This is a genomic window from Algoriphagus sp., assembly GCF_039969895.1.
Taxonomy (GTDB): Bacteria; Bacteroidota; Bacteroidia; order Cytophagales; family Cyclobacteriaceae; genus Algoriphagus.
Map to the genome: position 1 here is coordinate 57,672 of NZ_JBDVMZ010000007.1, position 57,671 is coordinate 115,342.

The window sequence follows — 57,671 nt, forward strand, 5'->3', positions numbered from 1 at the left end:
ATGCTGATCTCGAAGTAGCTGTGGAAATGTGCGTAAAAGGTAGAGTCTATAACAACGGTGAAACCTGCATTGCCGCTAAGCGATTTATCGTAGTTGATGCCGTCTATGAGCCTTTCAAGAAGGCTTTTGTTGAAGCAATGAGTAACTTAAAAATGGGTGATCCCAAATCAGAGGATTCAGATCTGGGACCTATGGCTCGTAAAGATCTTAGAGACAAGATGCACGAGCAAGTCGAAGAAAGTGTGACCAAAGGGGCAGAAATTCTTTGCGGCGGGAAAATTCCTGATGGAGAAGGGTACTTTTATCCCGCTACAGTACTTGCCTCTGTAGCTCCAGGACAGTCTGCCTATGATGATGAAATATTCGGTCCAGTTGCCTCCTTGATCAAGGCTAAAGATGATGAAGATGCCATGAGAATAGCAAACGACAGCCGATTTGGCCTGGGAGGAGGAATCTTCTCTAAAGATAAAAACCGAGCGATTGAACTTGCTTCAAAACACTTTGATACAGGGATGATTTTCATCAACACCTTTGGCCTAGCCAAGCCAGCGATGCCTTTTGGTGGGGTTAAAGATTCAGGCTTTGGCAGAGAGCATGGCGGTTTTGGAATGAAGGAATTCGTAAACGTGAAGTCCATCATCTTAGGATAATCCATTTTGACCACAGCCCACACAAAAATTAACTGTTAACTAAACCATAAAAACAATGTCTAGTCCAGAACACAAACAATTTATTTGGAACTTAATAAAAGATATAAAATTCGGTATGCTCGTGACGAACGAGGATGACAGCGGATCTTTAAGATCAAGGCCCATGACCTTGGTTCAAGATGCCTACGACGGCACCTTATATTTTTACTCCAGTAAGCATGATGGAAAAGCCTTTGAGATTAAAAAAGATCGGGATGTATGTATCACCTTTTCCGATCCGGCAGGACAGGTTTATGTGTCTTTGTCAGGAAAAGCGAATTTGACAACGGATCCAGAATTGATCGATCGATACTGGAATAAATATGTGGCCGCTTGGTATCCCGAAGGAAAAGAAGATCCAAACCTGGCTATGATTGAGATCAAAATCGAAAGTGGGGAACATTGGAAAACAGATGAAAACATGTTTGCTCAACTTTATCAGATGGCAAAAGCAAATTTGACCGATTCTCAACCTGACATAGGTGAGCATGAATCATTTGGTAAATAAACTGAAAGCTTGAGACCGGAAAAGGGTTTCATGAAAAAATTTGAAACAGCCGCAAGACTTCTAGTTTTGTGGCTTTTTTTGTTTTTGCAAATAGTATTGGAATTGCCGAGGCTTTCATAAAATGTTATCCTAATAATAAGGCGTCAACATATTTCAAAGTTAGTTCTAATGGTTGAAGACTAGAAAAGTAGATATAAATATAAACTGTAGTCCTATACCCTCGGATTTACCGAGGGTCATAAATCGTCTCAATCCTTCGGGTCTTTTTCGAACTCTGAATTATAGTAATGATACATAGGTGCATTATAAATTCTGCTACTGGTTCAAAAGCGGAAATACATATACTCTTTTATGATTAAGGTGGAATAAGCAAAGTAGCAAATGTTAAACTTAAGAATTGAGGCCGCTTTGGTCATCGGTCTTCCAACCAGATAAGCAAGGAATATAAGGTGACTGGCATTAGTGCGGATAATGATATAATCTTTTCAAGATTCTTCTGTGATGGATATACTCATTAGATATCATTACCTTTTGCTGATCAAACTTATATCTCATGAATGTGAAACCCATCTACTCACTTGCTTTACTCGCAGCGATTTTTTCCTGCACTGAATCTCAAAAGGAACCCTACAAATTCCAGGTTTCTGACCTTGAACCTCACATCATCAAACTAGCATCAGATGAGTTTGAAGGCAGAATGCCTTTTTCCGAAGGAGAAACTAAAACGATTAACTACCTAGAATCAGAATTCAAATCCTTGGGTTTGGAGCCTGGAAATGGCAATTCTTATTTTCAGGATGTTCCATTAGTTTCTATTAATAGCACAGCATCCAGCGAGATGACCATCAAATCTCCAACAAATTCTGTCGTCCTGGAGGGTTTGAAGGATTATGTGATCTGGACTCAACGCACTGAAGCAGAAGTCGCTTTCGAAGATGCAGAAATTGTTTTTGCAGGTTTTGGAATCGTGGCTCCAGAGTACGGATGGGACGATTACAAGAATATTGATGTAACTGGAAAAATAGTCATGGTTTTGGTCAATGATCCGGGCTTTGGTACAGATGACGACACTTTTTTCAAAGGAAATACGATGACCTATTATGGTCGCTGGACTTACAAATACGAGGAGGCGATCCGTCAGGGAGCGTTGGGCGTGTTGATTGTGCACAATACCATTCCGGCAGGATACGGCTTCAATGTGGTTCAGAATCGCTGGAATTCTAAGCAACTTTATCTTGACGATCGCGGTTCTGATTCATATAAACTGGCTTTTGAGGGATGGGTAGCTTTGTCCACAGCGAATAAGCTTTTCGAAATGGCGGGAATGAATGAGCGTGAAATGCTCGCCAAAGCCCGGAAAGCTGATTTTCAGGCCACATCTATGAATTTGAAAGCAAGTTCTTCGCTAACGGTTGCTACCACATACGATGTGTCTAAGAATGTAATAGCTAAGGTGACGGGTTCCACCAAACCTGAGGAATACATTATTTATTCCGCCCACTGGGATCATTTAGGGATAGGCAAACCTGATGAGACTGGGGACAATATTTACAACGGCGCTCTCGATAATGCTTCTGGAACTGCTGCTTTGCTGGCTTTGGCCAAAGCTTTCAGCACGGAAGAAAAGCCAGAGCGAACGGTCATTTTCCTGGCAGTGACCGCCGAGGAGCAAGGACTTTGGGGTTCGCTATATTATGCCTTGAACCCGGTTTTCCCTAAGGAACAGACCGTGGCCAATATCAATATGGATGGAATAAATCCTTACGGAAAAATGAAAGACGTCTCCATCATAGGAGTAGGTCAAAGCGACATGGAGGATCTGCTGAACGAAGAACTGGCAAAAGTAGGGCGCTATTCTGCTCCTGATCCTACCCCAACCGCAGGATATTATTTCAGATCTGATCATTTTAGCTTCGCAAAAGTTGGCATTCCAGCTCTTTACATAGGAACGGGCATAGATCATTTTGAAAAAGGAAAAGAATACGGCAAGCAGCTAGAAGATGAATATGTGCAGAAATACTATCATAAGCCGTCCGATGAATACGATCCAACTCGTTGGAATCTTGACGGTGCAGTGGATGATGTGCAGTTGCTTTACGCAGTGGGAAGAAATCTCGCCAACTCAGCCATCTGGCCAAACTGGAAGGCGAATTCTGAATTTAGAGCAATCCGCGAGGCCTATATGAAATAGGGCTTCTTGAAAAATCATCCAAGGACAGAAAAACTGCAGGAAGTGCTTTGCTACCAGCAAGGAAACGAGCTTGAGGAAGTGTGTGAATGAGCTACTTCTTCAGGCTTCTTCTTTTGCTAGAAACAGTAATTTTAGCCCTTGGTGAAGTATTCGGTAGAGTTTACATTTCCAATCCTTTACCTTTATTGCCTTTACCAAATCAAGAATATGTTTGACGGACCAGATTACCCAAGTTCTATCAAGGAAGATCAATTTGAAGCGTGGTTAGAAGCGGGTAGAGCCAGCAAAATTAGCTATCATTTTTTGTTGATTGTGTGGAATGTTTATGACGAAAAGTACATCCCAGTCTATACCGAGACACGTGAGGAAATCAGAAACTATGAGTTCTACCCTGATGCCAAAGGCTCAGAAGCACTGATCGCAGTGTACGATTTATATTCAGAGTCCAGAATTACCGCATTTTAATACTTCAGAATTATAACAACCCAACTTATGCTTAGAAGAATAATTCCCCTTATCCTGGTATTGCTCGTGGCTGCAGGATGTGACAAAAAAGCTGATCCAATTTCTCAGGAATTCAAAGTTGAATATGAAAAATTCATTTTAGACAACGGTCTAGAAGTTGTTTTTCATATTGACAAATCTGATCCTGTAGTCGCAGTAGCGCTGACAGCTCATGTGGGCTCTGCTCGCGAAAAGGAGGGAAGAACCGGTTTTGCCCATCTTTTTGAGCATTTACTTTTTCTTGAATCAGAAAACCTAGGCAAAGGCGGCTTGGACAAAATGACTGCCCGGATAGGAGGGTCTGGAGCTAACGGTTCCACCAGTCGTGACCGGACAAATTACCTTCAGACGGTTCCCAATGATGCGTTGGAGAAAATGATCTGGGCCGAGGCGGATAAGTTGGGTTGGTTTATCAATACGGTGACTGAACCAGTTTTAGCCAAAGAAAAGCAAGTGGTGAAAAACGAAAAGCGCCAAGGTGTGGACAATCAACCTTACGGTCATACTTCCTACGTCATTGACAAAAATCTCTACCCGGCTGATCATCCATATAACTGGCAGGTAATCGGTTCCTTGGAAGATCTTCAAAACGCTAAATTGGAAGACGTCAAGGAGTTTTTTAGACGCTGGTATGTCCCGAATAACGTGACGCTTACGATCGTTGGTGATTTTGATCCTGTACAAGCCAAAGCATGGGTCAAAAAGTATTTTGATGAAATAGCTTCAGGCGATCCCATCGAGCCGATGACTCCTAGAGCTGGACAGGTGGAAACTATCAAGAAACTTTATCATGAGGATAATTTTGCGAAGCTTCCAGAACTCACATTGACCTGGCCTACCGTAGAGCAGTATCACCCTGATTCTTACGCACTGGACGTACTTACCCAATACCTCAGCAGCGGTAAAAACGCTCCTTTCAACCGTATTTTAGTCGATGATAAGAAGTTGACCTCAAATGTGAGAATGTACAATCGTACCTCTGAGTTGGCGGGTCAGGCGCAGTTGTCTGTTAGAGCATTTGCGGATAAAGACTTAGATGAGGTAGCAGTGGCGATTGATGAGGCTTTTGCCAAATTTGAGGAATCTGGAATTTCAGAAAAAGATCTAGCTCGCATCAAGGCCGGACAAGAAACTAGCTTTTACAATGCGCTTTCCAGTGTGCTGGGAAAAGGGGTTCAGCTGGCTCAATACAATATTTTCGCACATGACCCGGGCTTTATCAATCAGGATATTCAGCAAGTTTTGTCGGTGACTCCTGCAGATGTGATGCGTGTGTATGAGCAATACATAAAAGACAAAAACTACATCGCTACCAGCTTTGTCCCAAAAGGAAATCTGGAGGCTGCCTTGGAAGGGTCTGTGAAAGCTGACGTAGTGGAAGAGCAGATTGTCCAGGGAGCTGAGGAGAATTTTGATGCCTCTATACAAGCTACTTACGAAAAAGCGCCTTCGACTTTTGACCGATCGGTAGAACCTCCTTACGGAAAAACCCCGGAGCTGAAGATTCCGGATGTGTGGAAGGAAACGCTAAGCAACGGTTTGGAAGTCTATGGAATAGAAAATCATGAGGTACCACTCGTTCAGTTTACGATGGTAATCGATGGAGGGCAGTTATTGGACGATCCAGCAAAAGTAGGCGTGGCCAATCTTTTGGCGCAGCTCATGACTAAAGGTACCCAATCCAAAACCACCGCTGAACTGGAAGATGCTATAGATCAGTTGGGTGCGAGTATTAATGTGTTTGCTAGCACTGAGAGTATTAATTTGTCTGTCAATACCTTAAGCAGAAATTACGACGAGGTATTGGAGTTGGTCAATGAAATTCTGCTGGAGCCGAGATGGGATTCTGTGGAGTTTGCGCTAGCCAAACAGGCAACCAAAAGCAGGATTCTTCAGGCAGCAGGCAGTCCAACTGCTGTTGCTCAAAATGAATTTAATAAGCTGATTTATGGAGAGGGAAATAATAGAGCTCAAAATATTTTAGGTACGATTGAGTCAGTGGAATCCATCTCTTTGAACGATCTTAAGACTTATTATTCCAAAAATATTTCGCCTTCAGTAACCAACATGCATGTGGTAGGTGCACTCGGGCAGGCGGCGATTTTAGCTTCTTTGGAGGAGCTAAATACGACTTGGGAAAGTAAGGAAGTGATAATACCCACCTACGAAGCAGCAGCTAGACCTGAGCAAGCCACCGTTTATTTCTATGATATTCCTGACGCCAAGCAATCCATGCTATCGTTTGGATATCCAGCGTTGGCTTCTACGGATCCGGATTTTTATCCAGCCACTGTGATGAATTATATTTTGGGTGGAGGAGGATTTGCCTCCAGGCTTACACAAGAATTACGCGAAGGCAAAGGATACACCTATGGAATTCGATCTTCTTTTTCCGGAGGGAAAATAGCCGAACCTTTCACCATCACTAGTGGTGTGAGAAGCAATGTGACTTATGAATCGACTCAGTTAGTTAAGGACATTTTATCCTCGTATGGAGCCACTTATACTTCTGAAGACCTGCAAACTACCCAGAGCTATTTGATCAAAAGTAATGCAAGAGCATTTGAAACGGCTGGTGCAAAACTCTCTATGCTAGAGAATATCAGCGCTTTTGGCTGGGATCCTCACTACGTAAAGGATAGAGAAAAAATAGTCAATGAGATGACGGTGGAAAGAATTCAGGAGTTAGCTGTCAAATATTTGGATCCAAATAAGATGATCTGGTTAGTTGTCGGCGATGCTAAAACGCAGTTGGATGGCTTAGAAAAGCTTGGTTTTGGTAAGCCAGTGCTGATCAATCAACCGGAGATTTCTTTGGAAGTTGATAAGTAATAGGATGACTCAGTTTTGAATAGGAGACTAGCTCATTAGATAGTTTAAGAGAGCTTTTTAGAAAAAATTAAATACTTCGAGGGAATTGCTTGTTGGCTCCCTTGAAGTATTTTTTATGATCAAGTTGATTTTTTGAAATGTTGCCAGCACAAAGGCAACAGCCATGAAGAATGGCTGAACTTTAAGAATAGAGGCCGCTTCGGTCATCAGCCATCCATCGAAATAACAATCGAAGCAAAACTACTTCGTTGATTTGAGAGAAAGTCATGTAGGATTTACAGATGCTCATGCGGTTCCTCTACGTGATTGCAGATATCCTCCGAACTCAATTTGCCACTTCCATTGCAAGTCTGGCAAGAACTCACTTGCTTCAGGCTGCCTTCGCACACTGGGCAAGTAAGTCTTCCTTTTCCAGCGCATCTATCGCATTCGAAATACTCTACGATCTTGAAAATATTCATGCGCGTTACCATCCCAGAACCGCTGCAGCGACTACATCCCACTACGCCTTTTGCCTTGCAATAGCTACAGTCTTGGGCTAGCTGACGCTTGCCTTCGCAGGTGAAACAAACCTTATATCGGTAGCCTCTGCGATCGCAGAGTTGGCATTGCTGAATCTCGGAAAGAGGACTTTCGAGTCGTTTTTGTAATTCCTTTGCCCCCTCATAATACGAGCCTGTGAAGCCAGTTAGCTCGAGGTACTTGTTGAGAAAATTAGCTGAATTGTCATATTGCTTGAGCTCAAAAAGAGTCTCTGCAAATAAATAGGGCATTTCCTCAGGGAGCGGTTGACCAGAATCGATCAGGTTTCTGAAGATAGAATTGGCAGTTTCGTAGTCATTTCTCTCGATGGCAGCTTTTGCGCCTTTCATCCATTGGTCGGTTTGACCAAGATTTGGACCTATTTGCGCCATCGAAATTTGGCAAAAAGACAATGAAACGACACAACAAATGAGGAGTAAGGGAAGGTGAAATCTAAGGCTCACAGGGTTATTTTTTTACTGATGAAGCAATAAAGGTAGAAGTTTCCTGATGCTAAAGTTAATATTTCCAAAAGGTCAAATCTCCTCCTATTGTTCAAAATGAATTTTAGAAGTTAAATAATGTCTTTATTTTGGGATTGAATTATAGGACAAAGTCGATGAAAAATTCGTTGGGCTGAATCCTGAATCATCAGTCATATTATCTAATCCAAACAAAACAGGAAATGGGAAAACCAATCACAATGATCGAAAGCATAGGTCCAGTAATGAAAGAAAAACTTTCAGCAGCTGGCGTCACTACTGTAGAAGGACTATTAGAAAAAGGTGCCTCCAAAGCTGGAAGAAAAGCCATCGCAGATGCCTCAGGCTTGGATGAAAGCAAAATTCTAGTGTGGGTGAATATGGCCGATCTTTTTAGAATCAATGGAATTGCAAGCCAATTTGCTGAGCTCCTCAAAGCCGCTGGCGTAGATACTGTAAAGGAATTGAGAACCAGAAATGCAGAAAACCTGCATGCAGCTTTAGTAAAAACTCAGGAAGAAAAAGGATTAACCCGTGTGGTTCCTGCTGCTTCTAAAGTGGTGGACTTCATCGAGCAAGCTAAGTCCCTCGAACCAATGGTCACTCATTAATTACTGAATTTCAATTAATTAAAAAACCTTGATGTCCTAGCCTCAAGGTTTTTTTATGAAGAATAAGTAAAAGTTATTTGGCTAAAGAAGATAATAAAGGGCTGGAATGGTGGAGTTGATAGTTGCTTACTCACCAATTGAAAAGTACGCCAACTAATCAAAACCATCTATTTACAGGTTTTGAATGTAACTATGCTGCGACTATTAACCGAGGCAGTTCACTGCTAAGTAAAACCGAAATGATTATCCGCTTTTGTTCGAGTATGGAGTCAAAAGCAAAAAAGGATAAGTTAATCTTAAGAATTGAGGCCGCTTCGATCATCGGTCTTCCAACCAGATATGCAAGGAATATAAGTTGACTGGCATAATAGCGGATAATCATATTCTAATATTCTCCCAAACCTCCTAGGTAAGTCCCGTTTAAAAATTGTTTTTTGTAGTTTGGTTTCACAATCACTTTTATCATGAGTAAGACAGAAGAATTCATCACCCATTTGGCCGAAGGCCAGAAATACAAAAAAGATTCGATTATACTCGGTACAGGCGTATTGGACGGGGTTCCAGTCTCAGGAGCACAAGTCAAAATAGCACTTAAGACCATGAATCGACATGGTTTGATCGCAGGTGCAACAGGCACTGGAAAGACCAAAACCCTGCAAGTGATCGCGGAGCAGCTGGCTTTGAAGGGTGTTCCTTCTGTATTGATGGATTTGAAAGGTGATTTGTCTGGCCTGGCTCAGCCTGGAACTGCAAACGATTTTATCCAAAATAGATCTCAGGTGATAGGAGTGGACTATGAACCGATGGGTTTACCGATCGAATTGATGTCCATATCTAACGAAAAAGGAGTACGTCTGAAAGCTTCAGTTTCAGAGTTTGGTCCTGTTTTGATCGCGCAGATTCTAGAGCTCAACGACACACAACAAGGAGTGATCTCTCTGATTTTCCGCTACTGCGATATTAATCATTTGCCTTTGGTGGACTTGAAGGACCTCAAGCGAGTGCTTCAGTTTATTACCAATGAGGGTAAGGAAGCTATCCAAAAGGAATACGGTCAGGTTTCTTCCGCATCTGTCAATACGATAATGAGGAAAATCATCGAGCTGGAGCAGCAAGGTGCTGAGCGGTTTTTTGGTGAGAAGTCATTTGATGTAGAGGATTTTCTTCGATTAAAAGATGGCAAAGGTGTAATCTCGGTGATCCGTCTGACTGACATTCAAAGTCGCCCCAAGCTATTCTCAACCTTTATGTTAAGCTTGCTTTCTGAGATTTACGAGACATTTCCTGAGCAAGGAGATGCAGATCAGCCAAAGCTTTGCTTATTTATAGATGAGGCGCACTTGGTTTTTTCGAATGCCTCAAATGACTTGTTGGAGAAGATCGAAGCTATCGTGAAGCTGATCCGATCCAAAGGAGTTGGAGTTTATTTTTGCACCCAAACGCCAACTGATGTCCCCGATGCAATTTTGGGTCAATTGGGTCTAAAAGTCCAGCATGCACTCAGGGCCTTCACGGCAAAAGACCGAAAGGCAATTACCAAAACAGCTGAAAATTACCCTGATTCTCCATATTATGAGACCTCGAAAGTATTGACGGCGATGGGAATAGGAGAAGCATTGATCACGGCACTGAACGAAAAGGGAATTCCTACGCCCCTTGCTCATACGCTGGTGAGAGCACCGATAACTAGAATGGATATTTTGTCAGAGTCGGAAATCAACCAAGTGGTAGAGAATTCTGCACTAGTGTACAAATACAACCAGGATATAGACCGAGAGAGTGCCTTCGAAATGTTAGAAAAGAAAATGGCTGATCTGGAGGAGCTTCAAAAGAAAGCGACCTTGCCTGGTCCTAAATCCACAACCACAACTCGGAGAAGTGCTCCTCAGGAAGATTCCCTCATCGAAGAGTTAAGTAAGAATACGATGGTAAGACAACTTGGAAGAACGATTTTCCGTGAGTTGACCAGAGGAATTCTAGGCTCATTCAGTAGAAAAAGATAGCAGTATTAATTCATTGTATTTCAATAGTATATAGATTTTGAAAATAGGAGTAATAGGTGGGGGAGCAGCTGGGTTTTTCGCAGCTATCCATGCCAGCGGGCCGGGGAAAGAAGTCAGTATTTTCGAAAAATCGCCCAAGCTTTTGTCCAAGGTAAAAGTATCCGGTGGCGGCAGGTGTAACGTGACGCATCGTCCCATGGAAATCTCCAAGTTGGTCAAAAACTATCCACGTGGAGAGAAATTTTTAAAGAAAGTTTTCCCCAAATTCAAATCTGAGGACACGATCCACTGGTTTGAAAATCGGGGAGTTCGTCTGAAAGTAGAAGCTGACGGACGGATGTTCCCTGTTTCGGATGACTCCCAATCCATCATTGATGCTTTATTGAAGGAAGCTCAACAGCTCCGAATTTCTATTCGGAAATCCTGTGGCGTCCATGCTATTTTTCCATTGGATGGTCAATTCAAACTCAAAACGGATGCAGGAGATTTTCTATTTGACAAGCTCATCATCGCTACTGGCGGTCATCCTAAATCATCTAGCTATGAGTTTCTAAATCAACTCAAGCATAGTATTTTAGAGCCTATTCCCTCACTTTTTACTTTCAACACTCCCAAGGAATCTCTCCGAGAATTAATGGGTGTATCGGTGACTGATGGAGTAGTCAAAATTGAAGGCACAAAATTGAATTACCGAGGTCCAGTTCTGGTGACACATTGGGGAGTAAGCGGGCCAGCCGTTTTGAAGTTATCTGCCTTTGGTGCACAATGGTTGAAAGACACCAACTATCAGGCTACAGCTTTGATCAATTGGAATGGCGAGATGGGAGAAGGGGAGTACCAGACTAATCTGACTAATTATGCACTGGCGCACCCAAATAGGAAAGTCAGTAGCCATGCGTTATTTGAAATACCAGCAAGGCTTTGGGAACATTTTACTTACCGTTCGGGCATTGACACGAATCAATTGTATGGGGGACTGTCGAAAAAGCAAATTAATAAGTTGGTGCAGAATCTTTTTTGCTATACTTTGAGGGTCGAAGGTAAAACCACCTTCAAGGAAGAATTCGTAACTGCCGGAGGAATTAATTTGAACGAAGTAAATCCGGAAACCTTGGAAAGTAATTATCACCCCAACCTTTACTTTGCCGGCGAAGTCCTTAATATTGATGGAATAACAGGTGGCTTTAATTTTCAAGCTGCTTGGTCCACAGGATTTCTAGCAGGAAAAGCTTCATCTACTTAACGAAAATGGAACAAATCTATCCAGATCTTGATCATCTAATCCTTGAAATGTCTGACGGCGATGCAGACTTTCAAAAGCAATTGACGATGGCGATACACCAAGGCCTAGTCGAGCTCAAAGAAGTGTATGGTATAGGCTCATCAAAAAAAGATGAGGAAAAAATCCAACAAATCCGACATAAGCTCAAGCCTACTCTGAGTATGTTCGAATTATCCCATATCATCGATGAGCTACAACGCGGCAAAGAAATTATAGAAAGTGATGGTTTTGAAGGCGTTAGGTTTGAATCGCACTTCCTACGTTTGGAAGAAAAGCTGGATCTGGCGATCAAACGAGTTCACTCGCTGATGGCATAAAAAAAGGAGCTGACACCTGTCGCTCCACTTTCTTGTTCTGGCCTATGAAAAATTTTACATCACAAAAATAGGTTGAATATGTCCCCTGAATGTTAAGGGAACGTGTTCTTCATGTGAAGCTTTCTATTTTTGCCCCTCATGAGTATCATCAAATCAAGCTATTCTGGACCACCTGCTTACTTATTCAACGGTCATCTAGAAACGATCATCCCCAGTATTTTTAGAGAAATAGCAGGTGTCACTTATTCTCGAGAGACTATAGATACGCCGGACTCAGATTTTTTGAATTTGGATTGGTCAAAAGTAGGAAGTACTCGTCTGCTGATTTTATCTCATGGGTTGGAGGGGGATTCTGAGCGGCATTATGCCAGAGGAATGGTGAAGCTTTTCAATTCCCAAGGAATAGACGTACTCGTATGGAATAATCGATCCTGTGGTGGTGAGATCAATTTAAAGCCTATTTTATACCATCATGGGGCTAGCTATGATTTGGAAACTACCATTCACCATGTCCTGAAAAACCATGCCTACGCAGAAATATATCTCACAGGAATAAGTATGGGCGGCGCTCAGACGCTTAAGTATCTTGGCGAAAAAGGAAATGATTTGCCAAAAGAAATCTTACGAGCAGCCGTCTATTCTACACCTTGTAATTTGCATTCGAGTGCCCTCACCTTAAAATCCAGAAGTAATACCTTTTACAAAAACAGATTTCTAGGAAAATTAAAAGCAAAAATTCGAGCGAAGGCCATACAGTTTCCTGAGTTGATAGATTTGGAATTACTGGAGAAAGTTGTTGATTTTGATGCCTTTGACACACATTTCACAGCTAAGCTTCATGGCTTTCGGGATGCGGAAGATTTCTACAAAGGCGTAAGTGCAGATAATTGGATGCCTCATATAGCCATTCCCACGCTGATCTTAAATGCTCTCAACGATCCACTTTTAGGACCAGAGTGCTATCCTATAAAACTCGCAGAGTCAAAACGAGAGATTTCCTTGGAAACACCTCGTCGCGGTGGCCATACAGGCTTTGTGATCAGAGGAGAAGAATTTACTTATGCAGAAAAACGTATATATGATTTTTTAATCAAGCCCTAGACCTGCATTGAATTAGTAACTTGATAACAGTTCAACACAAATTCCTATCTATATGAGAAAGCTTTTCTTCGGTTCACTTTTCCTTTTGGGATTGATTACAATTTTCCTGATGTGGTACTTTCAGTTTATGAATTTTGATTTTGGGAAATTTGTGCTCTACCTCCTAGCTGGCCTTTTGCTTCTCGGAGTATATGATGTGGTACAGAAAAAGCATGCTATTCTTCGCAATTTCCCTTTGGTGGGGCATTTTAGGTATTTGCTCGAGTCCATTAGTCCTGAGATTCAGCAGTATTTCATTGAGAACAATACAAGCGGAAGACCTTTCAGCCGCAACCTCCGATCACTTGCCTATCGCAGAGCCAAAAATGTAAATGACACCCATCCATTCGGAACTCAACGAGATATAAATGGAGCAGATTATATGGCGTTGAGGCATTCCATTTATGCCGTCATTCCTGATGAAAAAGATCTGCGAATCACCATAGGAGGCGCTTCCTGTTCACATCCTTATAATGCCTCAATTTTCAATATCTCTGCAATGAGCTTTGGGTCGCTCAGTGCCAATGCCGTCAAAGCGCTAAACAACGGTGCAAAAAAAGGGAATTTCTACCACAATACCGGAGAAGGTGCCATTTCTGATCACCATCGACAGGGCGGGGACTTGGTTTGGCAGATAGGAACTGGATATTTCGGCTGTAGGGATGAGCGTGGCAATTTTGATGAAAATAAGTTTGCAGAAAAAGCAGCTTATCCTGAGGTAAAAATGATTGAAATCAAACTATCTCAAGGTGCTAAACCGGGACATGGGGGCGTTCTTCCTGGGGTGAAAAATACGGTGGAGATTGCTACAATCCGTGGAGTAATCCCGGGAACTACTATTCTATCTCCGCCTTCCCATAGTGCTTTCACTAATGAAGATGGGCTAGTTGCTTTTGTTGGTAAACTCCGTAAACTTTCTAATGGAAAACCTATTGGCTTTAAACTCTGCGTGGGTCGTACCGAGGAGTTTATTGCATTATGCAAATCCATGATTGCTCAGCAGATTTTCCCTGATTTCATCACGATAGATGGAGCTGAGGGTGGGACTGGAGCAGCACCGCTTGAGTTTTCCGATAGTGTTGGACTTCCGCTTGAGCCTTCTTTGATTTTTGTCAGAGGTACTTTGGAAAAGTTTGGAATACGAGATCAAATCCGAATAATCGCCTCAGGAAAAGCACTAAGTGCCTTTTCTATTTTGAAATACATCGCGCTCGGTGCGGATATTTGCAATTCTGCTAGAGGATTTATGTTTAGTTTAGGCTGTATTCAAGCACTTCGCTGCAATACGAACGATTGCCCAACGGGTGTGGCGACCCAAAAACTAGCCTTGCAAAAAGGTTTGGTAGTCACGGACAAGTCCGAGCGCGTATATAATTTCCATAAAAACACCATCCATGCTGTCAAAGAAATGCTGGGGGCTTCTGGTCATCAGCACACTTCTGAGCTCACCATCCAAGATCTAGTTCGCGGGGATGAGATGGTCACTTTGGCTAACCGCTACTTCCCAGATTCTGTGAATACACAGGTTTAAGAAATTGGATAATTATCTCCCATAGAGGCTCAAAAGCGCAGATCTAGCAGGCAATAAATTGCGCCTTGGTGCCTCGGCGGGAGACAGTACAGTTGGTTGAATTTATACCTTCGAGGTTAGAAAAAAACCTCAAAAATTAATTTTACTCCAAGATTTACTGAAATCTTTTCAACGCCAATTCAGCAACCGTACCGCCTATAGCTAAAGAGCTTGTCGCGGCAGGAGAAGGAGCATTGAGTACGTTGATGGCATGTGCTGATTCTTTGATAGAGAAATCATCCAAAAGTCCACCTGTACGATCACAAGCCTGAGCTCTCACGCCAGCGCCACCCTCTACGAGATCTGATTGCTGAATCTCTGGTATCAATTCTTGTAAGGCTTTGGTAAATGCTGCTTTCGAAAATGATCTGTACATTTCGCCAAAGCCTGTTTGCCAGTATTTGGCTGCGACTTTTTGGAAGCCAGGCCAAGCCAAGGACTCGGTTAATTCCTTCAGGTTGATTTGTGATTTTTTATAGCCTTCTCTGCGAAAAGCTAAAACGGCATTTGGTCCAGCTTCTACGCCTCCTTTCATCATTCGGGTAAAATGAACTCCCAAAAATGGAAAGTTAGGATCTGGAACAGGGTAAATGAGGTTTTTCACTAAAAATTCCTTGTCTTTCTTGAGCTTAAAGTACTCACCTCGGAAAGGTATGATTTTCACATCAATCGGCTCTTCCTCACTCATCTGAGCTACTTTGTCGGAATACAAGCCCGCACAGTTGATCACCAACTTACTTTGGAATGTCTTTTTGGAAGTTTCAATGTAGTTGATGGCTCCTTCTTGCTTAATGGCTAGCACTTTATGGTTTAGTAAAATCTCACCTCCATTCTGAAGAATTTTACGTCCATAAGCCAGTGCTACTTTAAAATAATCTACAATTCCAGTTTGAGGAACATGGAGAGCCGCGACTCCCGCACAATGAGGTTCGAACTCCTTCAATTCCTCCATAGTAATGTATCTCGTTCCTTCCAGGCCATTCTGAATTCCCCTTTCATAGAGGTTATTCAACAAGGGCTTTTGGGCTTCTCGCGTGGCTACTACTACTTTTCCGGTGATCTCAAAAGGAATTTTTTCTTCCTCACAAAACTGAATCAACTCATGATATCCACCTATGCAATTGGTTGCTTTGAGTGAGCCTGGCTTGTAGTATAAACCTGAGTGTATCACCCCACTATTATTACCGGTTTGGTGCTTTGCTAGTTGGCTTTCTTTCTCCAAAACAGCAATTTTGAGGCTTGGACGCTGCTTTTGTATTTTAAGAGCTGTAGCCAGCCCTACTATTCCACCACCTATTACTACTATATCGTATATCATGATTTTACTAATTTGAGCTTCAAATATACTAGCGGATTTTCCAAATTTCCTTCTCTACAAACTTCCTTAGTGGTTAAGCTTTGTATATTTTAACTAGCCAAGTAGCGATTTGAAGATTTAATGAATTTATTTTGCGAGAATTTGTTCCTAGTGCTGTTGATCCTACATGAAGCATACTTACCTTTTTCTTTTATTTTTCCTTTTTAGCATCCCTTCTTTCGCTCAATATATGGTGAAAGGTAAAGTGACTGATTCCTCAACGGGAGACCCTATTCCATTTGCCTCGGTACTGCTGAAAGGTACCACGGTGGGAATCTCCACCGATTTTGAGGGTAACTATTCCTTAGGGACTAAATCACTTACCGACAGCATCATGGTAAGCTATCTGGGATATATCAGTGCTACCAAACCTCTGCTTAACCAAGCAGAACAAACGGTAAATTTCCAACTCAAACCTTCTGATTTTGAAATGGAAACCTTCGTGTTCACCGCGGGAGAGAACCCAGCCTTCGAAATTATCAGACAGGCTGTTAATCGAAAAAAAGACTTCGACAAAAGAGAGTTAAGAGCCTATCAAACAAAGAATTACACCAAAATAGAAATTGATATTGATCACGTCTCTGAAGAATTTTCCAAAAGAAAATCTGTGCAGAAAGTAACGTCAGTACTAGACTCGATCAAGCAGCTGACCAATGATGAAGGGGAGAAGATCCTGCCTGTTTTCTTCTCAGAGACAGTTTCCAAATATTACTTTAGAAATAATCCAGAGCTTCGTAAAGAGGTAGTGGAAAAATCTAAAGTAACGGGAGTAGGCATAACAGACGGTTCCACTACATCTCAGATTACCGGTTCTGCTTTTCAGGAATATAATTTTTACAAAAACTGGCTTTCCATCGTGGGAAAGGAATTTGTATCGCCTATAGCCGATGGCTGGAAGCAGTTTTACGATTATGATTTGGTAGATTCCGTATTGGTGGGGTCTGATTCCTGCTATCTATTGAAGGTCTATCCTTTGCGCGAGCAAGACTTAGCATTTTCGGGTACCATTTGGATCAATAAGGAAACATATAGTCTGAAGCAGGTCGATTTGACCATTCCAAAGGAAGCAAACCTTAATTTTATCGAGCGAATCAAGATTCAGCAGGAATTGACTGCAACCACGGCTGGCCCTTTGATTCCTGCTAAGACCAGAGTTCAGATTAAAATAGGGCAAATCACTCCTAAAACGGCAGGCTTGTTGGCCAAATTCTACATGTCGGCAGATAGCATTCAGATAGATGAACCTCAGCCTACATCCTTTTTCAATCAGCAAGTGGTCTTATCTCCAGGCTATGATGAAGGCACGGATGAGTTTTGGGAGGACAATCGCCAAGACATTCTCACTCAAGAGGATATAGCTGTGCTGAAAATGGTGGATACGCTGAAGAGAATTCCGATTGTGAGGTTCTACACTGAAGGGCTTAAGTTTTTTGGTACCGGCTATCTACCCATCGGCAAAGTGGATATTGGACCATGGCCAGGCTTTTTCAACTACAACGATATAGAAGGAGTGAGGCTGGGAATGGGCTTCCGTACCAATATCAAATTCAGTAAAAAGTGGGCTTTCTCGGGGTATGCAGGCTATGGTTTCAAGGATGGTCAACTGAAATACACGGGTAAAGTCACCCGGATTTTGGATAGGTATCACTGGACGAGTGTTTCGCTTTATACCCAGCGAGAGATTGATCAAGTAGGCTTGGAGATTGCCAGTTTGCAGGGAAATAGCGTCTTTCTGGCAGCCAGCAGATTCGGAACGCTTAGAAGACCTTACTTTAGCAGGAAGCATAGAATCGAATTTGAGCGGGAGTTTTTCAAAGGCTTTCTCATGTATTCAGATTTGAGTTTTATGAAATTTGACCCCTTGTATAATTTCTATTATTTGGAGAAAGGGACAGGTGAATACCGCTCAAATTTCGAAACTACCGAAGCTAGGGTTGGATTACGCTATGGACGAGATGAGGTAATCCTGATCAATGACAACGAACGAGCATCCTTGGGACCGTTGAGATGGCCGATTTTTGATTTGAGCTACGCTAAAGGAATGAATTGGCTGGGTGGAGATATCAGCTATTCCAAATTGAACTTCTATGTCTATCAGAAACTGAACGTAGGTATGTTTGGTGTATCTCGGTATGAGTTTGATGCTGGTAAAGTATTTGGTGAAGTTCCTTATCCCGTGATGAAAAATCACTTAGGCAATGAAACTCTGTTCTACACTTCTGCTGCTTTCAATACGATGAATTTCAACGAGTTTGCTTCTGACCAGTATGCTAGCTTGCGGTATAGGCATTATTTCGAGGGCTTTTTGCTTAACAAAATTCCTGTACTCAAGAAACTCAAGTGGCGTGCAGTTGCTAATGCTAATATCCTTTACGGCTCTGTCAGCAATAAAAATATAGCCAATGCTCCGACCGTGGATCCTTCTGGAAACCCCTTGGAGACCTTTGGAAGGCTAGACCCAACCAAGCCGTATGTGGAATTGGGTTATGGGATTGAAAATATCTTTAAATTCTTCAGAGTCGATTTCTTCCATAGAATGACTTATCTGGATAATCCTGGTGCTAAGCCCTTTGGAGTGAAAATCTCGGGACAGATTATTCTTTAGTAAAATTCAATATTAAACTTTCGAAATAGTTTGGATTCTTATACAGTTAAATTTACATTCGTAGCAATAGGTTAATGGTATTCTTAAAAATTTTTCAATATGTATCGTATAATCTTTTATTTAAAGAATTTAAATCTATTATGGTTTTTTAGATATTCTTGTTTATTTCTTTTTTTTGGCAACAATTGATAATCAGGCAAATGCTGTAGAGGTGGTTATTAGTGGGTCAACCACAGTTTGTCCAAATACCACAGTTACTTATACAGTAAATACTTATCAAATTCCTTTTGGTTATGAAGTTAATTGTAGTTCAATCGTTTGGAACGTTTATAAAGGAATAGAAATAGTAGGAGCCGGGAATGGAAGTAGCTTTTCATATGTGTTCGAAGATATTGGGAATTATGAAAATTAAAGCTACTGCTGGACAATGCAATTATTTAACTTTCGGTGGAACAACCACAATAGCAGTTAATTCAAGAGTTGCAGTTCCAAGTCCTGTTTCTGGGCCTTCTATGTGTTTTTCAGGTCAAACCTATCAATTTACTACTAGCCCTAGTTTGGCGAGCCGATATCCTTTCGGTTCTGATTGTTATTATCATTATGGTTATTTATGGACTGCTCCAGTTGGTTGGTCTATCAATGGAGGCATAAATACAGCTTTTACAAATGAAACTATAAGTGTATCTGCTCCTGTCGGTACTCCTGCAGGAAGTTATAACATATCCGTTCAAGGTTCGATCCCTTATGGTGGACCACCATTCCAAAATAATTCTTGGTTTAGTACGCCTAAAAACTTTTCTATTCAAATTGGTCCTTTCAGCGCTTCTCAAGTAACCGTAGCAGGAACGTCGATGGTTTGCAATGGGAATTCTTACACCTACACGGCCGATGTTCCCACAGGACATCAAAATGGGTACTCCTATAGCTGGACATATCCTTCTGGATGGACTGTTGAAAATATTGCTACAAATACCATCAGATTGTATGTACCTTCCTATAACTCATCATTTGGTCCAGTCCGGGTTTCTGTCAACAACGGCTGTGGCACCACTCCTTTGAGTGGCATGACTGTTTTTCCTTGCAGTTATATGATGTCATCAGGTGATTTTAAAATTTATCCTAATCCCTCATTTGGTGAATTATACGTTGAATATGAGATTGAAGAAAAACCCTTAAACCAAGAATCTTTTGATGGCGAATTTCTGACTAGGGAGAATAAACCGATAAATAATGTTTTTAGAGTTGAGGTTTTTGATCGAACTGAGAAACTGGTTAAAACTGGCGAATCGAAGGATAATAAAGTGTATTTGGATACTAAAGGTCTACAGCCGGGAGCCTATTTTCTACATATTTATTCAGGAAAAGATGTGTTGAGAGAACAGATTTTGATAAAATAGAGATTAAATGGGATTTTCAATAAAATTTCAACCATTAAATAATACTACGATGTATCATCAATATAGATCAACTTTTTTCTGTGCATTAGTTCTTGCTTTAGCGATATCCTTCAATACTTCAGCTCAAACCAAAACCTTTGAGGCTCGAAATGCACTTTATGTTGAATTCGGGGGAAACTCGGGAAGATATGCCATCAACTATAGCCGGATCATCCATCAAAAAGAAATGCTCAAGCTGAATGTTAGTGCCGGTTTCTCCATGTGGAATGATAAAATAGATTATCAATCAATAAATAATACAAAATGGCTACCTGTTGTTCCTTTAGAATTTTCGGCATTTTGGGGTAAGTCAAAACATCATTTTGAACTTGGTACAGGAATTACTTCCTATTTAGAAAGAAGTTTTGAAATTGATTTTGAAACAAATGAGGTAAGTGATAAAGTAGTTTATTCTGCTATCATTCCCTTGAGAGTTGGCTATAGATATCAGAAACCGGAGGGAGGATTCTTTTACCGCGTGGCATATACACCATTTGTTAATCTCCCTGTAGGAGGAAGAGAAGATTGGGTTTTCTCACCAATTTTCGCTGCATTAAGTATCGGGAAGAGTTTTTAAGTCTGTGGAAGCTTCATACCTTGTTGGATGTAGGAAAATATTGAAGATATAAATTTGAATAGGCTGGTGTATTTTTCTCTTCCAGCAATGAAAGAGCAAAGCAACTTATTTGTGTGGTAAACATTAGCTTGGGGGCGACTTCAGTCTCCCGTCTGCGGTCTTCCAGCCAGTCAAAACAAGAAAGTAAGGTTTCACCTATCATTAGAGATAATTAAAAATTAACCCCTCATTTCCATATTCCCTTCCCATATATTTTTCGTTTGCAGCGCACTTGTGCATATTTGCAACTTAATCTTTATGCCTGTTTGTATGGGCAGAAATAAAATCAACAATGTCAGATCAAATTAAAATCACCCTTCCAGATGGCACTGTGAAGGAGTACGAAAAAGGGACTACCGGGCTTCAGATTGCTGCAAGTATCAGCGAGGGTTTAGCCAGGAACGTTCTAGCCGCCAAAGTAAACGGACAAGTTTGGGATGCTACCCGAGCTATCAACGAAGATTCGTCCATTCAATTATTGACTTGGAATGACGGAGAAGGTAAAAGCACATTTTGGCACTCCTCCGCTCACCTGCTTGCAGAAGCATTGGAAGCACTTTATCCGGGTATCAAATTCGGCATAGGCCCTCCAATCGAGACAGGGTTTTACTACGATGTGGACTTTGGAGATAAAACTCTAGACGGTTCTGAACTCGAAAACATCGAGAAGAAAATGGTCGAATTAGCCAGACAAAAGAATGAATTTATTCGATCGGAAATAGCCAAGCAAGACGCGATTTACTACTTCAAAGGCAAGGATGATGAGTACAAACTCGACTTGCTTGAAGGACTTGAAGACGGTTCAATTACCTTTTACAAACAAGGAAACTTCGTAGATCTTTGTCGTGGACCACATATCCCAAATACGGGCTTTATAAAAGCTGTAAAGCTGACCAACATCGCCGGAGCGTATTGGCGAGGGGATGAGAAACGAAAAATGCTTACCCGTATTTATGGAGTTACTTTCCCCAAAGCTAAAGAGCTTACTGATTACCTGACTTTGCTGGAAGAAGCGAAGAAGCGTGATCATAGAAAATTAGGACGGGAGTTGGAGCTTTTCATGTTTTCAGAGAAAGTAGGAGCAGGACTACCACTTTGGCTTCCTAAGGGTACGCTTTTGCGAGAGCGCTTGGTGAGCTTTATGAAAAAAGCGCAGGACAAATCTGGCTATCAGCAAGTAACTACACCTCACATTGGACATAAAGTTTTGTACGAAACGTCTGGCCACTACGAGAAATATGGGAAGGATTCCTTTCAGCCGATCACCACGCCTCACGAAGGCGAGGAGTTTTTGCTGAAGCCGATGAACTGTCCACATCACTGCGAAATCTATAAAAACAAGCCTCATTCCTATAAGGAGTTACCGATTCGATATGCAGAATTTGGTACGGTTTATCGCTACGAGCAAAGTGGAGAGCTTCACGGCTTAACTCGCGTTCGAGGATTTACTCAGGATGACGCGCATATCTTCTGTCGCCCAGATCAGGTCAAGGAAGAGTTTATTAAAGTGATCGATTTGGTTCTGTATGTGTTCAAAGCCTTGGGTTTTGAAGATTATACAGCTCAAATTTCCTTGAGAGATCCTGAAAATCCTACCAAATATATCGGTGGTGATGAAAACTGGGACAAAGCAGAAGCAGCGATCATAGAAGCTGCAGCCGAGAAAGGATTGGATACAGTCACCGAACTTGGAGAAGCAGCATTTTACGGTCCAAAGCTAGACTTTATGGTGAAAGATGCTTTAGGAAGAAAATGGCAGTTGGGAACTATCCAGGTGGATTATAACTTACCTGAGCGATTCGAGTTGGAATACATCGGTTCGGACAACCAAAAGCATAGACCCGTGATGATTCACAGAGCGCCTTTTGGTTCTTTGGAGCGATTTGTTGCGGTGCTTATTGAGCACTGTGCTGGTAATTTTCCACTTTGGCTATCTCCTGAGCAGATTAATATTTTACCTATTTCAGAAAAATATGTAGGCTATGCTGAAGAGATTAAGGCTATCCTTGAAGACGCAGGAATATCTGGCTCTATAGACAACAGAGACGAAAAGATCGGAAGAAAAATCCGTGACTCTGAAGTTAAAAAAGTGCCTTTCATGCTGATAGTGGGTGAAAAAGAGCAAGAGGATCGCAAACTGTCTGTTCGAAAACATGGCGAAGGAGATCTAGGTAACTTCTCAGCGGAGGAGTTTATAAATTATTTTCAAGGCATTATTTCTGCATCATTGAGCAAGTAATACTTAGGTATTATCAGATTCAGTTTTTCTTAATTAGAAATAATTCCGATATTTGCATCCAATTTCATAAAAACAATCAACGCAAACTTGAGAAACCAAAGACAACCCTACAGAGGTAGACAGGAAGAACCTTATAAAGTAAACCACAAAATCAGAGCACGGGAAGTGAGACTGGTGGGAGATTTCGTAGAAGGCGGTAACGCATTACTTCCACTTGATAAAGCCATCAAACTCGCTCAGGACAATGATTTGGATCTTGTAGAGATTTCTCCGAATGTCGATCCTCCAGTTTGTAAAATTCTTGATTATGCCAAGTTTAAATACGAGCAGAAAAAGAAGCAGAAGGAGATCAAATCCAATGCGGCTAAGATTGTTTTGAAAGAAATCAGGTTCGGACCGAATACGGATGATCATGACTTTAATTTCAAATTGAAGCATGCGATCAACTTCTTGAAAGAAGGCGCAAAAGTAAAGGCATACGTACATTTCGTGGGTCGTAGCATTGTGTTTAAAGAAAGAGGGGAGATGCTACTGTTGAAATTTGCTCAGGCACTCGCAGAGTATGGCGCAGTAGAGCAGCTTCCAAAAATGGAAGGAAAAAGAATGAACATCTTCATCGCTCCGAAGGCAGGAAAAAAATAAATTTCAACTAAATAAATACAGCAAAATGCCAAAGGTAAAAACCAAATCCGGTGCAAAGAAGAGGTTCGCTTTAACGGGAACCGGCAAGATCAAAAGGAAACATGCTTTCAAAAGCCACATCCTAACCAAGAAAGCTACCAAAAGGAAGCATAACTTGACCAAAACAGGTCTAGTACATGAGTCTGACGAAGGTAGAGTAAGAGACATGTTGAGAATCTGATTCTCAGCTGTAGCTTAAAAATTAATTAATTAAGGTTTATTTATTCACCAGATAGTTTGGTCATCAAGATTCTGATTGTTCAGAACACCAACTGTCAAAAAACAAAACACTATGCCTAGATCGGTAAACGCGGTAGCGTCAAGAGCAAGAAGAAAAAAAGTGCTAAAAGCCACAAGAGGTTATTTCGGAAGAGGTAGCAACGTATGGACAGTAGCCAAAAACAAGTATGAGAAAGGTCTTCAGTATGCGTACAGAGACCGTAAAGCGAAGAAAAGAGAATTCAGAGCTTTGTGGATTCAGCGTATCAACGCAGGTGCAAGAATGCACGGCGTATCCTATTCTCAATTAATGGGTTTATTGAAGAAAGGTGAGATTGAACTTAACCGTAAGGTTTTGGCAGATCTAGCCATGAATCACCCTGAAGCATTCAAAGCTGTAGTTGAAAGAGTAAAATAAGGTTGCACTGTCTTATTTTATTAGAAGCCTTCCTTCGGGGAGGCTTTTTTTGTTTTAGAGCATTCTGAAAATCCTGACAATACATCTAAATTTTCTTAGCAATACCTTCCAAAGTCACAACATCCTAAGTCACAGCAGAAAACCATTTTCAGATCAGGTACTTTTCCAGGTAATAGACTATTGTTCACATGAGCTATATACCTTATATCCTAAACAGGTGAATTTTTGGAAGTAGTCGAAAAGTAGTTCAAGATAAAATATGTATTTTGTTGCCTATATGACTCTAACATCTAAAGAAATAGTTTCCTTCAAAGAATTTGAGAATTTGTTGATCAAAGCGACAAATACTTTAAATGAAGGAATTACTATTAGCGCGATGAATCAGCCTGACCAGCCTTTAGTGTTTGTAAATGAGGGGTTTGAGCGATTGACGGGTTATTCCAAAGAAGAGGTATTAGGGAAGAATTGTAGATTTTTACAAGGTGAGGATACTGATGAGCAATCTGTAGAAGCCATCCGGCAAGCCATTAAAAATGGGGAGCAGGTCACCGTAGAAATGCTCAATTACAAGAAGGATGGAACACCTTTTTGGAATAGGTTGTCAATCACTCCACTTAAGGATCATCATGGAATCACCACGCATTACGTGGGCGTGCAGTCAGACATCACTGAATTACGGGAAACGCAAAAAAACCTTCAGGAAGCAAATAGAGACTTGGCTCTATTTCAAGATAAAATGACGTTTGAGCTGGAGCAGGCTAGGAGGGTACAGAATTTTATCCTCCCATATATCTTGCCTCAGACCAACCTGCTGAGCTTTTCTTCGATTTTTGAGCCGATGGATCAGATAGGCGGAGATTTCTATGACATTATCGAAATCAGCCAAGGAGTATATGGAATTCTGATTGCTGATGTGACCGGACATGGAATTCAGGCGGCATTGCTGACTTTCATGACTTCATTTGCTTTCAAAAACCTAGCGCTGCAGACTTCTTCGACTTCCAAAGTAGTGACAGGAACAAATGAAAAACTCTACAATAAAATGCCTAGAGGGTCATTTATCACGATGTTTTACGCCGTGTATGATTCCCATTCCAAAAAGCTAACTTATACGCAGGCCGGACATCCTGAGGGCTTGGTGGTCAGGCCGAATACTCAGGAAATTATTGAGCTAAAAACCGAAGGACAATTGGTTGGGGCGTTCAGCAAAGAGATGGTCAACTACACAGAGGCGAGTATTCAACTTGAAGTGGGCGACAAACTGTTACTCTATACTGATGCTATTCTAGAAGTGAGAAATCGAGTTGGAATAATGCTTATGAGAAAAGAATTTACTGCTTTCTTGAAATCCAATTCCCATCTTCCTATAGCTGATTTACTCAAGAAGATTAAACTTTTCGGGCTTAATTACAGTGGATTAAAAGCTTTTAAAGATGATTTTACGATGATAGGTTTTGAAGTGCTAGCCTGACACTTAGCTGCTTTTCTTTTGTATGTATAGTAATATCCTTGCTGTTTAAAGTTTCCATTTCCAGTACTATCCACTTATAGAGGTATTAACCTAATCACCATCGTATCTCTGTGAAAGAGGTTTCTCGACCTCGGGCATGTCATTTGCTATTTTGGAAGCAAAAAAAGTAAAACCACATGGCCATCTTAGGAAAGCTCGTCAAAGTAGGCATAGATCTCAGTGCGAAAATTCAATTTTCAGAAGACTCTCCATTTATTGCTCAGGAAAAGCAGCTTCGTGAATTACTAACTAAAGCGAAAGACACCTCTTTTGGAAAATATCATGGATTTGAAGAAATTCTTCAATCGGAAGATATAGTTGCAGCCTACAGAAAAGAGGTTCCTATCTTCAATTACGATGATATGCATGCTCAATGGTGGTGCAAACAAGAGCGTTTTGAGGACATCACCTGGCCAGGTAAACCAAATTTTTTTGCTAGAAGTAGCGGGACTACAGGCAAAAGCAGCAAGAGAATTCCTATTACAAATGAATTTATAGGATCCATGCGTTCGGTAGGAACTTCTATGATAAATTCCTTACACGAGTTCGATTTTTCAGAAACTCTCTTCGAATCTGAAGTATTGATGCTGAGTAGCTCAGCCAATCTGGACCATAATGAGAATGGATTTGAAGAAGGTGAGATCTCTGGAATCAACGTGAGTAATTTCCCCAATTGGTACGACGTATTCTACAGGCCGGGAAAGGAAATCGCAGCCATAGATGATTGGGATGAGAGGATAAATGCCATCGCGGATGCAGCACCTGATTGGAATATAGGAGCAATTGCCGGGATACCTTCATGGGTGCTTCTGATGTTACAGCGGATTATAGAAAGGCATCAATTGAATGACATTCATGAGATCTGGCCAAATTTCCAAGTATTTGCATCAGGCGGCGTAGCCTTCGAAACCTATAGAGAAGACTTTGAGAAAATTTGCAAAACCCCGGTGACAATATTGGATACTTACCTAGCTTCAGAGGGGTTTATTGCCTACAGCTTCAAGCCCGGTTCTATGAATATGAAGTTGGCTCTGAGCCATGGCTATTTCTTTGAATTCATTCCATTTGATGAGCGTGGAGTGAGCGAGACTGGAGATTTACTTGAAAACCCCCTCGTATTAGGAATTGACGAAGTTAAAGTGGGAGAGGAATACGTGCTAATTTTGAGTTCTTGCGCGGGTGCCTGGCGCTATGCAATCGGTGATGTGGTCCGTATTGAAAGTTTAGATCCTCCTCAGATCAAAATTACGGGTCGTACCAAATTCTTTTTAAACGTGGTGGGCTCTCAGCTTTCTGAAGAAAAAATGGATAGGGCTATTTTAGAACTCGCTGAATCAAATTCAACTACAATTAATGAGTATATGGTGGCAGCCATAAAAAGTGAAACTGATGATTACATTCATCAGTGGATTTTAGTCTCGGAAATGGATTCAACGGATACATTAGCAGAAAAGCTTGACGAACTTTTACAAAATGCAAATAAAAACTACGCTGTGGCTAGGTCTAAAGCCCTCAAAGGAATTTCAGTAAAAACTATTTCTAAAGAGCAATACACTTCTTTTCTGGCCGCTACCAACAAAAAAGGAGGGCAGACCAAAACTCCTAAAGTAATGACTGAAGAAAAAATGAAGTCTCTACTCAAGTTTATATCTCAACCTTAGGTAGCACTGGAACAGGCTCATCTGGACAAAGGACTGCGCCACTTATGGACATGTAATATTTTCTAAGCTGATCCTGATAGGCTGGAGAAATGAAATCATTCTCAAGTAAATACTTTTTGGCTGCGATGATATCTGATCGAAATCCCTGACGTATGGCGATGCTATCCGCTTCATGTTCACGTTCGCGTTTGAATTGGTCTGACAGTACATATCTAATTCCGTAAGTTATCATCCCTAAATTAGAGTGATTCTCATAATCTACGATATGTCCCAGCTCGTGAGCAAACCAGCCTCTCAATACATCCTGAGGTAAATCATACACGTATAATTCTCCAGAATCCATCACCTTTTCAGCCACATCTAATTTATACCGTCGATTTTTTCCAAAGATGTCACCAAGCTCTATTACAGGCTGCGCTTGCATAGTAGATCCACTCAGATCGCTTCTGAGCACGTCAAAACCATAGTTATGTAAAACTTTGTAATCTTTCCATACTTCTAAAAACGCTGTTTTCACATTGGAATGGATTGTTGGCGAGAAAGTAGGCGGTCCTGTAGATAAGTCAGGCGTTTTGAAAGATTTGAAGAGGATTAGTCCGAAAGTTATAATTACCACCACCGCGAGCAGCAGTTTATGTTTGTTTTGCATTGGTTAAGAAGGTGCAAAGAACGTTCCAGCCGTACGGGGAACTTTTATTTAGATTTTTAAAAACTCAAAAGCATTCGAATGTATATCCGCTTTGACACCAATAACGATTTAACAGCACAATAGGATTTGGTCAACTTGAGGATTGAGGGCACTCCAGTCATTAATCTTCGTGCTTTGGTCAAATTAAGAATTATGAGACATTTGTTATATAATTTACATTATGTTAAATAAATATTTCTAACTCTTCATTTTCGAATAAATTCTTACTTTAAAGGCTTGGAATCAATCCTCCCCTGATATCTCTCTTTTATGCTCAAACAGCTTCCCAGTCTAGGGCTTTTTCTAGGACCTGTAGCCTCACTTATTATTTATTTTTTTGTCAGTTCTCCTGATTTGAATCCTTCAGCTTTGGCCATGCTGGCACTTGCAGTTTGGATGGCAATTTGGTGGATCACTGAGGCTATTCCTATTGCAGCTACAGCATTCTTGCCTTTAATAATCATGCCTTTGATGGGAATAATGTCTATTTCCGACGTTTCGAGTAATTACATGCATCCCACAGTTCTATTATATATGGGTGGATTCCTACTGGCCACGGGTATAGAAAAATGGAATCTCCACCGACGAATTGCACTTAACATAATAAATTTAATAGGTACAGATCTTCGCAAAATCGTTTTGGGATTTATACTAGCCACTGGGATTCTTTCTATGTGGATCTCCAATTCTGCTACTTCTCTAATGATGTTACCCATCGGATTGGCTGTGGTCAATCAGTTCAAAGATCAATTGGGAGCCACCAAATTGGCTATATCTGAAAGTTTAGGAAAATCCATCATGCTTGGCATAGCTTATAGCGCTTCTATTGGTGGCGTGGCTACATTAATTGGAACACCCACGAATACCATTCTTGCAGCGGTAGTTTCGGATTTGTATGGTTACACGATTGGTTTTAATGAGTGGATGCTTTTTGGCTTGCCTCTATCTCTGGCGATGCTTTTCATTTGTTGGTACTACTTAGTGAATTATGCGAATCCCCTACCCCTTCGGTTCAGCATTTCTGATGGAAAAAGCATTATCAAAGCTCAACTAATTAGCTTAGGTAGAATGAGTTATGAGGAAAAAATGGTGATGATCGTCTTTAGCTTAGTTTGTATTGCATGGATTAGCAGATCCTTTTTATTGCAGCAATTCCTTCCTGAATTAGACGATACCATTATAGTTTTAGTTGGTGTTGTAGCCTTGTTTATTATTCCTGCTTCGCAAAAAGGCGAGCGAATTCTAGACTGGAAAACTGCTGAAAAAATCCCTTGGGGCATATTAATCCTTTTTGGAGGAGGATTGGCTTTGGCGGGAGGTTTTAAGGAAACCGGTTTAGCTGAATGGATAGGAACCAGATTTACTTTGATTGAGGGAATTTCCTTTTTCTTACTCTTACTCATCATCATTTCCTCTGTCAATTTCCTCACCGAAGTCACTTCCAATGTGGCTACCGCTTCCATGCTGCTTCCAATCTTGGCTTCAGTAGCGGTGAAGTTGGACTTACACCCTTATGGCCTGATGGTAGGTGCTACATTGGCTGCCAGTTGTGCATTTATGCTTCCAGTAGCTACTCCTCCCAATGCGATAGTTTTTGGCTCAGGTTATCTTCAGATGAAAGATATGGTGACAGCAGGTTTTTGGCTCAATGTAATATCGATTATTTTAATTACCCTCATGGTTTATTTCGTATTACCGTGGATGTGGGGAATAGATCTTCTGAGCAATCCTTTTTGATTTAAAGTAATCATCCTAATTAACTTTTTCAAAATCCCGTAATCAAGGCTCAAAATGTCAATTGAGTATTCAGGAATAGTTGGAGCTACACTATCATCTTTTTAATTAAGAGTCGTATGAATGAGATTTGAATGAAGCAGCTCGAAAACTCATCCCCCAATACCACTCTTTCATCCCATACTTTTGCAATCCCATACTCTTACTACTAATCTTGAACTATCAATTAGAATGAGAACCGATGAACACCAAGAAAGTCTATTATTTGCTGATTCTTTTAGCGCTTATTTACAATATCCTCCTGATGATGGAAGATAATTGCAGTGCGAAAGAGGTGAATGAGAAGGCTACTTTGAACATTAAGACAGATCTGATTGAAGCAAAATAACTCAACCAGTTAGAATATAATAAGATATGAAATCAAGAAGCTTTGTTTTTAGAGATATAGAATGGTGGCTTGTCACATTTGTTTTTTTGGTCATTGTACTTACCAATATTATTGGTGGTATGCACTATGGTCAACTTGAACGGTTTTTAGGGGAAGTCTTTATGCCGATCACTGTCTATTTAGGTTTTTACATGATGCATCTGGTGATCATTCCAAAATACCTAAAAGACAAAAATGTAGTCCAATTAATACTTTTCAGCATCCTAACAGCAGTAGTTACAGGAGCTTTATCTGGAATTTGCGCCGCAGGAATGAATAGCGATATAGAAAGGTTTTTTCGTTTCTATTTTAGCATTTTAGCTCTTTACCCTGGCTATCTATTGACTGTCATTCTAGTAAAGAAGATGCTTCTGCCGCCAGCATTTAAGGATTTCCACCTCTATAATGGAGTAAGGTTAATCATGCTTCTAATATTTGTGGTGGTTTTCCTACTTGCCTCTCAAATCTTTGTAGATAGTGGGACCTACATTGTCCTTTTTATCATTATCCCTGCGATTATTCTCTTTGTGCTTTACAACTATTACCTGCTTTACAAAAACAAAATGTCAGGGAATAGTAAGGCTTACCGTTGGTTTCTGTGGGGTCTTATCTCACTGATAGCTGTCGTGTTTTTTATTATTGCTGCGGAGACTAATGTACCAGAAATCATGCTGCTGGGTCTTGGGATGATCATTTTGTTGATTTTTGTGATCTTTCCTCTTTCGGCACTAGTCTTTAAAAAATATGAAGATTACGTAGGCAGAATAGACACCCTTTCCGTTCAGGTAAATCAAAGCTCAGCCAACCTTAGTTTCCTTCGGTCTCAGATCAATCCTCATTTTCTATTCAATGCTCTAAATACACTTTATGGCTCTGCTCTGATGGAAAATGCGGAGAAGACTTCCGATGGAATTCAAAAGCTTGGAGATATGATGCGTTTTATGCTGCATGAGAATCAGATGGATAAAATCCCGCTGACCAGAGAAATCGACTACCTCAAAAACTACCTGGATCTCCAAATGCTGCGCTTCAAAAACGAGGAGAATCTTGACGTTCAAATCAAATTATCTGACGACATCTGTGAGGGAAGTATTGCTCCCATGCTCTTGATTCCTTATGTGGAAAATGCTTTCAAACATGGAATCAGCACTAAAAGTAAATCTTGGATCAAGATTAACCTGAGGTGCTTGCAAGGATCTGTACATCTAGATGTGGTCAATAGCATTCATCCCAAAAAGCAAATCGAAGATCCCCGGGATGAGTCTGGAATCGGTCTGGAAAATGTACAGAGCAGGTTGGCGCATTATTATCCGCAAAAACATAACTTGACTATCGTAGCAAACGACACCGAGCATTTTGTTCACCTTTCTGTGCAATTAACCTAATATGATTCAAGCCATAGCAATAGACGATGAATCCATGGCTTTGGAAGTGATCAAAGCGCATGCTTCCAAAGTCCCATTTTTAGACTTGACTGCCACTTTCACTGATGCAGTGCAAGGATTGGAGTACCTCAAAAACAATCCTATTCAGTTGGTCTTTTTGGATATCAACATGCCGGATATATCAGGCGTTGAGCTGGCTGGTCTTTTGCCCAAGGAGACACAGGTAATCTTCACTACAGCCTATTCAGATTATGCGGTACAGGGATTTGAACTGGATGCTCTGGATTATTTACTGAAGCCGTTTAATCTGGTTCGCTTTCTGAAAGCCTGTCAAAAAGCACAGGAATGGCTGGCTCTTCAGCCAGTGGATCTGCAGCAATTTATTTTTGTGAAGACTTCTGAGGGGCAATCCAAAGTGAAATTCAAGGATCTATTTTGCTGCGAGGCTACGGGGAATTACGTGACATACCACTTGAGAAATGAAAAACTTACCAGTAGAATCACACTTGCGGAAGTAGAGAAAGAGCTTCCCTCCTCATTCATTCGTACCCATAGATCCTATATTGTCAACTCTGATTTGGTGGACAAAGCTGAGAGACATCAACTGGTAGTGGAAGGGCAATCTTTCCCAGTCAGCATGACTTTTATGGATGATGTAATGCAAAGATTTCAAAATAATTGAAAAGAAAATCTAAATTTTCCAGCCAGACTCTGCCCATTTATTCTCTATTCTGAATTATGCGCTTCCTTGTAGGTATTGGAGGAAAACTTATTCTTTAAGTATTCAAACCATTTTATTGCTGTATCTACCCAATTAAAAATGCTCATTATATTCTTTTTTGTAATTGAGGGGAGTCTTCCCTATTCGATCTTTAAACTGCTTGTTGAAATTAGAAAGTGTAGGAAAGCCACTTTCAAAGCAAACCTGACTAATATTCAAGTCCTCATCTTGGAGTAATTTCCTGGCATTTGAGATTCGCACATCACCCAGAAAATCAGAAAAAGACTTATTCACTCTGGACTTGAAATAACGGCTAAATGAGCTTTCTGACATATTAGCCATAGACGAAACTTCTTGTAGCGTAATTTTCTCCTTGAAGTTTTTCAAAATATAATCGAGAATATCTCCCATTTTATCTTTTTCAGGTGTAGGATGAATGTAGGAATATTTGACCTGCGTAATAGGTATAAGATCAGTGGACTCAGCCAGCAAATGAAGAATCTGCAAAAGCATAACAATACTTGGTACACCTTGCATATTGACCATTTCCTTCATCATGTGAATCACCTTTTCTTTCGTTTCTCCTTTGATCTCCAGACCTCGAGCGGAGTACGACAGAAGTTTGGCTATTTCTTCAAACTCCTCTTTTTGTAAGGAGCCATCTCCCAAAAAATTCTCAGGAAAATAAATAACTATTCCATGTGTATCCAGCCCGTTTTCTGGATTAAAATAAGCGTTGTCACTTCTCCATACATGGGGCAAACCAGGTCCAGTAAGTACGGTATCACCTTCTTTGAATGGCTTAATATGATCACCGATGTACCGAGTCCCGCTTCCACGAAGAATTGCTACTAATTGATACTCAGAATGAGCATGCCAATGCTTGTCAAAATAAGGATCGTTCATCTCGCGGATTACGAAGGCTTTGTTGTCAGGTATTCTTGATTTCTGTAGTGGCGCTTTCAAAGTTTTTAGCTGATTTATTATACTATTAAGGAGTAATGAAGATACAATTTGACAATATTCAGTCATTTTTCAAGCTTATACAGGAAGAAACGATCAGATTAAACCCTGAATTTAGGCGTATAAAAACTGATAAAATCTTACCATGATTTTTAAGACCCAACTTATACCTAAGTCACCCCTTCTAAGATTGGTGATTTTACTTCTCGCTATCCTCGTGGGGTGCAGCGGCAAAAAAAATAAAAATTTCCTTTCATCCACAGAGCCGAGGCGGGTAGAAATTCTGGTGCTCGGTCATGAAAGTGAGCATCATAATTCGGAAAAACTTATGATGTATTTGCAGACGCCTCTTTTTCAAAAAGGAATAAATCTGACTTACACCACAGATACGAAGGATCTGAATTCCGAAACGCTTGCTAATTACGATGGGTTGATGATTTACGCTAATCACGAGCAGATCACACCAGAACAGGAAGCAGCTTTGAAGTCTTACATAGAAGGAGGAAAAGCCTTGATTCCTATCCATAGTGCTTCTTTTTGCTTCCAAAATTCACCCTGGTACATCGAGGCAGTTGGCGGACAGTTCAACACCCACGGTACAGGAGATTTTACTGCCAGTATCGTAGATGCCACCCATCCCGTGATGGAAGGTATTTCTGAGTTTGAAACCTGGGACGAAACTTACGTACATAGCCAACTCAATCCTGATATGCACGTGCTGATGGAACGTGTGGATGCTACTGGTAAGGAACCTTACACTTGGGTTCGGGAGCAGGGAAAAGGCCGGGTATTTTACACTGCTTTTGGTCACAATGACAAGACATGGGAGAAAAAGGAATTCCAGAATCTGATTGCAAATGGAGTTCTTTGGGCTGTAGGTGAGGAAGTCAATACCCTTTTGGCTGAATACAATATTCCTACTCCACAGTTCGAGGACGCGGAAATTCCTAATTATGAGAAAAGAGATCCAGCCCCCAGGTATCAGTTACCACTTTCGCCAGAGGAATCCATGAAACTGATTCAAGTACCTGTAGGCTTTGAATTAGAGCTTTTTGCCTCAGAACCCATGATCATTAATCCTATGGCAATGGCCTGGGATGAGCGAGGAAGACTTTATGTGATCGAGACAGTGGATTATCCAAATGAGATTCGCAAAGAAAGTGGAGACGATGTGATCAAAATTCTGGAGGATACAGATGGAGATGGCAAAGCGGATAAATCTACAATTTTTGCCGAAGGCTTAAATATTCCAACTTCCATGGTAGCTGTAAATGGCGGCATTCTGATCTCCATGGCACCCGATTTTATTTTCCTAAAGGACACCGATGGAGACGATGTAGCAGATGTCAAAGAAGTGGTAATAACAGGCTGGGGGAAAAGTGATACACATGCCGGACCATCCAATTTGAAATATGGTTTTGATAATAAAGTGTGGGGAGTGCTGGGCTATGCTGGCTTCCGAGGTACAGTCGGTGACACCGAGCATTCCTTCAGCCAAGGCGTATATCGAGTTGATTCTGATGGAACAGATTTAGAATACTTAGGTCACACAAGTAATAATACTTGGGGTTTGGGCTTCACCGAGGACTTCGAAACCTTCATTTCCACCGCAAATGGACAGCATTCCGTGTATTTTTCGATGGCAAATAATTTCCTGAAAAGACCAATTTATCAGGGCTCCGCAAACACAGTTCATGGAATAGACACACATTACGATATGCCGCACCTCACTCCTTTCTTGAGACAGGTGGACTGGCATGGGAGCTATACCGCAGCGGCAGGACATAACTTTTACACCGCAAGAAGTTTCCCTGAGAACTATTGGAATTCAATGGCCTTCGTGGCTGAGCCCACGGGTCGAGTTCTTCACAATGCTAAAATTCTTCCCAAGGGCTCAGGCTATACGGAGAAAAACAACTTTAATATATTGGCGAGCTCTGATGAATGGTTCTCCCCTGTTCACGCGGAAGTAGGCCCGGACGGATCGCTTTGGGTGGCAGATTGGTATAATTTTATCATCCAACACAATCCTACGCCTAGGGGCTGGGAAAATGGCGAAGGCAATGCCTACATCAATCCTATGCGTGACCGGCAACATGGCAGGATCTATCGCCTGAGCTATAAAGGAGGCGAACCTTCCAAAAGCTACGATCTAAAAGATGCTGATTCAGATGAACTTTTGGAGGCAATTCAAAGTGAAAATATGTTTTGGAGATTGACTGCGCAGCGATTGATCGTGGAGTCAAAAAACACAGAAGTTTTAGAAGGATTATATGAAATAATTCAGGACCAAAGTGTAGATAAAATCGGGCTGAATGCTCCGGCAGTCAATGCACTCTGGGCAGTTCATGGTTTGGGTGCATTGGATGGCACAAATGAAACTGCACAGGAAGTGGTGGAAAAAGCCTTGAGTCATCCATCTGCGGCGGTTCGCAAAAATGCGCTTCGTGTACTTCCAAAAAATCCTTCCGCCATGTCAGCTATCATGTCTGGCAACCTACTTCAAGATCCGGATTTGCATACCAGGAAATACGCATTTCTCGCAGCCTCAGAAATGCCGTTCTCAGAGCAGGTGGCGCAGAAGCTGTTGGAAGCCACTAATGACCCGGAAAACCAAAAGGATGACTACTTGCCTCAGGCAATTTTCGCAGCCGTTCTTGGCCATCCAACTGCTTTTGCAGAGCGAGAAAGTTCAAGTGCAATGAAGGATATAGAAGCTCAGGAGCTTAATCTTGCTGACAGAATTTCCAGAAGTTTGATAGCTGAGCAGTATAACTTGGATCAGCGCAACACCATTCTATTCCCTCCAGATCCTACTGGAAAAGAGATTGATATAAAGATTATTGTTTCCAAAGGTAACGATGAGATGAGGGGTATTTTGGCAGCCCAAGGAAATGCAACTAATGGGTATGAGTTGTATATCTATAATAATGCTGTCCACTTTGCGATAGCTCAGGAAGGAAAGGTTGAGATCATCAGTTCGCGCAGAAATCTACCGGACGAGCAATTTACCATTGATGCCACCTTGAAAGAAGATGGAGGTATGTCATTGCAACTAAATGGAGAGCAAGTGGCAAAGGGTAAGACCAAAGGACTATTTACTGTTCCTCTTACTCCTACTCGCGTTCGAGTAGGTCAAGATGATAGCAGAAATCGCATAGGAAAATACGAGGGCGACTGGTGGTTTAATGGCCGTTTGAGTAATAAATCAAGTTTGGCTTTACGCAAGCCTGGCGCTGCTGTAGCAAACGAAACTACCGCATCTGAAAGCAAACCTACTGCTACGACTAGCGGACAAGTGATTAAAATCGCTGTAATTCCTCACGAAATGAAGTTTGACAAAACTACCATTACCGTGAAAGCAGGTTCTCAGGTGACGATTGACTTCGAAAACCCAGACTTTATGCAGCACAACTTGGTGATCGGAAAAGCTGGTTCCTTAGAAGCTATAGGCAAAGCTGCCGATGAATTGGCTCGAAACACCAAAGGCGCAGAGCAGAATTTTGTCCCAAAAATTCCCGAAGTGATCGTTGCTTCACGCTTAGTGGATCCAAACGGCAAAGAATCCCTAGTATTTACCGTTCCCACGGAGCCGGGGGAATATCCATTTGTTTGTACAGTTCCTGGCCACTGGAGGCTGATGAACGGAATTATGATCGTAGAATAGCTATGAGTTTAGATGTAAAATTTGGTGTAAGTACCTGGCTGTGGACTTCTCCATTCAGCTCAGATACTCTTAGGCTTTTTCCCAAAATCAAAGAATTCGGATTTGATGTGGTGGAGATTCCGGTGGAAGATCCTGGATTGATAGATATAAAAGAAGTTAAGCAAGTACTCAATGATAATGGACTTGAGGCGGTGATATGTGGCGCTTTTGGCACGAGCAGAGACTTTACCCATGAGGATACTTCCTTTCATCAAACGAGTTTTGATTACCTAGATCAATGCTTTGAGATAGCGGCTGGCTTAGATGCAAAATTCGTTGCGGGTCCTATGTATTCGGCTGTAGGGAAAGCAAGGCTAGTTTCTCCAGAGCAAAAGAAAATCGAATGGAACAGGGCTGTGACTAACCTGAGGACAGTTTGTCAAACTGCCCGAAAATTTGGGTTGGACATCGCATTAGAAACATTGAATCGCTTTGAAACTGATTTAATCAATACCTGTGAGGAATTGATGAAACTAATCGCTGACATCAACGAACCTGAAGCGAAGGTCATTTTAGATGGTTTTCATATGAATATAGAAGAAACCAATCCAGAAAGAGCAATCAAACTGGCTGGGGAAAAACTAATTCATTTCCAGGTTTCTGAGAATTATAGAGGAACCCCCGGAACGGGTACTACTCCTTGGGAGGCATACAAACGCGGCTTGGAGGCAATCAACTATTCAGGTGTAGTTTCTATAGAAAGCTTCACTCCTGAGATAAAAGAACTAGCTGGAGCGGTTTGTATTTGGAAGCCTTTGGTTCCCTCTCAGGATGAATTCGCTAAGGAAGGTTTGGAATTCCTGAAAAAATGGGCGGGAAAGTGATCTCAGCTTTACGATTTACAAGCTCTTTCGGGACGGTGAAGATTAGCTAAGAAAGATTTTGTAATTGATCCTCCAACATCAAATTTTCCTAAACGAATAGCCAACAACCAGTAACAAACAACCTTTTTTTAACCCTAAGAATATAAAATCATGAGAAACAAACCTTTCAACATCGCCATAATAGGTCTTGGATTCGGAGCCGAATTTATCCCAATCTATCAGAAACATAAGCTGGCAAAAATGTATGCGATCTGTCAGAGGAATAGAGAGAAAGCAGAAGAAATCGCAAAAGCCTTCGGCGTCGAAAAAGTTTACACCGACTATGATGAACTGTTGAAAGATCCGGCCATTGATGCAGTTCATATCAACACGCCTATTCAAAACCACGCCGAGCAATCTCTCAAAGCGCTTCGAGCTGGGAAGCATGTAGCGTGTACAGTACCCATGGCAACATCTGTGGAAGATTGCAAAGCCATCGTGGAAGAGGTGCATCGAACAGGGCTTACCTACATGATGATGGAAACTGTGATTTATAGCCGGGAATTTCTCTTTGTGAAGGAAATGTATGTGAAAGGTGAATTGGGGAAGATTCAATTTCTGAGAGCTTCACATCAGCAGGAAATGGCTGGATGGCCTGGCTATTGGGAAGGACTCCCTCCTATGCATTACGCCACCCACTGCGTGGGTCCTGTTTTGGCTTTGCCGAAGGCGCAGGCTGAATATGTTTCCTGTTTTGGTTCGGGGAGAATTGACGAGAACTTGATTCCAAAGTACGGGTCTCCTTTTGCGATCGAAACATGTCACATTAAATTCAAAGACTCTGATTTGGCAGCAGAGGTAACCCGTTCTCTTTTTAATACCGCAAGACAATATCGGGAGAGTTTTGATGTATATGGATCTAAGAAGTCATTTGAATGGACCTTGGTAGAGCATGAGGATTCGGTGATTCATACAGGAGAAAGTCCGGAGAAAGTAAAGATCCCGGATTACGGTCATTTACTTCCTGACGAAATAGCGCAATTTACGACGGCCGGAGTCTATGATGGAGACGATAATCAGCATTTGTCTTTTATCCAGGGATCAGGTCATGGAGGCTCTCACCCACATTTGGTAAACGAATTTCTGAATGCCTTAACTGAAGAAAGAGCTCCCTATCCAGACGCGCAGGAATCTGCAAACATTACGTGTGTGGGTATTTTGGCTCATGAGTCAGCAATGAATGGTGGAAAGATTATTCCGCTCCCAGAGTTTACTCTCAAAAAATAAAGATTGGAGTTGAAAGAACTTTAATCAATAGTTAGATTGGGCCATTAGATGAAAAAGGCTGGAAGCATCTTCTTCCAGCCCTTTAAAAGATAAGTAGGGTGATTTGCAACTTTTGGTTGTGACTAGGCAGAAAATAACCTACTTAACCCTAGTTCCTTCTACGTCAAACATGCCCATCAAATCGCCGTTAGCGTGGTCATCATCTACTTTTTTAAGCGCCATCGTGACATCATATCCGCTCACAGTGAAAGCTGCATTCAAGACTTCTCCTGAGATGTTCACAGAGGTCATTTTTGTTTCCTCGGATGCTCCTTCTTCAGTGATGAATCCAGTCGTTTTACCTTCTTTCGTTTCAAACCTCATGGGGATTGTAGCATCGCCATTTGGAGTTCCCTTTACGAGTACACTCCATTTGCCTTCATAATACTCAGGAGATGGTGTGAATGTGGTAAAAGCGAAGCTAAGCGTCACTAAAACTACTAAACTGAATACTAGTGTAATTTTTGATTTCATAATGGTTAGGGATTATTGTTTAAAGTTGACACAATAAGTGAAAATTTCTTGTAATCACAAATTATGCATCCTACTATTTCTTTAAAGGAAAAATGCCAGGTACCTTCTATGGTCAGGCGCATACTATCCAAAAAATTCTAATTTCTAATAAAACCCCACCGCGCCAAAGGCCTCGATCTCAGGAGGAGTTTTAAATCCTTGAAAATTCGTCACCACGATTATTCGGGTTAAAAAAAATTGATCGATAAATGCTGTAAAAGCAAAAAGGGAAACATTTCTGTTTCCCTTTTTGAGCCTCCTATCGGGATCGAACCAATGACCTACTGATTACAAGTCAGTTGCTCTACCAGCTGAGCTAAGGAGGCTTATTCCGTTATGGTGATGCAAATATAGAAGATGACTTTATTTGCACCAAACCCTCAGAAAAGAAAATTCCTATCTACCTTATTCTGAGCGAGAAAAATTTAAAACTCTTTCAAAATGGAAAGTTTGCTTTTCAATTTTTCTATCTCTTCTTCTGCTTTTTGAATTTTCAGATCAAACTGATCTTTCAATTTATCCGCTGTTTTAGAAGCTGCAAAGAACTCCAAGTTATTTTTCCATAAGGTGATATTATTCTCCAATTCAGAAATTTGCTTACGAATACCGTGCTCCTTCTTATTCAGCGTTTTCACAGCATTAGGATCTGATTGTAGCCTGTTTAGGTTCAATCTGAAAAGGAAGTCTTCTCTACCTTCACCTTCGGGACTTAATTTTTCAAGGTATAAATCCACCGCAGTTTTGAATTGTCCCTGAATTTCCTTCATGGATTTCCTAGGCACAAATCCTATATCATTGAACTCACCCACCAATTTTGTCAATGCTTCTTCTGAAACTTCACCGCTGTTGGCTGCATCGGTTAGTTGTTTACAGATTGCTTGCTTGGAGACAAGGTTTTCTTCAAATTCAGCATTTGACTGCTTATTCGAATCTCTTCTATTGTCGAAGAATGTGTCACAGGCTGATTTAAAACGTTTATAGAGAGCATCTCTATTTTTTTCGGGAGTTGGACCAAGTTTTTTCCAATCTTGCTGAAGCTTAACCAGTGCATTGGAAGTATTCTGCCAATCCGTATTGTCTTTTAGATCCTCAGCTTTTGATATTAATTCTTCCGCTTTGGCAAGATTTACAGCTCGGACTTCATCTAATTCTTTAAAGAAAAGATTTTTATTGTGGAAAAACTGCTTGAAGGAAGCCCAGAATTGCTTGTTGATTTCCTTACCAGATTCTCGAGGCACTGGGCCTATCTTCTCCCACTTTTTCTGAATTTCAAGGATCTCTTTAGTTTTAGTATTCCACTCCTTTATACGATCTGCTTTGTATTCAGCAAATGGCTTTAATTGCTCAATTAAAGCTTCTTTTTGATCTTGATTTACTTTGAATACTTCTTTCTGACCTTCATAGAAATCCCTTCTTCTATCATAAACTGCATCTGAGGCTGCCTTGAATTGCTGCCACAGTGCTTCTTGTTCTTCTCTAGGAACTGGTCCTATATGCTTAAACTCCTCATGTAGGTCATTGAGAGATTTGATGGCGTCTTTCAAATCTTTCACACTTTTGAGAGCTATCGCTTTCTCTACTAACTCTAATTTATGCTCTAGATTCTTTTTACGGTCAAGCTCTTTCAGCTCAAAATAGATACTTCTATTGTCATAGAAGCGATCCATCAATGCATTATAACTTGCCCAAAGATTCCTATTCTGCGAAGGAGGAACTGGACCTATACTTTTCCACTCTTCCTGTAGGGTTTTGATAGTGGACATACTAAAAGTAGTCTCCTCTCCATCCACAAGTTCGCGTAGCTTGTTTAGCAGTTCAGTTTTAGCTGAGAAGTTATTCTCTTTTTGTTTCTCAGCTTCTTTGCGAAGCGCCCCTAACTGATGACGATATTCGAAGTAATACGTATTAAACTCCTTTTCCTCGTCACTTGGACGGAAGTCAAAATCATCTTCAGCTCCACCTTCAGCTTTGAATTTATCTAGCGCCTCTTCCTTCTCCTTGTGTGTGAATTCATCAAACGCCACTTTGATTTCATGGACCAGCTTGTCAATTCTATAAATATTATCCTGTTTAACTTTACTCTTTAATAAAGCAACCAGCTCAATTTTGGATAGGGATGAGATATCAAGATCCTCCTCATGCAGGTCTTCCTCCTCTTCTGACTCTTCTTCATCTGAGGTAGTTTCGACGGACGATTCCTCTGAAACTGGCTCTTTTTCAGATGTTTCTCTAACATCAGACATGGGAGAAATTGCTTCAGCGTTGGAATTATCTTTAACTTCTGAAAAAACTACGGTAGGTTCAGTGGACTCAGCTTTCTCCGTTTTAGGAGAAGCTTCCTCAGCTTTTGGCAGCTCAGTCACTTCATCAGAGCCTTGCTCAGCCTTAGTTTGATCTTCAGATACGTTTCCGCTTACCTGCTCTGATGAAAGGTTTTCATTTGTTGCAGAATCAGTTTTCTTATCGATACCCTTTTCCTCTTCAGGTTTGGAGGTTTGAGTCACCTTGTCCTGACCGGACAATTCATTACTTTTATCAGTCATAAAAACAATACTATTAGGGCGCAATATGGGCAAAAGTAGGGATTATGCCTAATTTAATCTTGGATCGAGAGGATAATTTGCTATTACTTTAAACTCCCCACCCATGTTTTTTAGCAGGTTTTTCCAGAGTTCTTCAGGAGTAAAATTTAACGTTTGTTCGTCAAGCTTATCACGGCAGATAATCCATGTCTCATCCGCCAACTCGTCTTCCAATTGCTTAGAACCCCACCCGCTGTATCCAAGAAAGAACCTGACTGACTCTTGGTCAATAAGGCCGAGCTTTAAATTATCTACCAACGAATCGTAGTCTCCACCCCACCAGATATTTTCGCCTAAAGAAATACTACCCTCTAAACCACTTTCTCCAGTAAAAATAAAATGTAGCGTATTTTGCTCCACTGGACCACCTACAAAAACCTCTTTGTCCAAAAAATCTAAAACCTCAACTAACTCCCCTAACTTCAGAATAGAAGGTTTGTTGATTATCAAACCAAAGCTTCCCTCCTCATTATGCTCACATAAAAGCACTACAGAACGAACAAAATTCTCATCCTGCAAAAATGGTTCTGATATCAGAAGATCTCCTGCTTTAGGGTTGTGTAGTTTGTTGTTGCTCATGCATCTAATTTTTCTAAATTATTGAAAAATATAGATCATAATTTTTTAAATGCAATACCGATGGTAATTTTATCTTCAAGAAATATAAGAATAAGCATAAGCAATGGATATCGCAGCAATACGTAAAGATTACTCAATTAAATCATTGAATATCAATGATGTAAATACTGACCCTTTAAAGCAATTTGAGTCTTGGTTTGTAGAAGCAATTAATGCAAACGTATTAGAAGTCAATGCTATGACTGTTTCCACTATTGGGCTGGACGGATTTCCTAATGCTAGAATTCTTTTGCTAAAAGGTGTGGACACAGGATTTGTATTCTATACTAATTATCTCAGTGAAAAAGGCAGAGAACTAGAAATCCACGATCATGCGTCTTTGACTTTTTTCTGGCCAGAGCTTGAGCGCCAAGTGCGAGTAAGAGGCAGAGTGGAAAAAGTAACAGCTGAGGAATCTGACACCTATTTTTTCTCCAGGCCAGTGAGTTCACAGATTGGAGCATGGGTCTCTCCACAAAGCACAGAAATTTCCTCAAGGGAATATTTGACTAAACGTCAGCAGGAATTAGAAGAACAATTTGTAACACAACAACTATCCAGACCGCCTCACTGGGGAGGTTATCGTATGATTCCGTCCTGCATCGAATTCTGGCAGGGCAGACCTAGCAGACTGCACGATAGAGTCAGATATGATTTTCGTGAAGGAAGTTGGTTTATATCCAGGCTTGCGCCCTGATTACTTTAGGCTAAAAAGATCATCTACACCAATCATTCGCTCTACGGTAAAGCCTTCACCATATTTTGTGAGGATTTTATGTCCGAATTCCCGTGCTCTAGCTTCTATGAAGGGCAAAAACTCAGGATCTGAAATAAAGCTCATTGGTTCTTGACTAGAGGCATCGTAGAATTGTGACTGAAAGGCCAAAATACTGTCGATTTTTGTCTGCCAATAAGGAGTAATATCAATCACAAAATCAGGTTCAATGTAGTTGTTTTGGATGTAATGGTACACATACTTAGGCCTCCAGGGTTCTTGTTGGATTCCGTCAATATGTGTTTCAATCTTGCGGAGACCGCTCATGAAACATGCTGTACTAGCCAAACTTGATCCTTTGCCATGATCTGGGTGTCGGTCCGTCACAGCATTAGCCAAAACAATCTCGGGTTGGTATTTTCGAAGTATTTCGATCAGCTTGAGCTGATGTGCTTCATCATTTTGGAAGTAAACATCCTTAAAGCCAAGGTTTTCTCTCACTGATAATCCTAGGATTTTACTGGCAGCATCTGCCTCCTCTAGTCGTAATTGTGGCGTCCCACGCGTCCCCATTTCGCCTTGGGTGAAATCAATTATTCCTACTTTATGGCCTTTTGCAATATGAGCAGCAATAGTTCCAGAGCAACCTAATTCGGCATCATCTGGGTGTGCAGCAAAAACCAATATATCCAGTTTCATACGTTTTCCTGTTTTGATTATTTAACTCGTAGGTTTTGACCGATTTTTAGGATAGTCCGCGTAGAAATGCCATTTAATCTAGTGAGTGAGCTTACCGACACGCCATATTTACGAGCAATTGAACCTAGATTCTCGCCCTTTTTAACTTTATGATATGCATTAGTTCTAGCTTGAACTATATTTCCAAAAAGTGCAGGCGTGATTTGATAGTTTTGATTGAGAATCTTGTATTCGGGGAAATCGTAAACCTTCTCTGCATCAAAAGCTAGACCTCTATATCGAAGCTCGTAATGAAGGTGCGATCCGGTACTTTTACCTGTGTTACCGCCTTTAGCAATCAATTCACCTGCTTTTACCTCCTGCCCTATGTCAACGAGCTGCTTAGATAAATGTCCATAAAGTGTTTCTAAGCCATTTTTGTGACGTACGACGATATAATAACCATAGCCATATCTATCATAAGATTTGATTCGAACTATACCATCAAAAGCACTGTAAACTGGATCACCAGTATTCAAATCTAGGTCAGTGCCATAATGCCACCTTCTCCATCTATAGCCATAGGGTGAAGTAACAGGCGTAGTTTCCAATGGCATACTGTAATTATACCCATAAAACTCATCATACAGCTGTATGTTTATGGTGTCTTTAAAAGACTTAGGATCAAAATTATAAATATCGATTTTATTGGAATCCCAAGAGGAATAATATTCAAAAGCAGTTACCCAAATGCTGTCAATTTGAATCTGTTCTGAAACTTTGATCAGCTGATTGGTGGGAGCCCAGATCATAATATTCCGGTCTTCACTGATAATTGACTTTACACGCCCGAGATTTACGTTGTTTTCAAAAATTATAGAATCAGTGACTGAAGTCAAAGTCCTAAGATAGGACTCCTGATCAAATGCCCTAAGTTCTATATTTCTACGCTCCTGGGTGTTTCCAGAGGATTGTGTCGTGTTATTTTTCTTGATAATCTTCGGAAAAATTTGAGCATTGGCAATTGAAGCGCCAATGCTCAGATTAATACAGAAGACTATAAATAGGATTGAGTACCTCATTTATTGGGTTTATTCATTCTCGAACTCTGCCAAATATCGCTCAGCATCCAAGGCAGCCATACAACCTGTACCAGCTGCGGTCACAGCTTGTCTATAGATGTTATCTTGAGCATCTCCACAAGCGAAAACGCCTTCAACATTTGTTTTGGTACTTCCTGGGATAGTTTTGATATATCCAGCATCATCCATATGAATAAAATCTTTGAATATGCCGGTGTTTGGTTGATGTCCAATAGCAACAAAGAAGCCAGAAATGGCGATTTCAGATTTTTCGCCTGTTTTATTGTTAAAGATCCTAACTCCTTTTACTTCCTCATCTCCAAGGATCTCATCCGTCTCGGTATTCCAGAGAATTTCGATTTTAGGATTATTCATTACACGCTTTTGCATAATCTGTGAAGCGCGCATTTCATCCTTACGTATAAGCATGTACACTTTGCTACAGATATTGGAAAGATAAGAAGCTTCCTCACAAGCCGTATCTCCCGCGCCTACTATAGCTACTTCTTGTCCTCTAAAGAAGAAACCATCACAAACTGCGCAAGCTGAAACTCCTTTACCGTTCAATCGTGTTTCACTTTCGATCCCAAGCCATTTGGCTGATGCTCCAGTGGATATCAAGACAGTATCTGCATGTATGGTTACTTGTTCATCTATTATTACGGTGTGCGGCTTAGTAGAGAAATCTACACTAGTAGCCAAGCCATATCGTACCTGAGTGCCAAAGCGTTCTGCTTGTTTTCTAAAGTCTTCCATCATCTCTGGCCCCGTTATGCTGTTTGGATATCCAGGGTAATTTTCCACATCATTGGTGATGGTCAATTGACCACCTGGCTGTCCGCCGGTGTACAAGACAGGAGAAAGGCCTGCTCTAGATGCATATATAGCTGCAGTGTAACCTGCTGGTCCTGATCCAATGATCAAAACTTTTACTTTTTCAATTTCTGGTTTCATTAATAGGATATATTAAATCGGGCAAATTTTATGATTTAGGCTTTAGTAACAAAGTTGCATCTTGTTAAAATTCCCTAAGCTTTCGATCTAAGGAAATATTTTATATAGGATTAGACACAAAATTTGGCAGGTACTAAAATAAAAAAGGGGGCTAAGACCCCCTTTTTGTTGTATGATTTGTTATCCGAGGTAAGGTTTAAGTGTCTTACTACGGGAAGTATGTCTCAGACGGCGAATCGCCTTTTCTTTGATTTGTCTTACTCGCTCTCTAGTAAGGTTGAATTTCTCTCCGATCTCCTCCAAAGTCATCGCATGCTCACCGTTCAATCCAAAGTAAAGCGTAATTACATCAGCTTCTCTTTGCGTTAAGGTAGATAGTGCACGCTGAACTTCTTTTCGAAGCGAATCATTCATCAAACCATCGTCTGGCTTTTCATCCCCATCATTTTCCAACACATCCAAAAGGCTATTTTCTTCACCTTGAACGAATGGTGCATCCATAGATACGTGACGACCAGAAATCTTCATTGTATCCACTACCTCGTTGGCAGTGACTTCCAGCACTTCTGCCAATTCCTCTGGAGATGGCTCACGCTCAAATTTCTGCTCCAGCTCACTGAAAGTCTTGCTGATCTTATTCAAAGAACCTACTCTGTTCAATGGAAGACGGACAATTCTAGATTGCTCTGCAAGTGCCTGAAGGATGGATTGTCTAATCCACCAAACGGCATAAGAGATGAATTTAAATCCACGAGTCTCATCAAATCGCTGTGCAGCTTTGATCAGACCAAGATTACCCTCGTTGATCAAATCTCCCAAAGAAAGTCCTTGGTTTTGATACTGCTTGGCAACCGATACTACAAATCGAAGATTGGCTTTAGTCAATTTTTCCAGTGCCAATTGGTCACCTTCTCTAATTCTCTTGGCCAGAACTACCTCTTCATCTGCTGTCAACAGGTCAACTTTGCCAATCTCTTGAAGATATTTATCCAGGGATTGACTTTCTCTGTTAGTAATCTGTTTGCTAATCTTTAGCTGCCTCATTCAGGAATATGATTTGTGAAATTTAAAATATTAAGAGAATCAAATTAATCAAATGTTTCGATTAACCTTAGGAATTAGATGCTGGTTTTTCTGGTTTTGGCAACAAAGCCTTTCTTGAAAGCTTGAATTTGCCAGTTTTCTTATCAACATCTATCAATTTAACCTGTATTTCTTCTCCTGGCTCAAGAACACCGTCCATAGTTTCTACGCGCTCGTGCTTGATTTCGGAGATATGAAGTAAACCATCCTTACCCGGCATAAATTCCACAAATGCTCCAAAAGGTTGAATATTTTTCACCTTACCAGTATAGGTCTCTCCTATTTCAGGCTGAGCCACGATCGCTTTGATCCGCGAAAGAGCGGCATTAAGTTTATCTTGATTAGCAGAGAAAATATTGATTTTACCCTGATTGTCAATTTCTTCGATGACAATAGTAGCTCCAGTATCTTTCTGGATTTCTTGGATGACTTTGCCTCCAGGCCCAATCACTGCCCCGATCAATTCCTTAGGAATGAACATCACAAAAGATCTTGGGGTATGTGGCTTCAATTCAGGCTTCGGCTCAGCGAGAGTTTTAGTAATTTCATTCAAAATATGAAGTCTTCCGTCTTTTGCCTGAAGCAATGCCTCTTTTAAAACTGAATAATCAAGTCCTTCTACCTTCAAATCCATCTGACAAGCAGTGATACCTTTTGATGTTCCAGTGACTTTGAAATCCATATCACCTAGATGATCTTCGTCTCCCAAAATATCAGAAAGAATAGAATACTTACCTGTTTTCGCATCAGAGATCATTCCCATAGCGATACCAGTTACTGCAGATTTGATTGGGATACCTGCATCCATCAATGCCAAGGACCCGGCACAAACAGTAGCCATAGAAGATGAACCATTCGATTCAAGTATGTCAGAAACTATACGGATAGTATATGGATTTTGGTCTGCTGGAGGAAGAACTTTCTTCAAAGCTCTCATAGCCAAGTTACCATGCCCTACTTCTCTTCTTCCAGGACCTCTGTTAGGTTTTACCTCACCTGTAGAGAAGCCTGGGAAATTATAGTGTAAGTAAAATTTATTGTATCCTGAGATAGTCGCTCCATCTACCATCATTTCGTCCATCTTAGTACCTAGTGTACAAGTGGTCAAGGATTGAGTTTCACCTCTGGTGAATACAGCTGAACCGTGAGCAGATGGCAAGTAATCAACTACAGACCAGATTGGTCTTACTTCATCTAACTTTCTACCATCCAGTCTTTTCTTTTCATTCAAAGTCAAGTTTCTAGCAGCTTCTTTATGGATTTTGCTGAAATATGGACCGATTAGACTTGCTTCGTACTCGTGCTCTTCGCCCAGACTAGCTACGAATTCTTCCTTGATTTCTTTTATTAAGGCAGAACGCTCAGATTTGTTAGCGATGAGTTTTCCGACCGCAGCATATAACTTGTCGTAAACTTCCGCTCTCATTTTATCGAAAAGAGCTGGATCAGATTTCTCGTGATTGTATTCTCTTTTAACTTCTTTTCCTACGAGTTTTGTCAACTCGATTTGAGCTTGGCAATGTCTCTTGATTTCCTCATGAGCATATTGCATCGCTTCAAGCATTTCCTCTTCTTGGATCTCGTTAGCTTCACCTTCTACCATAAGGATAAAGTCAAGAGACCCTGCCACGATAAATTCCAAAGAAGCAGTTTCCAGCTCAGTTGGAGTTGGGTTGATTTTCAGTTTCCCATCGATTTTCGCTACGCGAACTTCAGAGATAGGTCCATTGAAAGGAATATCAGACACTGCAAGAGCAGCCGAAGCAGCTAGACCGGCTAATGCATCTGGAAGAACCTCATCATCACCACTTATTAATGTGATGGCGATTTGAGTATCTGCATGGTAATCATCTGGAAAAATAGGACGAATAGCTCTATCAACGATACGGCTAATCAAAATTTCATAATCAGAAAGTCTGCCTTCTCTCTTCAAAAAACCGCCTGGGATTTTTCCGGATGAAGCAAACTTCTCTTGGTAGTCAACAGACATTGGTAAAAAGTCAACACCTTCTCCAGCTTCCTTCTTAGATACTACGGTAGCCAAAAGCATTGCCTTGCCCATCTTCACTACTACGGATCCATCAGCTTGCTTAGCCAATGCACCTGTTTCAATTATAATTTCTCTGCCATCCTCTAAAGTAATGGTCTTGGTGATTAAGTTCGGTAACATAAATGATTGTTAGTTTGCGTCGTTAGTAGTAAAAGTCCTCGGATAACCTTAAAAATAAAAAAGTAAGGTTCTCACTCAAGAGAACCTTACTAGTTTGGTTATTTTCTGATTCCTAGTTCGGCGATGATTGATCTGTATCGCTCGATCTCTTTCTTATGAAGGTAATCTAATAGGCTTCTTCTCTTACCTACTAGCTTCAACAAACCAAGTCTTGAGGAGTGATCCTTCTTATTTGACTTCAAGTGCTCAGTCAAATGCTTGATTCTGTGTGTAAAGAGGGCAATCTGAGACTCAGGTGATCCTGTGTCAGTAGCAGATTTTAACCGTCCATGATTCTTAAATAACTCTTCTTTAATCTCTGAGGATAAATACATGTTTAGCTAAATTTTGTAAAACAACCACAAAGGTAAGGTTTAATTTGAAAAAACGAAAACCTATTTCTTTTTTGCTTGAAGAAGTTTATAACGTTTCTGAAGGCCATTCCAAGCATTGACATAAAAGTCAGGCTCAAATAATCTGGCATCTTTTCTGGCCTGCTTCACAAAGAATAAACCGAATGGAAGTAGGCAGAGATTGGAGAAGAAAGTGCCAAACAAAGGATCCACAAGGCCTTCCTTAGCCCACTTCTCTCCTGTCATGGTAAGCATGTAAAAGACGATGAAGAAAATAATTGAAATCAGAACAGGCATTCCCAACCCTCCCTTTTTAATGATTGCTCCAAGCGGTGCTCCTATTAAAAACATCGCAAAACAGGCAAATGCCTGGGTATATTTCTGATACCAAGCAATTTCGAATCTCCTATAATCTCTCTCCAAGTTTTCGATCATAGTATTTTTCACATTAAATTGATTTTTCAGACTCCGAGAATTATTCAGGGCCATAGTCACCGCACTTTGGTAATACCTTCTGCTGCTTGCCATGGAATCGATTTTCGAGCGTTCAAGGTCTGTAAGTGCTGCTGTACGTGGCTTTGCTTTCGCCAAGGCATTATTTATTGAATCTAGAACATCGGTTAAACTTTCTTTATTATCAGCCTTTTTTGGTAACTCAAATAAAGAGTCGCTTGGAGAAATTTTGCTGGACGCAACTACTGCATTTCTATCCAAACTAATAGAATCATCAGTAAAGACAACTCTATTCGATTCGGGACCTTCTACAATGGTAGAAGAGGGTGCTGTTTGGGTCATTGTCCTAGCTAGCTCTAGAGAATCTGAGAGTGCTTTTTCAAGTCTTTTTTTACGACTTCTGGTGGAATCATCCGCCATCTTTCGTTCCATTATATCTGGAGAAGGTTTTAATTTTCTTTCTCTAGTAAAAAATGGGTACACACTTTCTGCCTCTCTAAAGTTGTAATAGCGTTGATCGTTCACCAAAGTTCCAATAGAATCTAGACCCACTTTTATCTCAGATATATTTTTAATAGATCTATTTGTCGACCAAGCTTCTTCTGCAGTTCTATTCAGTTTGAATGTATTATTCAGATCAAACACTACCTCATTTGCATCAAAAGAGGTTCTTGTAAATTCTACGGGTTTCTCAGCGATTCCTCTTGTCTGCCTCTCCTCTCTATATTTTTTACCATGATAGAGAGAAAGCTTCATGTAGTTTTCATTGAAAAATGGCTCCAATCTTCCTGAATCAGCCAGCGTTACATCCAAATTACCAGACTGTCCATTAGCATGATTGTAAATCAGAATATTCTTCAATCCATACTCCCCTATTTTCTCATTGACCTTGATACTATAGCCAGGAATGCCATTATAAAATACGCCCGCCTTGATTTCCAGCGCCGGAGATTTCATCCGGATATCATAGAGTAAACTAAAAGTCTTCAGATTAACCTTGGGCACCAGGTAATTATTAGACAAATAGGCCGCAAAAGAGAGAATGACCACAAAAACACCTATGGGACGTAAAGCTCGAAGCAAGGAAATTCCGGAACTTTTGATAGCTGTCAATTCGAAATGCTCTCCCAAGTTCCCAAATGTCATCAAACTCGAAAGCAAAACTGCCAAAGGCAATGCCATAGGTGAAATACTGATCACAAAATACCCAATCAGCTCTGCATAGATCCAAAAGCTCAGACCTTTTCCAAAAATCTCATCGAAGTATTTCAGCATGTTGACCGTCAACAGGATGAAATCCACGACAATAAAAGTTAATAAAAATGGGCCCAAAAAAGACCCAAGTATAAGTTTATCTAGTTTCTTCATTATTCAAACTGCTCTGATGGCACATACGATGCCTCAGAGTCGAAGTTCAAAATTGCTAAAATCAATTGAGATTACCCACCAATAATATCTTTCAATCTACCGATCAGCCCTTCCCATATTGCTACGAGCTCGTCATCCTCATAGCTATCTGAATAATCAATCACTTTTAAGAACAGGGTCTGGGTAAGATCATTTTCTTCTAATTTGAACTCTATGTAAGCATGATCCGATTCATCTGGATTTTTGGGGTCATAGAATTCAAATTTCACATGAGAATTACTTCGCTGGGAAGCAAGTCGAGCATAATGGTCTTCACTGTCAAAATTAAAGATATAGTTTTTATCTTCGTTTATTTTTACTTCATCAGCAAACCACTCCTCTAATCCACTCGCAGTGCTTAAATAGTGGAAAACTATTTTTTTGGATGCATTGATTTGATAATCAGCAACAAACTTATTTTTAACCATAATTTTCAATTTTACAGGGTATAAAAAATTACTTTTTTAAAGAACGTCAGCTTGTTTTTCACAATACAAGACCTCATATTTGCATTCCCATTCAAAAGGGAGGTATTCCAGTCAGAAAATAAACGATTTTCAACTAGTAGTTTTGGTGTTTGAATGTGCTTTAATATAGGCATTAATTTCAAAAATCAATACCTGAAAAAAATCATTGAAAAATAATAGTATTTGGCGAGGTAGCTCAGTTGGTTAGAGCGCAGGATTCATAACCCTGAGGTCGGGAGTTCAAATCTCCCTCTCGCTACACAAAGGCTTTCAGAAATGAAAGCCTTTTTTTTTCTGAAATGTAGCTCAATTTTACTACAGGAATTCTAAACTCTATTTCCTTACTTCACATATACCGTCTTGCGATTGATAAATTCCATCATCCCATCTTTCGCTAATTCACGTCCATATCCTGAGCGTTTCGTTCCTCCAAAGGGTAATCTAGGATCAGACTTCACCAATTCATTGATGAAGTAAGCTCCATCAGAAACTTGATCTGACATGCTAAGTGCTTTTTTAACATCCCTGGTGCAGACCGTCACTCCAAGCCCATATTTTGACAATTCCGAAAGACGGTAGGCGTCCTGCTCATCCTTTGCACGGATCATGGCTGCCAGAGGACCAAAAGTTTCCTCGTCAAAAGCTGGCATTCCAGGCATCACATTTCCTAAAATAGTAGGCTCATGGTAGCTTTTATCTTGATTTCCGCCCAAAAGCAGCTTTGCGCCAGCTTCAATAGACTTTTTTACTTGATTTTGTAATTCATCAGCTAAATCCTCTCTCGCCAACGTACCGATCTGTGTCTCTTCGGACATGGGATCACCGGATTTCAGTTTTTTTACTGCTTCAGTGAATTTCGACACAAACTCTTCATAAATATCTTCCACTATAATAAATCGTTTAGCAGCAATACAGCTTTGACCGCTGTTCATCATTCGCGCATTGACGGCTGTTTCAACCACTTGATCCAGATCTGCGTCTTTCCAGATGATGAACGCATTGCTACCACCCAGCTCCATTAAGGATTTCTTGAGGTATTTTCCCGCCAATGCTGCGATGGCTGCGCCGGCACCTTCACTACCTGTGAGCGTTACGGCTTTGATTACATCATGGGCTATGATGTCTTCCGTCTGTTCATGATTGAAGATTAGATTTTGAAAAACTCCAGAGGGAAATCCAGCCTTGGAAAACACCTCCTCAATTAATTTTGCGCAGCCGATCACGTTCGAAGCATGCTTTAAAATACCCACATTTCCAGCCATTAACGTCGGAGCAGCAAATCTAAAGACCTGCCAAAAAGGAAAATTCCATGGCATGACGGCTAGAATGGTTCCTATTGGCTCATGTTTGACAAAGCTGGTGCTGGCGTCTGTTTTAATAACTTCATCTCTCAAAAATTCTTCTGTATGCTCCGCATAATAATCACACGCCAAGGCACACTTAATTACCTCGCTTTTTGATTCGGAGATTGGTTTTCCCATTTCCTGAGTAATCATTTCCGCGTAAGTGGCAGCATTTTCTCGCAACACTTCCCCGGCCCTACGCATCAATTTGGCACGCTCAGGTATGGCCACTTTACGCCAGGACCGATATGCCGCTTGGGATGCTTCTAAGGCAGATTTGATTTCTTCATCGGTATGTCCATGGTGTTTGGCGATGATATTTCCATTATAAGGGTTGGTGCTTGTATATTCCATTTGAATCGGGTTTAATTAAGTTATGTAGGATTGCAAAGTGCTTCAATCCAGCGAAAGAATGAATTTTAACATATCTATATCCGCATTGCGTACAGTCAAGGACAAAAGCATAGTTGGATTTGGTTGATTTATGAATTAAGGCCTATCGGTCAACGGTCTTTTGATTGGATGAGTAAGGGGGTTTTGGATTCTGTACAGACTACCGATAATCATCATGCGATAAGTGGTGTAGCCTACGTGATTCTTGTTTTAACTATCATTTAAAAGGAATGGTTTATTTGAAGGAAGGAAACCAACAATCAAACCTTTCGCTTCTCAAGCAATTTGCCTGTAAAGTTGTAAATACCCCTATTTGACTTAATTTTGGGTTTCAATTTTCACCCATGACAGAAGAAAAAGAATCACTCAATTTCCTAGAACAACTTATTGAAGACGATCTAGCCGCTGGCTTTCCTAAGGACCAGCTTCGATTTCGTTTTCCTCCAGAGCCAAATGGCTACCTTCATATTGGTCATGCAGCTTCCATTTGCCTAAATTTTGGTTTGGGAGAAAAGCATAATGCCCCGGTGAATCTTCGCTTTGACGACACTAATCCTGCCAAAGAAGAGCAGGAATACGTAGATGCTATCAAAAATGATATTCAATGGCTAGGTTTCGAATGGGCTACAGAGTGTTATTCTTCTGATTACTTTCAGCAGCTATATGATTGGGCTATCCAATTAATCAAAGAAGGCAAAGCCTATGTGGACGGTCAGTCTGCTGAGATGATGGCTGCGCAAAAAGGAACGCCAACTACCCCTGGTGTAGCTGGGCCTTATCGTAACACTACTGTTGAAGAAAATCTCGAGTTATTTGCCCGAATGAAAGCTGGGGAATTTGAGCAGGGAAGCTATGTGCTTCGCGCTAAAATTGACATGGCATCACCTAATATGCTGATGCGCGACCCCATATTATATAGAATCGTGAAGCGTGCACATCACCGAACCGGAACCGATTGGTGCATCTATCCTATGTACGATTGGACACACGGGGAGTCAGATTATATAGAGCAAATTTCCCATTCCCTTTGTACCCTTGAGTTCAAAATGCATCGGGAATTGTACGATTGGTTTCTAGACCAAATCTATGATCCTGCCAAACTGAGGCCTAAGCAAAGAGAATTTGCTCGTAGAAATCTTAGCTACACGGTGATGAGTAAGCGGAAATTGCTGGAATTAGTTGAAGGAAAAACTGTATCCGGATGGGATGATCCCCGAATGCCCACGATTTCAGGATTGAGAAGACGAGGCTACACGCCGGAATCTATCCGCAAATTTTCTGATCTTTCTGGGATTTCGAAGCGAGATTCGGTCACAGACGTCTCCTTATTGGAATACTGCATACGTGAGGACCTTAACAAAACTGCCACCCGCGTTATGGCGGTATTGGATCCAGTGAAATTGGTGATTACAAATTACCCTGCGGGGAAAACTGAAATTTTGGAAGCTGAAAATAACCCGGAAGATCCAACTTCGGGAACTCATGAGCTTCCGTTTTCTGGTGAATTGTATATAGAGCAGGAAGATTTCAAAGAAAACGCTGGGAACAACTTCTTCCGATTGACTCTAGGAAATGAAGTTCGGCTGAAAAGCGCTTACATCATAAAAGGTGAATCTGTAGTAAAAGATGCAGCGGGAAATATCCTGGAAATACATTGCACTGCAGACTTTGATTCTAAATCTGGAAGTGGCACGGAAGCAAGTACCCGAAAGGTGAAAGGAACACTACACTGGGTTTCTATACAGCACGCTATCAAAGCCGAAGTCCGTGAGTATGATAGACTTTTCTTGGACGAAGCTCCTGACAGTCACGAGGACAAAAATTTTATGGAATTCATCAACCCGAATTCTCTAAGAGTGATCAAAGAGGCCTATCTGGAGCCTTTTCTAAAGAATGCGAGTATGAGCGACAAGTTCCAATTTCAACGCTTGGGATACTTTACGCTAGATAAGGACTCCACGACAGACAACCTGGTTTTCAATAAAACTGTTGGGTTGCGTGATTCTTGGGCAAAGCAAAATCCTGCTCCAACTCCGCAAACTAATCAGCCTAAAGCAAAGCAAAATCAAGGCGGTGGGCAGTCCCAAGGCCAGCGCTCTGCCTTAAATGAAATTCAGAAAATAGCAAAAAAATACACTAACCTTTCTGGAGATAAATTAGCTGCAGCAAGAGCCGACATAGCCAAGTTGGCTGAAGAAGTAAGCTATGAAGAATTGGAACCGTTGTTTCAGACTGCTACCAAAAAAGTGGGCACTCGCATTGGGGTAATGATCGCTTTAGGCGTTTTGCTGAACAAAGGTCAAGAGAGAAATTCAGCTATCGAAGCTTTTATTAAAGCAGGATCAGAGGATGAGAATGAAGAATTGGCAAAGGAAAGTCTAAGTATTCAGTCTTAGTATCCAGATTTCAGCGAAATAACTTGGAGCTTTTTTGGCCATTTTATCCTAATATTTGAAAGGTAAATAGGCTTATCAATATTTTAAAATCGCTTGTTGAGCTAGCTTAACAAGCGATTTTCTTTATGTCTAGTTCTTCTTTTCACTCACTCTATCTACTGTATTTCCCGAGATTTAGATTTTCAGTGCTGGTACTGGGGAGGCAAGACAACTACCACCTGCAGGTCAAAAAATAAAACATAAAAAAACCGGCCTAAGCCGGTTTGATTTTATTTGCAATATTTAGTGTAAGCTTCTTCAGCTCCAGGATATTCCAAAGCTCTAGCCAATTGAAAATCTTCGCAGGAATCTCCCACATTTTTCATCGCTATCTTCAGCAAGCCTCTATTATAATATGCCTGTCCAAACTCCTTATCAACAGATATTGCATTCCCATACGCTTTCAAAGCTTCATCAGGTTTGCCCAGTTGATGCAAAGCTCTGGCTTTCATAAACGAAGCCATCGCAGGAGCTCCAGAGATTTCGGCAGCCTGATCAGAATACAACAATGCATTGGTATAGTTTTTCTGATTGTAATGAACATTAGCGAGACTTAGCAGCACTTGAAAATTAGTAGGATCCGCTTCTAAAGCTTTTTCAAAATCAGCCTTTGCCTCTTCGAAATTCCCTTGTTCCTCATACGCCCTGCCTCTATTATAAAGCATTCGAACATCCGAAGGGTTGAACTTCAGCTCTTCAGAATACTCATTTACTGCTTTAGCATATTCTCCCTGATTGAACAAGGCGTCTCCTGAACTTGTCTTCTTTTCTGAACAAGACCAAAGTGAGATTGATATAAATAAAGCTAATATCGCTTGTGTACTCGTTTTCATTTTAGTTGGTTTAGACTGCTACACTATTATCTCTGAGCGCATCATTAAGTGAAGTTTTGAGATCTGTGGAGGCTTTTCTTTGACCGATGATCAAAGCACAAGGAACTTGGAAAGTGCCCGCATTGAAATTTTTGGAAATAGAACCTGGTATAACTACGGAACGCTCAGGCACGAAACCTTTGTATTCCACTGGCTCAGGACCAGTCACATCGATAATTTTGGAACTAGCTGTCAACGTAACTCCAGCGCCGATTACGGCTTCTTTGCCGATACGGACACCCTCTACGATGATAGCTCTAGAACCGATAAATGCACCATCTTCGATAATTACAGGTGCTGCCTGAATAGGCTCCAATACTCCTCCAATCCCTACTCCACCACTTAAATGAACATTTTTGCCGATCTGC

The 57,671-nt window shown here is 40.9% G+C and carries 47 protein-coding genes and 2 tRNA genes (2 of these 49 cut by a window edge); 30 read left to right on the top strand and 19 right to left on the bottom strand.

Going from position 1 to position 57,671, the window contains the following annotated elements; genetic code table 11:
• From ABJH64_RS03780 to ABJH64_RS03800, 5 genes are all read left to right on the top strand, one after another.
• Positions 1-650, top strand: partial view of an NAD-dependent succinate-semialdehyde dehydrogenase gene (locus ABJH64_RS03780; RefSeq protein ID WP_348275322.1) — the 3' portion only. 739 nt of this gene lie to the left of the window's left edge; the window shows 650 of its 1,389 coding nt (coding positions 740-1,389); its start codon lies beyond the left edge, outside the window; it ends in the stop codon at positions 648-650.
• 55 nt (positions 651-705) lie between these two features.
• On the top strand, positions 706-1,197 hold the full coding sequence (locus ABJH64_RS03785; protein WP_348275323.1) for a pyridoxamine 5'-phosphate oxidase family protein: 492 nt from the start codon (positions 706-708) through the stop codon (positions 1,195-1,197).
• A 553-nt stretch (positions 1,198-1,750) separates the two neighbouring features.
• Complete coding sequence (locus tag ABJH64_RS03790; protein WP_348275324.1) at positions 1,751-3,388, top strand: M28 family metallopeptidase; 1,638 nt, start codon at positions 1,751-1,753, stop codon at positions 3,386-3,388.
• A 207-nt stretch (positions 3,389-3,595) separates the two neighbouring features.
• Positions 3,596-3,853, top strand: a complete 258-nt coding sequence (locus ABJH64_RS03795) for a hypothetical protein (protein WP_348275325.1) — start codon at positions 3,596-3,598, stop codon at positions 3,851-3,853.
• A 27-nt stretch (positions 3,854-3,880) separates the two neighbouring features.
• Positions 3,881-6,724 (top strand): pitrilysin family protein, encoded by a 2,844-nt coding sequence (locus ABJH64_RS03800; RefSeq protein ID WP_348275326.1) that lies wholly within the window; start codon positions 3,881-3,883, stop codon positions 6,722-6,724.
• A gap of 275 nt (positions 6,725-6,999) precedes the next feature.
• On the opposite strand, the gene ABJH64_RS03805 is transcribed toward ABJH64_RS03800, so the two are convergent.
• Positions 7,000-7,638 (bottom strand): molecular chaperone DnaJ, encoded by a 639-nt coding sequence (locus tag ABJH64_RS03805; protein WP_348275327.1) that lies wholly within the window; start codon positions 7,636-7,638, stop codon positions 7,000-7,002.
• A 293-nt stretch (positions 7,639-7,931) separates the two neighbouring features.
• Between ABJH64_RS03805 and ABJH64_RS03810 the strand changes: the two genes are divergently transcribed.
• The 6 genes from ABJH64_RS03810 to ABJH64_RS03835 all read left to right on the top strand — a co-directional run bounded on the left by ABJH64_RS03810 (position 7,932) and on the right by ABJH64_RS03835 (position 14,612).
• A complete protein-coding gene (locus tag ABJH64_RS03810; protein WP_348275328.1) occupies positions 7,932-8,339 on the top strand; it encodes a DUF4332 domain-containing protein in 408 nt (135 codons plus the stop codon).
• A gap of 464 nt (positions 8,340-8,803) precedes the next feature.
• Positions 8,804-10,342: a helicase HerA-like domain-containing protein gene (locus tag ABJH64_RS03815; RefSeq protein WP_348275329.1), complete on the top strand. Its 1,539-nt coding sequence runs from the start codon at positions 8,804-8,806 to the stop codon at positions 10,340-10,342.
• 37 nt (positions 10,343-10,379) lie between these two features.
• A complete protein-coding gene (locus ABJH64_RS03820; RefSeq protein WP_348275330.1) occupies positions 10,380-11,585 on the top strand; it encodes an NAD(P)/FAD-dependent oxidoreductase in 1,206 nt (401 codons plus the stop codon).
• 5 nt (positions 11,586-11,590) lie between these two features.
• Entirely contained in the window at positions 11,591-11,941 is a 351-nt protein-coding gene (locus ABJH64_RS03825; RefSeq protein ID WP_348275331.1) for a hypothetical protein, read from the top strand.
• A gap of 138 nt (positions 11,942-12,079) precedes the next feature.
• Complete coding sequence (locus tag ABJH64_RS03830; protein ID WP_348275332.1) at positions 12,080-13,042, top strand: alpha/beta fold hydrolase; 963 nt, start codon at positions 12,080-12,082, stop codon at positions 13,040-13,042.
• A 52-nt stretch (positions 13,043-13,094) separates the two neighbouring features.
• Complete coding sequence (locus tag ABJH64_RS03835) at positions 13,095-14,612, top strand: FMN-binding glutamate synthase family protein (RefSeq protein WP_348275333.1); 1,518 nt, start codon at positions 13,095-13,097, stop codon at positions 14,610-14,612.
• 154 nt (positions 14,613-14,766) lie between these two features.
• Here ABJH64_RS03835 and lhgO read toward each other — a convergent pair whose 3' ends face one another.
• Positions 14,767-15,969, bottom strand: coding sequence for an L-2-hydroxyglutarate oxidase (gene lhgO / locus ABJH64_RS03840; RefSeq protein ID WP_348275334.1), 1,203 nt, complete (start codon positions 15,967-15,969; stop codon positions 14,767-14,769).
• Positions 15,970-16,198: 229 nt separating this feature from the next.
• Between lhgO and ABJH64_RS03845 the strand changes: the two genes are divergently transcribed.
• The 9 genes from ABJH64_RS03845 (at position 16,199) to ABJH64_RS03885 (ending at position 27,393) form a co-directional block, all read left to right on the top strand.
• Positions 16,199-18,613, top strand: a complete 2,415-nt coding sequence (locus tag ABJH64_RS03845) for a DUF5686 family protein (protein WP_348299014.1) — start codon at positions 16,199-16,201, stop codon at positions 18,611-18,613.
• A gap of 401 nt (positions 18,614-19,014) precedes the next feature.
• The gene (locus ABJH64_RS03850) at positions 19,015-20,010 is read left to right on the top strand and encodes a T9SS type A sorting domain-containing protein (protein WP_348275337.1); all 996 of its coding nucleotides are present in this window, start codon (positions 19,015-19,017) and stop codon (positions 20,008-20,010) included.
• 7 nt (positions 20,011-20,017) lie between these two features.
• The gene (locus tag ABJH64_RS03855) at positions 20,018-20,626 is read left to right on the top strand and encodes a hypothetical protein (protein WP_348275338.1); all 609 of its coding nucleotides are present in this window, start codon (positions 20,018-20,020) and stop codon (positions 20,624-20,626) included.
• 331 nt (positions 20,627-20,957) lie between these two features.
• Complete coding sequence (thrS, locus tag ABJH64_RS03860) at positions 20,958-22,904, top strand: threonine--tRNA ligase (RefSeq protein ID WP_348275339.1); 1,947 nt, start codon at positions 20,958-20,960, stop codon at positions 22,902-22,904.
• Between the two features lie 87 nt (positions 22,905-22,991).
• On the top strand, positions 22,992-23,546 hold the full coding sequence (gene infC, locus ABJH64_RS03865; protein WP_348275340.1) for a translation initiation factor IF-3: 555 nt from the start codon (positions 22,992-22,994) through the stop codon (positions 23,544-23,546).
• Between the two features lie 25 nt (positions 23,547-23,571).
• Positions 23,572-23,766 carry a 50S ribosomal protein L35 gene (rpmI, locus tag ABJH64_RS03870; RefSeq protein ID WP_348275341.1) on the top strand — a complete coding sequence of 65 codons (195 nt, stop codon included), beginning with the start codon at positions 23,572-23,574 and terminating at the stop codon, positions 23,764-23,766.
• A 111-nt stretch (positions 23,767-23,877) separates the two neighbouring features.
• Positions 23,878-24,222, top strand: a complete 345-nt coding sequence (gene rplT, locus ABJH64_RS03875; RefSeq protein WP_091691840.1) for a 50S ribosomal protein L20 — start codon at positions 23,878-23,880, stop codon at positions 24,220-24,222.
• Positions 24,223-24,499: 277 nt separating this feature from the next.
• Positions 24,500-25,693 carry a SpoIIE family protein phosphatase gene (locus tag ABJH64_RS03880; RefSeq protein ID WP_348334717.1) on the top strand — a complete coding sequence of 398 codons (1,194 nt, stop codon included), beginning with the start codon at positions 24,500-24,502 and terminating at the stop codon, positions 25,691-25,693.
• Positions 25,694-25,869: 176 nt separating this feature from the next.
• On the top strand, positions 25,870-27,393 hold the full coding sequence (locus tag ABJH64_RS03885) for a GH3 auxin-responsive promoter family protein (protein WP_348274589.1): 1,524 nt from the start codon (positions 25,870-25,872) through the stop codon (positions 27,391-27,393).
• On the opposite strand, the gene ABJH64_RS03890 is transcribed toward ABJH64_RS03885, so the two are convergent.
• On the bottom strand, positions 27,377-28,042 hold the full coding sequence (locus ABJH64_RS03890) for a hypothetical protein (RefSeq protein WP_348274590.1): 666 nt from the start codon (positions 28,040-28,042) through the stop codon (positions 27,377-27,379). The two genes, ABJH64_RS03885 and ABJH64_RS03890, sit on opposite strands and share 17 nt — an antisense overlap.
• A 309-nt stretch (positions 28,043-28,351) precedes the next feature.
• On the opposite strand from ABJH64_RS03890, the gene ABJH64_RS03895 reads away from it, so the two are divergent.
• The 4 genes from ABJH64_RS03895 (at position 28,352) to ABJH64_RS03910 (ending at position 32,309) form a co-directional block, all read left to right on the top strand.
• Positions 28,352-29,818, top strand: coding sequence for a DASS family sodium-coupled anion symporter (locus ABJH64_RS03895; RefSeq protein WP_348274591.1), 1,467 nt, complete (start codon positions 28,352-28,354; stop codon positions 29,816-29,818).
• Positions 29,819-30,056: 238 nt separating this feature from the next.
• Positions 30,057-30,203, top strand: a complete 147-nt coding sequence (locus ABJH64_RS03900) for a hypothetical protein (protein WP_348274592.1) — start codon at positions 30,057-30,059, stop codon at positions 30,201-30,203.
• Positions 30,204-30,229: 26 nt separating this feature from the next.
• The gene (locus tag ABJH64_RS03905; RefSeq protein ID WP_348274593.1) at positions 30,230-31,627 is read left to right on the top strand and encodes a histidine kinase; all 1,398 of its coding nucleotides are present in this window, start codon (positions 30,230-30,232) and stop codon (positions 31,625-31,627) included.
• A gap of 1 nt (position 31,628) precedes the next feature.
• The gene (locus ABJH64_RS03910; RefSeq protein ID WP_348274594.1) at positions 31,629-32,309 is read left to right on the top strand and encodes a LytTR family DNA-binding domain-containing protein; all 681 of its coding nucleotides are present in this window, start codon (positions 31,629-31,631) and stop codon (positions 32,307-32,309) included.
• 132 nt (positions 32,310-32,441) lie between these two features.
• Here the strand turns inward: ABJH64_RS03910 and ABJH64_RS03915 are convergent, their stop codons facing one another.
• Positions 32,442-33,314, bottom strand: coding sequence for an AraC family transcriptional regulator (locus ABJH64_RS03915; protein ID WP_348274595.1), 873 nt, complete (start codon positions 33,312-33,314; stop codon positions 32,442-32,444).
• 142 nt (positions 33,315-33,456) lie between these two features.
• On the opposite strand from ABJH64_RS03915, the gene ABJH64_RS03920 reads away from it, so the two are divergent.
• The 3 genes from ABJH64_RS03920 to ABJH64_RS03930 all read left to right on the top strand — a co-directional run bounded on the left by ABJH64_RS03920 (position 33,457) and on the right by ABJH64_RS03930 (position 39,107).
• Complete coding sequence (locus tag ABJH64_RS03920; RefSeq protein ID WP_348274596.1) at positions 33,457-36,978, top strand: PVC-type heme-binding CxxCH protein; 3,522 nt, start codon at positions 33,457-33,459, stop codon at positions 36,976-36,978.
• Positions 36,979-36,980: 2 nt separating this feature from the next.
• Positions 36,981-37,841 carry a sugar phosphate isomerase/epimerase family protein gene (locus tag ABJH64_RS03925; RefSeq protein ID WP_348274597.1) on the top strand — a complete coding sequence of 287 codons (861 nt, stop codon included), beginning with the start codon at positions 36,981-36,983 and terminating at the stop codon, positions 37,839-37,841.
• 150 nt (positions 37,842-37,991) lie between these two features.
• On the top strand, positions 37,992-39,107 hold the full coding sequence (locus ABJH64_RS03930; protein ID WP_348274598.1) for a Gfo/Idh/MocA family oxidoreductase: 1,116 nt from the start codon (positions 37,992-37,994) through the stop codon (positions 39,105-39,107).
• A gap of 138 nt (positions 39,108-39,245) precedes the next feature.
• On the opposite strand, the gene ABJH64_RS03935 is transcribed toward ABJH64_RS03930, so the two are convergent.
• The 4 genes from ABJH64_RS03935 to ABJH64_RS03950 all read right to left on the bottom strand — a co-directional run bounded on the left by ABJH64_RS03935 (position 39,246) and on the right by ABJH64_RS03950 (position 42,820).
• Positions 39,246-39,620, bottom strand: coding sequence for a hypothetical protein (locus ABJH64_RS03935; protein ID WP_348274599.1), 375 nt, complete (start codon positions 39,618-39,620; stop codon positions 39,246-39,248).
• A gap of 292 nt (positions 39,621-39,912) precedes the next feature.
• Positions 39,913-39,985 (bottom strand) — tRNA-Thr (locus tag ABJH64_RS03940).
• Positions 39,986-40,084: 99 nt separating this feature from the next.
• Positions 40,085-42,202, bottom strand: a complete 2,118-nt coding sequence (locus ABJH64_RS03945) for a DUF349 domain-containing protein (RefSeq protein WP_348274600.1) — start codon at positions 42,200-42,202, stop codon at positions 40,085-40,087.
• Positions 42,203-42,250: 48 nt separating this feature from the next.
• Complete coding sequence (locus ABJH64_RS03950) at positions 42,251-42,820, bottom strand: YqgE/AlgH family protein (RefSeq protein WP_348274601.1); 570 nt, start codon at positions 42,818-42,820, stop codon at positions 42,251-42,253.
• 103 nt (positions 42,821-42,923) lie between these two features.
• On the opposite strand from ABJH64_RS03950, the gene pdxH reads away from it, so the two are divergent.
• Positions 42,924-43,556 (top strand): pyridoxamine 5'-phosphate oxidase, encoded by a 633-nt coding sequence (gene pdxH / locus ABJH64_RS03955; RefSeq protein WP_348274602.1) that lies wholly within the window; start codon positions 42,924-42,926, stop codon positions 43,554-43,556.
• Here the strand turns inward: pdxH and bshB1 are convergent, their stop codons facing one another.
• The 8 genes from bshB1 to ABJH64_RS03995 form a co-directional block, all read right to left on the bottom strand.
• Positions 43,557-44,273, bottom strand: coding sequence for a bacillithiol biosynthesis deacetylase BshB1 (gene bshB1 / locus ABJH64_RS03960; protein WP_348274603.1), 717 nt, complete (start codon positions 44,271-44,273; stop codon positions 43,557-43,559). It abuts the gene before it with no gap.
• A gap of 17 nt (positions 44,274-44,290) precedes the next feature.
• Positions 44,291-45,334: a M23 family metallopeptidase gene (locus ABJH64_RS03965; RefSeq protein WP_348274604.1), complete on the bottom strand. Its 1,044-nt coding sequence runs from the start codon at positions 45,332-45,334 to the stop codon at positions 44,291-44,293.
• 9 nt (positions 45,335-45,343) lie between these two features.
• Positions 45,344-46,288 carry a thioredoxin-disulfide reductase gene (gene trxB / locus ABJH64_RS03970; protein ID WP_348274605.1) on the bottom strand — a complete coding sequence of 315 codons (945 nt, stop codon included), beginning with the start codon at positions 46,286-46,288 and terminating at the stop codon, positions 45,344-45,346.
• A gap of 180 nt (positions 46,289-46,468) precedes the next feature.
• Positions 46,469-47,332 carry a sigma-70 family RNA polymerase sigma factor gene (locus tag ABJH64_RS03975; RefSeq protein WP_057936313.1) on the bottom strand — a complete coding sequence of 288 codons (864 nt, stop codon included), beginning with the start codon at positions 47,330-47,332 and terminating at the stop codon, positions 46,469-46,471.
• Between the two features lie 67 nt (positions 47,333-47,399).
• Positions 47,400-49,541 carry a polyribonucleotide nucleotidyltransferase gene (pnp, locus tag ABJH64_RS03980; RefSeq protein WP_348274606.1) on the bottom strand — a complete coding sequence of 714 codons (2,142 nt, stop codon included), beginning with the start codon at positions 49,539-49,541 and terminating at the stop codon, positions 47,400-47,402.
• Between the two features lie 98 nt (positions 49,542-49,639).
• Positions 49,640-49,915 (bottom strand): 30S ribosomal protein S15, encoded by a 276-nt coding sequence (gene rpsO, locus ABJH64_RS03985; protein WP_057936311.1) that lies wholly within the window; start codon positions 49,913-49,915, stop codon positions 49,640-49,642.
• A gap of 60 nt (positions 49,916-49,975) precedes the next feature.
• The gene (locus tag ABJH64_RS03990; protein ID WP_348274607.1) at positions 49,976-51,754 is read right to left on the bottom strand and encodes an LptF/LptG family permease; all 1,779 of its coding nucleotides are present in this window, start codon (positions 51,752-51,754) and stop codon (positions 49,976-49,978) included.
• Between the two features lie 71 nt (positions 51,755-51,825).
• Positions 51,826-52,221, bottom strand: coding sequence for an START-like domain-containing protein (locus ABJH64_RS03995; protein WP_348274608.1), 396 nt, complete (start codon positions 52,219-52,221; stop codon positions 51,826-51,828).
• Positions 52,222-52,445: 224 nt separating this feature from the next.
• On the opposite strand from ABJH64_RS03995, the gene ABJH64_RS04000 reads away from it, so the two are divergent.
• Positions 52,446-52,519, top strand: a tRNA-Met gene (locus tag ABJH64_RS04000).
• A gap of 82 nt (positions 52,520-52,601) precedes the next feature.
• Here the strand turns inward: ABJH64_RS04000 and ABJH64_RS04005 are convergent.
• The gene (locus ABJH64_RS04005) at positions 52,602-53,957 is read right to left on the bottom strand and encodes an NAD-dependent succinate-semialdehyde dehydrogenase (protein WP_348274609.1); all 1,356 of its coding nucleotides are present in this window, start codon (positions 53,955-53,957) and stop codon (positions 52,602-52,604) included.
• Between the two features lie 383 nt (positions 53,958-54,340).
• Here ABJH64_RS04005 and ABJH64_RS04010 point away from each other — a divergent pair, with 383 nt between their 5' ends.
• Entirely contained in the window at positions 54,341-56,392 is a 2,052-nt protein-coding gene (locus ABJH64_RS04010; protein WP_348274610.1) for a glutamine--tRNA ligase/YqeY domain fusion protein, read from the top strand.
• A 269-nt stretch (positions 56,393-56,661) separates the two neighbouring features.
• Here ABJH64_RS04010 and ABJH64_RS04015 read toward each other — a convergent pair whose 3' ends face one another.
• Together ABJH64_RS04015 and ABJH64_RS04020 are read right to left on the bottom strand one after the other, a co-directional pair.
• Positions 56,662-57,264 carry a tetratricopeptide repeat protein gene (locus tag ABJH64_RS04015; protein WP_348274611.1) on the bottom strand — a complete coding sequence of 201 codons (603 nt, stop codon included), beginning with the start codon at positions 57,262-57,264 and terminating at the stop codon, positions 56,662-56,664.
• Between the two features lie 10 nt (positions 57,265-57,274).
• Positions 57,275-57,671, bottom strand: the 3' portion of a protein-coding gene (locus ABJH64_RS04020; RefSeq protein ID WP_348274612.1) for a 2,3,4,5-tetrahydropyridine-2,6-dicarboxylate N-succinyltransferase. 419 nt of this gene lie beyond the right edge of the window; the window shows 397 of its 816 coding nt (coding positions 420-816); the start codon falls outside the window, past its right edge — the gene reads right to left on this strand; its stop codon occupies positions 57,275-57,277.

Bases quoted from the DNA above. Each gene is read 5' to 3' on its own strand.
- trxB (WP_348274605.1), bottom strand. From the start codon at position 46,288: ATGAAACCAGAAATTGAAAAAGTAAAAGTTTTGATCATTGGATCAGGA.
- ABJH64_RS03925 (WP_348274597.1), top strand. From the start codon at position 36,981: ATGAGTTTAGATGTAAAATTTGGTGTAAGTACCTGGCTGTGGACTTCT.
- ABJH64_RS03995 (WP_348274608.1), bottom strand. From the start codon at position 52,221: ATGGTTAAAAATAAGTTTGTTGCTGATTATCAAATCAATGCATCCAAA.
- ABJH64_RS04010 (WP_348274610.1), top strand. From the start codon at position 54,341: ATGACAGAAGAAAAAGAATCACTCAATTTCCTAGAACAACTTATTGAA.
- ABJH64_RS03905 (WP_348274593.1), top strand. From the start codon at position 30,230: ATGAAATCAAGAAGCTTTGTTTTTAGAGATATAGAATGGTGGCTTGTC.
- ABJH64_RS03945 (WP_348274600.1), bottom strand. From the start codon at position 42,202: ATGACTGATAAAAGTAATGAATTGTCCGGTCAGGACAAGGTGACTCAA.
- ABJH64_RS03935 (WP_348274599.1), bottom strand. From the start codon at position 39,620: ATGAAATCAAAAATTACACTAGTATTCAGTTTAGTAGTTTTAGTGACG.
- ABJH64_RS03790 (WP_348275324.1), top strand. From the start codon at position 1,751: ATGAATGTGAAACCCATCTACTCACTTGCTTTACTCGCAGCGATTTTT.
- lhgO (WP_348275334.1), bottom strand. From the start codon at position 15,969: ATGATATACGATATAGTAGTAATAGGTGGTGGAATAGTAGGGCTGGCT.
- ABJH64_RS03845 (WP_348299014.1), top strand. From the start codon at position 16,199: ATGGTGAAAGGTAAAGTGACTGATTCCTCAACGGGAGACCCTATTCCA.
- ABJH64_RS03810 (WP_348275328.1), top strand. From the start codon at position 7,932: ATGGGAAAACCAATCACAATGATCGAAAGCATAGGTCCAGTAATGAAA.
- ABJH64_RS04005 (WP_348274609.1), bottom strand. From the start codon at position 53,957: ATGGAATATACAAGCACCAACCCTTATAATGGAAATATCATCGCCAAA.
- ABJH64_RS03825 (WP_348275331.1), top strand. From the start codon at position 11,591: ATGGAACAAATCTATCCAGATCTTGATCATCTAATCCTTGAAATGTCT.
- ABJH64_RS03850 (WP_348275337.1), top strand. From the start codon at position 19,015: ATGAAAATTAAAGCTACTGCTGGACAATGCAATTATTTAACTTTCGGT.
- rplT (WP_091691840.1), top strand. From the start codon at position 23,878: ATGCCTAGATCGGTAAACGCGGTAGCGTCAAGAGCAAGAAGAAAAAAA.
- rpmI (WP_348275341.1), top strand. From the start codon at position 23,572: ATGCCAAAGGTAAAAACCAAATCCGGTGCAAAGAAGAGGTTCGCTTTA.
- ABJH64_RS03830 (WP_348275332.1), top strand. From the start codon at position 12,080: ATGAGTATCATCAAATCAAGCTATTCTGGACCACCTGCTTACTTATTC.
- pdxH (WP_348274602.1), top strand. From the start codon at position 42,924: ATGGATATCGCAGCAATACGTAAAGATTACTCAATTAAATCATTGAAT.
- ABJH64_RS03785 (WP_348275323.1), top strand. From the start codon at position 706: ATGTCTAGTCCAGAACACAAACAATTTATTTGGAACTTAATAAAAGAT.
- ABJH64_RS03975 (WP_057936313.1), bottom strand. From the start codon at position 47,332: ATGAGGCAGCTAAAGATTAGCAAACAGATTACTAACAGAGAAAGTCAA.
- ABJH64_RS03835 (WP_348275333.1), top strand. From the start codon at position 13,095: ATGAGAAAGCTTTTCTTCGGTTCACTTTTCCTTTTGGGATTGATTACA.
- bshB1 (WP_348274603.1), bottom strand. From the start codon at position 44,273: ATGAAACTGGATATATTGGTTTTTGCTGCACACCCAGATGATGCCGAA.
- ABJH64_RS03880 (WP_348334717.1), top strand. From the start codon at position 24,500: ATGACTCTAACATCTAAAGAAATAGTTTCCTTCAAAGAATTTGAGAAT.
- ABJH64_RS03815 (WP_348275329.1), top strand. From the start codon at position 8,804: ATGAGTAAGACAGAAGAATTCATCACCCATTTGGCCGAAGGCCAGAAA.
- ABJH64_RS03950 (WP_348274601.1), bottom strand. From the start codon at position 42,820: ATGAGCAACAACAAACTACACAACCCTAAAGCAGGAGATCTTCTGATA.
- ABJH64_RS03990 (WP_348274607.1), bottom strand. From the start codon at position 51,754: ATGAAGAAACTAGATAAACTTATACTTGGGTCTTTTTTGGGCCCATTT.
- ABJH64_RS03885 (WP_348274589.1), top strand. From the start codon at position 25,870: ATGGCCATCTTAGGAAAGCTCGTCAAAGTAGGCATAGATCTCAGTGCG.
- ABJH64_RS03930 (WP_348274598.1), top strand. From the start codon at position 37,992: ATGAGAAACAAACCTTTCAACATCGCCATAATAGGTCTTGGATTCGGA.
- ABJH64_RS03910 (WP_348274594.1), top strand. From the start codon at position 31,629: ATGATTCAAGCCATAGCAATAGACGATGAATCCATGGCTTTGGAAGTG.
- ABJH64_RS03900 (WP_348274592.1), top strand. From the start codon at position 30,057: ATGAACACCAAGAAAGTCTATTATTTGCTGATTCTTTTAGCGCTTATT.
- ABJH64_RS03920 (WP_348274596.1), top strand. From the start codon at position 33,457: ATGATTTTTAAGACCCAACTTATACCTAAGTCACCCCTTCTAAGATTG.
- thrS (WP_348275339.1), top strand. From the start codon at position 20,958: ATGTCAGATCAAATTAAAATCACCCTTCCAGATGGCACTGTGAAGGAG.
- ABJH64_RS03795 (WP_348275325.1), top strand. From the start codon at position 3,596: ATGTTTGACGGACCAGATTACCCAAGTTCTATCAAGGAAGATCAATTT.
- ABJH64_RS03855 (WP_348275338.1), top strand. From the start codon at position 20,018: ATGGGATTTTCAATAAAATTTCAACCATTAAATAATACTACGATGTAT.
- ABJH64_RS03800 (WP_348275326.1), top strand. From the start codon at position 3,881: ATGCTTAGAAGAATAATTCCCCTTATCCTGGTATTGCTCGTGGCTGCA.
- ABJH64_RS03890 (WP_348274590.1), bottom strand. From the start codon at position 28,042: ATGCAAAACAAACATAAACTGCTGCTCGCGGTGGTGGTAATTATAACT.
- ABJH64_RS04015 (WP_348274611.1), bottom strand. From the start codon at position 57,264: ATGAAAACGAGTACACAAGCGATATTAGCTTTATTTATATCAATCTCA.
- ABJH64_RS03965 (WP_348274604.1), bottom strand. From the start codon at position 45,334: ATGAGGTACTCAATCCTATTTATAGTCTTCTGTATTAATCTGAGCATT.
- ABJH64_RS03895 (WP_348274591.1), top strand. From the start codon at position 28,352: ATGCTCAAACAGCTTCCCAGTCTAGGGCTTTTTCTAGGACCTGTAGCC.
- pnp (WP_348274606.1), bottom strand. From the start codon at position 49,541: ATGTTACCGAACTTAATCACCAAGACCATTACTTTAGAGGATGGCAGA.
- ABJH64_RS03805 (WP_348275327.1), bottom strand. From the start codon at position 7,638: ATGGCGCAAATAGGTCCAAATCTTGGTCAAACCGACCAATGGATGAAA.
- rpsO (WP_057936311.1), bottom strand. From the start codon at position 49,915: ATGTATTTATCCTCAGAGATTAAAGAAGAGTTATTTAAGAATCATGGA.